Raw genomic sequence first — 57,671 nt, 5'->3', positions numbered from 1 at the left:
CCAGAGCCATTACGGACAAAAGAAGTATTCACATCGTGTAGCTTCGAAAATGCGCGAGTTTCGGCTTCACACATAGCATTGGTTGCGCTGCAATATACCACGAGCCGACCTTCAGCAAAGGCTTGAGTGGCAAGAATGGATGATGAACCTAAGATCAATGTGGCAAGCAAGCTGCGCTGTAATTTATTATTCATATTTCTTTCCTCTTGTTATTGTCGTCACTTAACGGATGTATAGGGTGTTGTAGTTAAGTGCGGATCACGTACCTGTGATACGGCTAGCTATTTCTCAATAGCAAAACTTGAAATACATTTGTAATGTTGAATCTGTCATTGCCCAGTGTGATAAAATTCTGCTCGGCAATGGTCGGTTCTTATAAACCGGAATATATAAAATTACAGTGCTAACATGACGATAAATTAACGTATTATCGTTGCGGATCTTGCTCGTTGCTGTGCTTGAAGAAAGGGTAATATGAATAAGCCTATTGAGGCCGCTGCGACAGTGATGACGCTAAAAAACCCTTCCCATCCGAATCGCTCGATAATTAATGATAATGGATAGCTGGCCAGTGCTGCACCTAAGTAACCAAATAAACCAACAAAACCGGTGGCGGTGCCCGCTGCATCTTTATGCGAACACTCAGCTGCTGCCATACCAATCATCATTTGTGGTCCAAAAACAAAAAAACCAATAGAGAAGAAACATCCCGATAACACCACAACGTTATTGACTGGAGTCAGCCATAACGCGGCCACAGAAATAAAGATACCTAAAGAGAAAATCAGGTTCATCGGAGCGCGATTGCCGCGGAAAAATTTATCCGATCCCCACCCCCCAAATATTGAGCCAAAGAATCCACCGATCTCAAACATAGACACCACCGCGTTAGCTGAAAATAAGTCGTATCCATGTCGCTCGGTTAAATATAAATTCCCCCAGTCATTAATGGCAATTCGTACCACATACACTAATAAGTAAGAGCTGCCCAATAACCAAATATACTTATTACTTAGAATATAGGTTTGGATAATTTGAGAAAAACGTAGACCAATCCCTTCAGCCTCGTGCTGCTTCTCGATTTCATCGTCTCGCCATTCCCCTACTGGAGGCAAACCTAGAGTCACTGGTCTATCTTGCATACGAAAAAACAGTAATAATCCCACGGCAATAGCAATACAACCTGGAATAATAAAGCCGTATCGCCAACCTAAAGTCACCGTAATAAATCCAATACTTATCGGGATTATTGCACCGCTAACGTTGTGGCAAGTGTTCCAGATTGACCACCAGAACCCTCTTTCAGATCGTGAGTACCATGCGGTCAATAATTTAGCGCATGGCGGCCATCCCCAGCCTTGGAAGAAAGCATTTAATGTCCAAAGTGTTGCAAACATAGTCAGCGAAGAGCTGAGCCCAAAGAGTAGGTTAATGATGCCAGTAAAAATCAGCCCAAGTCCCATAAAGTAACTGGGTTTAGTCTGATCACTTACAATTCCTGAGACAAATTTTGAAAGGCCATAGGTGATGTAAAATAGTGTGCCAAGAATACCAAAATCTGAATATTGTAAGCCTAAGTCATTGAGCATAGCGGGCATTGCAAAATTAAGACTTTTACGGGTAAAGTAAAACACCCCATAACCCACATACATCGAGAACATTAAATGCATTCGCCAGTAGTGATATGTATTATTTATTTGTGCACTATCTTGGATCGGCGTAACTACCTTGGCTGATGTTGAAAAGAACATCATATTTCATGTCTCCCTAATGCTTATTAAGAGTAGCTAAGCGATCTACAAAATGAATGAGACAAAGTTATAAAAGAGTAAGAATTTTTCCTAGTTTGTCGCTTTATTATGTGGTTTTGTGGGCAAGTTAACAGTTACTCGAGTGCCTGATTGGCCATGAATGAGTGTTGATTCAATGACAAAATCACCGCCTAGCGCACTAACCCGCTCTTCGATACCTAATAGCCCTTGTCCTTTGGTGCGCCAGTTATCTGGTAGACCCACGCCGTTATCGCGTAGATCCACGCTGAAAGTATCTCCTGGTACAATACTTAATTGCACCGATGTCGCCTCGGAATGTTTATAGGTATTATTGAGTAATTCTTGAATAATACGATACAGCGTGACGGTAGTGATCTCATCCAATCGATCGGCAAAAATGCCAAAGTTCAAATGGAAATCTACGTGCCGTTCTATAAATTTCATTTCATTTGCTAGTTGCCGGATGGCGTTTTCTAATCCAAGTTCATCGAGTGTGTGCGGGCGCAGCTGAGTTAATAACTGCCTAGTAGAGGAGTGGATGCGCATTGCGAGAACGTTGATGGTTTCAGAAATATGATTTTGTTGTTCATCTTTTGTCAGTCGTTTAGCGAGCATAGACTGTATTTGAATGGCGGTAATATTCTGACCAATTTCATCATGTAACTCGCGGGCGACAGATTTTCTGATTTGTTCTTCAACCTGTACCAGTTGCCGAGTAAGATTTTGTTTTTTGGCTAATTCATATTCTAGCTTTTGGTTGGTTTGGGTTAACTGTTTAGATAATAAATGTTGTCGACTGATCGCGATTCCTAAGCCTAATCCAATTAAAGTTTGGGTAGCGACGAAGCCTTGCAGTTCGATATCTGAGCTAAACGATCCAGTGACTTGGCGAGCAGTGGCCAACAGAATACTGTTCATCACGCTGGCTAATACCCCGCCTCTCCAACCGTATCGATAAGCCATAAAAATATTGGGCAGCAAAAAAATAAGCAATGCCAGTGGTTGCAGTTGTTTTAATAACACTAGCTCGGCGCTCAAACCAATACTGAAGAATAGTAAGCACCATAATAGAGCGGAAGGGCGCAAGGTGACTTCGTTGTAGATTAAGGTTGGAGATAGAGGGCTCCAAATTTGTTGTTGTAAGTAATCGTATAACAGATACAAAAATGGTGTGAGCAATAGGCCGCCAGTAACGGCTGCTATGGTGGTTTGAGCTACGTAATGCCATTCAAGGCCCAATGGTTTGATTAACAACAATATGCCCAGCCCACAGAACAATCCGTAAACTAAAGTAAGCCCAGTAAGTGCGAGTAATTTTTGCCAATAAGTTTGTAGCGGTGACCACAAGATGCGAAATGGTATCGCGATCCAATATGCGATCAATAAAAATAATAGTAATAAATATTCATGATTTGGCGCGTGTAATAAGTGTCCTAATAGTAAGACCATCCCTATTTCACATATGGTGACTCCAAGCCATAACGAACGTGGCGCTAAGGTGAGAGTTATGAGTTTCAAGCCTGTTGGTAGTAGTAACCCTGCTAGAAATAAGTCGGTGGTTAAATAGCGACTTATGTTCCATAAACAGAACCAACATAACGAATACAATAAACAAGAAAAAGTATAAAAGAATCCACGAGAAAGTGATATTTTTAGCAAGGAGTCAACAGTTAATCGAATATAGCGCATATCATTTACGACACTTCATTGATTAGCAGTTGATGAGTGATGGCGAATCGGATCAGATCGACGTTGTTAGACAAACCAAGCTTACTTAAAATACTGGCTCGATGAACATGAATTGTTTTGTGACTAATAGATAAATAATGACCAATTTCTTTTGCTTCTTTACCTTGAATTATATGGTAAAAAATTTCCTTTTCTCGTTTCGTCAGCGCTTGTAATGCGGCTGGTGTGCCGGAAGCATTACTCAAATTAATTAACGCATCGGCACATAAATAGCGATCTCCTTTAGCGACGGTGCGAATTGCCATCACTAATTCACCTGGCCCGCAGCGTTTTGACAAGTACCCGCAAGCTCCAGCTTCTAATGCTTTACTAACAAACGATGCTGAATCATAAATCGATAAAATAATGGCTTTTAGCCCCGGCTGTGCTTTTTTAAGCTGCTCCAATAAATCCAATCCATTCTCATCGGGCATTGAAATATCAATCACCGCAACATCCACCGTTGTCCTCGACAAGGTATAAAATGCTTCGCGTGCATTACTGTGTTCACTGTGCACCGTAATATCAGGTTCGACAGATAATAACTGCGCAAACCCAGACCGAACCATAATATGGTCATCAACCAAAGTAACAGAAATCATTTGAATATTTTATCCATGCATTGTGAGTCGATTAGTTAATATAGGAACGATAGTATAGAAGTTGCCATAATTGTCTTTATTTTGTGATTATATCGCCAATAGTGTGAAGGGTAAGGGGTTGTCTCACTCTAAATAGGTGGGAAGACTAAAGAATATATTTTTAAATGATAATTTTCGTTATTAATATTAATTAGAGAATGCGATTTAGTGAGTTACGTCACGTCGTGGTAGAGGTGGGACTATAATAACCGCCGTCATAAAATTCTATTATTAGTATTATTAATAATAGAATAATCAATTGCACTAGGATTATTTGTTAATTAGATGTTATTTATGAATAACAAATTAATAATGAGGTTTTTATGGACACGATAAGCAAGCTAAAATCATGGGTACCTGAAATGGTTGAAATACGGCACCGTATACATAGTAATCCTGAATTGGGCTTTGAAGAGCATTCAACTCAAAAGTTAGTGGCTTCTCTTTTAAAGAGCTATGGCGTTGATCAGGTTTATACTGACTTTGGTGGTACTGGGGTCGTTGGAGTTATAGGGGGCGCTTTAGGTAGTGGAAAAATGATAGGTTTACGTGCCGATATGGATGCGCTGCCTATATCAGAAGAAAATAAATTTAATTACCGCTCACAAAATGAAGGAAAAATGCATGCTTGTGGTCATGATGGGCACACCAGTATGCTGCTTTTAGCTGCTAAATATTTGGCCTCTTCTCGCCAATTTAAAGGAACAGCTATTGTTATTTTTCAGCCTGCTGAAGAAGGATTAGGCGGTGCTGAAAAAATGATTTTTGATGGGATACTTGAGCGATTCCCTCTTGATGGATGCTATGCTTTACATAATATGCCTGGTATTGAAGCAGGACATTTTGCTTTTAAGAAAGGCCCGATTATGGCAAGTTCTGATCGATTATTTGTGACTATTCATGGTAAGAGTGGCCATGCTGGATTACCTCATCTAACTGAGGATCCATTATTGGCGACTACACATATTTATCAGGCAATACAAGGGATTGTTAGTCGATGTTATGATCCATTTGATCCTATGGTTGTGTCGGTTACTCAAATACATTGTGGCGATACGACTAATGTTATTGCTGATAAAGCTTATATGAGCGGTACGTTTCGAACATTATCAAAAGTAACTAGAGACAGCTTAGTGGCTAAACTTGAGCAGTTAGTGAAGTATACTGCAAAAGCATATGGTCTCAACGGTGAGTTTAAGTTAGGGCCTATTTCTCATCCGCCAACAGTTAACACAAGCGATGAAGTTGACTATGCTATTGCTGCCGCTACCGATATTGTTGGTCATAACCAAGTTAACGGTTCATGCGAAGCAATGTTAACGAGTGAAGATTTTGCTTACTTTTTAGAAAAAGTACCTGGTTGTTACGGATTTATTGGTAATGGGAAACAACCCGACCATTCACATATAGGTTTACATAATACTAAATATGATTTCAATGATGAAATACTACCAATAGGTGCCGCATATTTTATCCAATTATTAATAATTAATAATTAATAATTAATAAAATCATTGGATACTATATTACAAAGGAGTGTATATGTCTGAGTTATTAAAAATAAATAATAAGAGAAATATTTCAATTTTAGATCGTATTGAGAACTTTGGAAATAAAATTCCACATCCATTTTATATGTTTGTTATTCTCTGTCTTGGGGTAATGTTTGTCTCATGGTGGGTTTCATTTAGCGGAGGAAGTGTTATTCACCCTTCTAGTGGTGAAATGGTTTATGTTAAAAACTTAGTCAGTGGTGATGGGTTGGTTTATATATTGCAATCTGCGGTATCTAACTTTGTTTCTTTTAAACCATTAGGTCTGGTTTTATGCATGATGATTGCTATTGGTCTGGTGCAAGAAGTTGGCCTTGCCAGCGCTGCAATTAAGCGATCATTATTAAATGCATCTCGCAAGCTTGTTACTGCGTCTATATTCTTCACAGGGATTATAGGTAACCTTGCTTCAGATGCGGCTTTTATTCTTGTTCCTCCTTTAGCTGGAATTATCTTTGCAGCGACAAATAGAAATCCTGTTGTAGGTATTGCTGCAGGTTTTGTAGCCGTAGCCGCTGGTTTTACAGCGAATATTTTTATTGCAGGAACGGATGTATTATTGTCAGGAATAACGACGGAAGCGGCTTCAATTATTAGTCCAATAGAAGTCAGCCCAGCGGCAAATTGGTATTTCATGCTTATTTCAGTTCCTATTTTAATTATTATTGGTACGATATTTACTGATAAGTATATTGAGCCACGTTTTGATAAAAAAATATTGCTAGATACTGAATTTGAACCATTATTGGAACAGTATCAAGTGACTACTATTGAGTTAGTTGCATTGAAGTGGGCTGGCTGGGCATCCTTGTTGTTTGTTTCTAGTTTAAGTTTGATGCTTTGGTCGGATGATTCTCCTTTAAGGAATTCAGATGGTGGCTTAGTCCCCTCACCTTTTTTGAAAGGTATCATTCCTATTATTATGGCATTCTTTATCTTAAATGCGGTAGTTTATGGCTATAAATCGGGTGTACTTAAACAAGCAAGTGATATACCAGAGCTTATGTCTAAATCATTACAAGGTATTGGTGGATATATAGTTTTAGTTTTTGTTATTTCTCAGTTTATTGCCTGGTTTAATTGGTCTAATTTGGCCGTTTTTATTGCAGTAAATGGTGCTGATTGGTTGTCTGGGATTGAATTGCCGAAAACAATAATGATTGCGATGTTCATGGTACTAGCAGGGGTGATGAATTTAATTGTATTCAGTGGTTCCGCTCAGTGGGCAATTATGGCACCAGTATTCATACCTTTATTTATGTTACTTGGCATTTCACCTGAATATACCCAAATGGCGTACCGTATTGCAGACTCTACGACAAATATTATTTCACCAACAAACCCTTATATTCCTATGGTATTAGCACTGATTGCCAAATATAATCCTAATATTAAGTTTGGTGTTTTTTTATCTATTATGGTTCCTTATTCATTCTTGCTCTTTACTGTTTGGGGGGGGATCTTCTTAATTTATATGATAACAGGTTTACCCGTTGGGCCAATGTGAATATTATTTATTCCACGAATTAACATGCTTTTTTAATATTAATCTGAACTCATCAATTAAAGGTTGTTGAGTTTCTTTTCTTGTGATAATTCCAATGTGACGGTATTGAATTGGCTTGACTATTGGAATGAAGATAACATCTTCGGCATGAGTTAGTTTTTCTATTGTTGATGACAAAATACTGGTGCCTAAGCCATTTTGTATCATTCCTATGAGTGTAGATGTATGAGCAGCGCTGAGTTCAGGGTTATAGCTTAAGCCTATACGCTCAAAAGCTTCATTAGCCAAATTTCGTAAACTGTTGCCAGGACTAACGCCAATGGTGGCATATTTATGTGCTTGTTCCCATGAAACTTCTTTTTGTTTAGAAAGTGGATGATCGTGTCGGCAAGCTAAGCGTAAATGATCTCGATATAATAATTCAAATTTTAAATCTGGATGGTGGGGATCGATATTGATACCAATATCAGCTCGATGTTCCAATACGGATTGTGTGATATCATCCATACGCTCTTCGATTAACCGAAAGGTAAAGTCAGGGTATCGAATTTTTAGTTCACCAAATGTTTTGGGAGCTAATGATGCGCAAATTGTATACAGCGAAGAGACAACTAAAGATTTATTATAACCATGATTACGATTTTTATTATTTTGTACGAGTTTATCTAACCGGTTAACGATAAGTCGAGCCTCTTGATACAATACTTCCCCACTATCTGTGAGTATAATTTTACGTGATTTTTTTTCAAATAATTCGGTAGACATTTGTAGTGCTAATTTTTTCATCATTTGGCTTAAAGCAGACTGTGTAATATGTATCTGTTCTGCCGCTTGAGTGAAATTTTCTGTGTCTGCGAGAATAAGAAATGCTTTCAGTTGACGGTAACTAACATCCATTGTTAATACTTAATGCTATTAAATGTTTTTTATTGTACCTCGGCCGCTAATTTATACTAGCAATATGATGAAAATTGGAGAGCTGGATCATGACTAAATATGTACGGTGTTTCGGCTTATTCTCAATAGATATTAGAGTTTAAACTAGGTATCAATTGGCCAATTAACAAACCAATAATTAAAATTTTAGAAATGTTTATTAACTATTAAACTCAAATGTATTAATAATACTTTAATTAAGATAACTATTGTTTAAACGTCATTTTATATCTTTATTTAACCCAACTTTACATACACTCGTTCAGGTCGTCCGACTTTGCCATATTCGTTTTCAGCGGTTAATAATCCATTGGCCGAGCAATATTCTAAATAGCGGCGAGCGGTGGTTTTGCTGATGCCGGTTTCCTGCACTAAACGATCCACGGTGAATTTTATGCCAATATTTTGTGAGAATACGCGTTTGATTTTCTCAAGCGTGATGCCTTCAATCCCCTTAGGGAGTAATTGTTGGTGTTTGTCTCGAAGTTGAATATTAAACAGCTCATCGATCTGGCGTTGCTCAAGATTTTCGTAGGCTTTCATCGCGTTATTTAAGGTTAAATAACGATTGAGAGTTTCTTGTAAACGCTCATACGAAACGGGTTTTAATAAGTAATCAAAACAACCTAATTTCATAGCCGCTTTTACGGTATCAATTTCATCTGATGCCGTGATCAGTACCACATCAATTTTATGTGAGATTTTATCGGCTATAATTTCTCGGAATAAATCAATACCCGTTCCATCTGGTAAATAGTTATCTAAAATAATTAAATTCGGCTTATGCACTTTTACCATGGTTCTTGCCATTTGAAGGGTTTCGGCAATACCAATAGGATTGAAACGATTGGTTTGTCTAAGAATCTGGCTGTGCATTTGCGCAATTCTTGCGTCATCTTCCACGATTAATACATCAATTAAATCCATTTTATTTACCTTCATTATGGTGGTTTGAGCCACTCTTTTTGTTGGTTATGCGTTCTGTTGGAATAAATATAGAAAATATACAGCCTTGTGGTTCTGCATGGTCAACATTAATAAAACCACCCGCATGGGTTACATAACGGTGCACTAAATACAATCCAATGCCATGATTTTGATGATCATCTATTTTACTGGTGACCCCTTTTTTCCATATTTCATCGATTAAATGTGGTTCAATTCCAATACCGTTATCGGTGATTTCTAACACTAAATCTTTACCTGCATCGGTAATCAATAGCTCAATGATACGGTTGCTGGTGGCGTTGTTTTGTGTTGCATCAAAGGCGTTATCAATAAGGTTGCCAAGGATGGCGCACAATTCTGTTTCACTTAATGTTGAGTTTAATGAATGTAGTTGGCTGGTGGGATCAAACCGTAATTCAATATTAAGTTCTCTCGCCCGTAATGATTTTCCTAATAATAAGCCCGCGACTTGAGGTAGGTGAATATTATGGTGTATGAAATCTAATAATGCTTGTTTGCTCGTGTTTTCTTGATTGATCAATTGCTGTACTTCATCCAATTTCCCCATTTGAATCAAGCCAGATATGGTCGCTAAGCGGTTGGAAAATTCATGGCGTAAAACACGCAGGCTATCGGTGTGCTGCTGAACTTGGGTTAATTCCATGGTCAATGAATCGATATCACTTTTTTCGCGAAAACTCACCACCCAGCCAGTGATCTCTTTTGGTGTATGTTCTTCTTGCTTATAAATAGCGACTCGACTGGCAATTAAGCTTAATCCATTTAAGTGAATAATTTCATCTTTTAAGTTGAGATCTAATGGTTGGCGAAAAAAGAATTCAGTGTGCGAAACATATTCAATAATTTGGCGTGTTTTTAGATATTTAAAGCCTTTATTTATGCCGAGTAATGTCTTAGCCGTTTTATTGATAGTCAGAAAATAGCCTTGGTTGTCAATCGCAATGATGCCTTCATAAACAGAGCTTAATATTGATTTTTGTAAGTTTAAGGCGAGGGCGATTTCTTCTGGTTCCATGCCGTTCATTTTGGTTTGAACATGGCGAGAAAACCCCCATGCGGCAATGAGAGTTAGCGCAAAAATGCAGAAAATTTCGACCAATAGTGGCGTCATATATACATCGAGCCATTGATCAAATCGATTGAGTAAATAACCGACTGAAACGACGCCAATAATGTTGTGGTCTGCATCAAAAATAGGCGTTTTCCCGCGAATGCCGTAGCCTAAACTGCCTTCGCGTAGAGTGATATAAGATTCGCCACGCTCTAACACGCCAGTATTATCACCACCTTGCATAGAATGTCCGATCCGCTCTTCTACTGGATGTGATAGACGAATACCTTTTTCATCGCCAATCACTATAAAACTGGCATCGGATATTGTTGATAATCTTTCTATATGTGGTTTCAAGTCGTCTATGTTTTTTTGCTCAACTTGTTTTATTAGCTCAGGATCGCTGGCAATTTCCTTAGCTTGAATTAAAGCGCGAGTACCGACTTGATGTTTGATCGAATCATATAAGGTACTGTCAAAATGCCAAACCATGACCGACATTTGTAGGATTAACAAAATAAAAAGCAGTAAAAATACTTTAGTGCGAAAGGTGAGTTTAGATAAAGAGGAAATACTGCTTTTTATCATACGTAATAGACCAGATGGAGGAAAAGGTGACGTTATTTAGTGTGGATGTAACTAATGTGCAGCATGAATGTTAAATTAAAACCCGAGTGATTACAGTGATGGATTCTTGCTTTCAAGAAAATGTTAAGAATGGGAACAATATTAGGTGGGGGAGGACTTTGTCCAAAAAATTATGAAAAAAGCCCAAATAACCGAATGTGAATATCAACTGGTTATTTGGGCGAAGGGTAACGTTACTAGGAACTTATCCCAAAGGAGAATTTGTTCTATACCGAAGTTGATCTCTGAGCTATTTTTGCGCGTAGAGCCCCAATCATTGGCAAAATTATAGATAATGCAATCACGGCTAATAATATTTGTGCAATGCCCGAGTGAGCAAATATCGATAAGTCTTGGTTAGAAATACGATAGCCTTGTCGGAATGATTGCTCCATTTGCCCGCCTACAATTGCCGCTAAAATCATCGGTGCCGTTGGAATGTTAGCGCGTCCCATAATAACGCCGGCAATACCTAAAATAATCAATATATAGAAATCGACCACGGAGGTACTGATCGCATAGCAGCCGACAAAGGCTAAGCCAAGCACGATTGGATATAACACCTTAGCAGGAATAGATAACAACCGAACCAACACGCCTGCTAATGGAATATTCACAATAGCCAGAATAACGTTAGCGACAAACATACTGGCGATTAAGCCCCATGCCGTGTCAGGATGTTGAGCAAATAGTAATGGCCCCGGCTGAATACCTAACATAAGTAATGCACCCATCATTACCGCGGTTGTGCCCGAACCCGGAACGCCAAGTGATAACATTGGTATCATGGCACCAATAGAAGCCGCATTGTTTGCCGATTCTGGTGCGGCTAAACCTTCAATTGCGCCGTGTCCAAATTCATCTTTGTTTTTAGATATTTGCTTCTCATTGTTGTAGCACATTAAGGAGGCCATGGTACCGCCAGCACCTGGTAAAGCACCGATAATAAAACCGACAGGCGCACTACGTAAAATTGGCCATTTTGAGCGTTTCCAATCTTCTTTAGATATCCAAATACGTTTGAATTTAGTTTGGACTTTTTTGCTGCCATCACTGAGTGTGCGGAAGCTTTTAAATACTTCACCCATGGCATAAATACCAATGATGACCACTAGAAAGTCGATCCCCGTTTGCAGTTCTAAATTACCAAATGTAAAGCGCTGTAAACCCGATTGTGAATCTATTCCGACGGTGGAGATTGCCAGGCCAATCGCCATAGATAAAAAGCCTTTTAGCATATTACCTTTTGACATGGATACCGTCATGGAAAGGGCGGCGACCATCAATAAACAATATTCGGCTGGACCAAATTTAATCGCAAAACTAGCAACCGGTTCGGCAAGTAAGGTCATTAAAATCGCGGCAATTGTGCCACCAATAAGTGAAGCAATTGCTGAAATGGCGAGGGCAGATTCTGCTCGACCTTGCATCGCCATAGGATAACCATCAAAAGTGGCGGCAAGCGCGGCGCCATCTCCAGGGGTATTAATTAAAATTGAGCTTCGAGAGCCGCCAAACATTGCGCCAATATACACGCCAGTCATAGTAATAAGTGAAGCGGTTGGCCCCATTGCAAAGGTCATGGGTAATAAAATTGCCACGCCAGTAGCCGGCCCTAAACCCGGTAGCATTCCAATCACTGTGCCTAAAATACCGCCGACAGTGATCAAAAATAAATAATAAGGCTGAAGGGCAACACCAAAGCCATTCATTAAACTTGCTAAAATATCCATCATGATTTAGCTCCGTTAATTAAAAAATGGAAAAGGTGGAAGATTGACGGCAAGCAAGTCATTAAAAGTAAAGAAAATGCTGCCCGAAAAAATGATAGAAATAATGGCGCCTTTTTTCCAATAAGAAAGGCCGCATGTCACCATCAACATCGCAAACATAAATAGGGACGTACTGATCACATAGCCTAAATGCTCGAAGGTTAATGCATAGAAAAAAGAGATCACGCAAGTAATGGCTATTTTTCGGCGGTCACTTTTTCGCTGTTGGCTTTCATTTAATAAGGCTTTTATCGCGAGAATAGATGGCGCTATCCCACCTTTTAGGATCAATAAAATGCCGATAAAAATCGCAATCGCGGCAATGGCCAGTGGCATGAAAATCGCTTCAAGTGGGTTGCCAAACATCGGATGTGGCATGTTGTATGCATAGCCGCCGTAAGTGAGCCCGAAGACGATACTAAATAGCCCAGTTAGAGCATCCCAGTTAGGTTGTTTTGTTGACATATCACACCTTCATCAATCGCTGTGTGGATTAAGGCGGAGGATAAACTCACGCCTTATATTATCGGTAAGATTATTTTGAAAGACTTAGCGACCAAATACTTCTTTAATCAGTGTCTTATATTGTTCATTGGTATTAGAAAGGAAAGTAGTGAAGTCTTGGCTATCTTGGTAAGCATCATCCCAACCGTTACGTTTAAGTGCGGCTTTCCACTCAGGTGTTGCAACCATTTTGTGTAGTGCTTCGCGCCAGTATTTAACGGCATAATCTGGCATATCTTTCGGGCCAAATAGACCACGCCAGTTTTCAAATGTTACGTCAATACCTTCTTCTTTTACGGTTGGAATTTCAGCGATTAAGCCCGTGCCAATTCGTTTGTCGGCTGTTTGCGCTAATCCATGTAATTTGCCGCTTTCCAATATGCCAGCGACATCGCCTAAACCTGTTGAAATTAAATCAACATGGCCACCTAGCGCTTGTGCCACTAAGCTGCCATCTTGGAATGAGATGTAATCAATTTGACGCAAGTTTTCAACACCAGCCGCTTTTGCGACTAATAAAAATTGAATATGGTCCATTGAACCTGCAGCCGAAGTGCCACCAATTTTGACTGATTTAGGGTCTTTTTTAAGCGCATCCATCACTTCTTTAATAGAATGGTATTTTGAATTTTCAGGCACAACAAATGCCGCGTAATCGGTGATCAAGCGTGCTAACGGTGTTGTATCTTTATAGCTGTATTGAGTTAATCCGGTCAGGTTAGTTAGCAAGATAGGAGGGGAGTAAACAGAGATTAAATCGCCTTTGCCTTTTTGGGTTTGCATATACGCCAAGTTTACCGCGCCGCCGCCGCCGGGACGATTCACTACAGGCATATTTGAATCTACGATACCTGTATCTTTTAACGTTTTTGCCACGGTACGAATAGTTAAATCCCAACCACCACCCGCGCCAGCAGGGGCAATCATGTTAATAGTATGAGGTGGGTAATCTGCCGCAACAGCAGTATTAACCAAGAGAAGTGATGTGGTCGCAATGACCGCCCCAGTGAATAATTTCTTTAGTTTCATCATGATAGACGTCCTTTGTGTCTTATTTATAATTGAATATCGATCTTTCATATTTCTATGCAATTTTCGATATCACTTTATTGTAGTTTTGATGTTTAATTATTGTTAGGAATGTGTTGAACGGTAAGAATACGCATTACAGAAAAAGGGAAGTGAGAGCAGGGTAAGCGTTCACCGGGAGGGGCTTGACAACGGTGAAAAGTAAGGAATTATGTGTTTTTATAACGTACGGGCATTAAAACTTTTCTAAATGCCAGAGAATAAGCATTAAAACGCTCTGAGGCATACTCCAGAATGCTTGTCAATACACTCCCGGTGAACGGTTACTAAATTTCGGCAGTGGGGGATAACTTGCATTACGGCTATTGGTTGTTTTTTGTTCGGAGTGACGATTGTTATCGTGCAAGGTATAAACAACTTTAATAGTGAAAAGCAAGAAAGCCTAAATAAAGCCGTTGTTGAGATTGAGAATATATTGGATACCAGTTCGCTTATCATTGATCAAATAATGCCGCTGGCTTCTGAACCTTGCCAAAATACCAAATCAAAGCTAGTTGATTTAGCCATTCGATATCCTGAATTTCAAACTGTGAGTTTATTAGTGAATTCGGAAGTGGTGTGTTCAACTTACAATGGTTTGGTTCATCTTTCTATGCTGAGTAACGATTCACGCAAAAATGAATTAATCCTGATGAAATCAAAAGTTATCGAACCAGGAAAAATTATTGGCGTGATCAAAAAGTCGAAAGGAAAAAATGCAGTTTCAATTACGCTAAATGGTCGTTCTTTCTTTTATATATTGTCTCTCATTGATTCAGATGAAAATTTCCAAATTCAGGCCTTTAATCAATGGGTGGGTAAAGAAGGGGTTTTACATGATGGCATAAGTCGTTTCAATTTAATTTCCTACTCCCCAAAATATAACTTCAATGTTCATACTTATATTTCTTTTAATACTTACGTTACTGAACTTTATCAGCGCTATGGGTGGATAATTCTGCTATTGGTGATGCTTTCTATTGTTATTAGCCGCTCTGTTTTTCTAAATGTAGAGAAAAATTCTAGTGTCCTAATCATGAAGAAAGCGATTAATAAGGATCATTTTGTTCCTTATGGGCAGCCAATTATGAATGCTAATGGTGAGCTTGCAGGTTTAGAAATATTGATCCGTTGGAATCATAAATCCTTAGGTGTGGTAAGCCCTGATGCATTTATTCCATTGGCTGAACGTTCGGGGTTGATTATTCCGATGACTCGCCAACTGTTCACTAATACTATTCATGCTTTTGAAAAAATGCCACATGCTCTGCCAAAAGGGTTTCATATTGCTATTAATATTTGTGCGCAGCATTTTGAAAAATCGAACCAGCAGTCTTTAATTGATAGTTGCAGAGAGTTTTTAGCAAGCCCTATTAGTCAGAGTTCATTTTTAGTTTTAGAGTTAACGGAAAGAGGCATCATTGAGAACTATGGCGAGGCAAGAGAGGTATTTGATAGCTTGCACGACATGGGAGTTAGAATGGCGGTTGATGATTTTGGAACCGGCAATGCCAGCTTATCCGCCATTAATAATTTAAATTTTGACTATATTAAAGTTGATAAAAGTTTTATTGACTTAATTGGTAGTGATGCCGTTTCCGCACCATTGGTGGATAATATTATAGATTTAGCCAGAAGGTTGAATCTGAGCTTGACTGCTGAAGGGGTTGAAAATCAGGTTCAGGTTGATTATTTAAAAGAAAATGGTGTGGACCATCTTCAAGGTTATTTCTACGGTAAGCCAGTCCCACTAGATGAATTTATTCAAACTTATTTGAAATAACATTATCTATTTCACTTCTTGCATAAAAGTATACTTGTCAGCTTTACCGCAGCAAGTAGTGAATAGCACTATTTTAGTGGATGCTTTTAGATCTGCACTGTAAGGATTAAAAACAAAAAATCGAGCCACTTAAAGGCTCGATTTTTTTGTTTTATTACTGCTGTAGGCAAGCTTGTGACTAATATTAATTAAGCAATAACTTGGGCAACACCAGCAACTAATACAGCTAACTCATCCCACTTTTCATTATCAATAAGATCGTTCGGGATCATCCAAGTGCCACCGCAAGCAAATACGGCAGGAATGGCAAGGTAGTCATTCACATTTTTTGGGTTAACGCCGCCAGTTGGCATAAAGTTGACTGGGTAAACCGCCGTTAATGCCTTTAGCATGTTTACGCCGCCAGAAGGTTCTGCAGGGAAGAATTTTAATGTATCTAGGCCCAATTCCATCGCTTGCTCAACGAGACTTGGGTTGTTCACGCCAGGGATGATTGGCACGCCACGTTGTTGGCAATATTTTACTGTGGTTGGGTTCAAACCAGGGCTGACTACGAAATCCACACCCGCTTCAATAGATTCATCCACTTGCTTCGGGGTTAATACTGTACCTGAACCAATTAACATATCTGGGTAGGCTTTACGCATGTTACGAATGGCTTGCGCCGCGGCTGGTGTACGAAAGGTGACTTCAGCGCAAGGTAGGCCGTTTTCAACTAATACTTGAGCCAGTTTTGCGGCTTTATTGGCATCATGGATAGCAATAACCGGTACCACTTTGATTTCGCTTAGACGTTGATTTAACGTTTTCATTTTGAGTCCTTGAGAATGATGTTAATAAAATACAATTTAATTAAGGGCTGGCATTTTGTCGCTTGGGATAATAGCGCCCGGAAAACAAATCACGGTTCCTGCTAATGTGTGTCCCATTTTTGCGGATTCTTCTAATGTGCCACCAAGTAGTCGTTTAGCAAGATAGCCAGCACTGAACGAATCACCTGCGGCTGTTGTATCGACAATACCGAAAACAGGTTTCGGCGCGACTTCAATGCGCTCATCTGTGGTGATCACAAAACACGCTTCAGCGCCACGCTTGATCACAATCTCGCTCACGCCGAATGCTTGAGTACGATCTATCGCTTGTTGTTCATCGGTATCGCCGTACAGCATTTGTTCATCATCGTAAGTTAAGAAAGCAATATCGGTTAATTGCAACATAGTTTTATACGCTTGTTGGGCTTGCTCTTTACTTTCCCATAATGCTGGGCGGTAGTTATTATCAAACGCGATTTTACAGCCTTGTTCTTTACAGGTAGTTAAAACCATAAATAGTTTATCCAGCGCATCTGCTGGCAAAATCGCAAGGCTCACACCGCTTAAATAAATCAGTTGGTTTTGGCTTAAGGAATCAATCACGGCGTTGGTGTCTTTTTCAAGTAACCAGTAACGCGCAGCAGAATCGTTACGCCAATATTGGAAAGTACGCTCACCATCGGGTGTGGTTGAAATCGAATATAAACCCGGTAATTTTTTATCTGAAATATGTACTAAATCAGTATTAATACTTTCTTGTTGCCACGCTTCTAACATTGCTGCACTAAAAGAATCTTTACCTAAACCTGTGACATAAGAAGTCGTGAGTTGATGCTGATGAGTCAGGCGAGATAGATAAAGAGCAGTATTTAATGTATCACCACCAAAGCTTTGCTTGTAAGTCGCATCACCTGTTTTTTGTAGTTCAACCATACACTCGCCAATGATGGCAATACGATTTACTTGCATGAAAATTCTCCTTGATCAGATGTCATTATTATTATCAATCGGCAGTGAAATATCAATTAAATTGAAACTATGTTTCATAACCGTTTGGACTAGATCACTTTTTTACGTGAAATATAATAGAAGGCGATCAATGCTGTAGTTTTATTTCGATAATGACTAGTGTGTAAAGAAAATGTCGGTGTGTTCACTGGAGAATTAAACTGGAAAAAAGCCGACCACGGAGGCCGGCAAAAGTTAGTGCTATTAGTGGATGCTTAATCAAATGGGGGAATTAAGCTAACACTTCACGAATAAACGCTTTGATTTCATCATTTTGTCAGTTGTCGAAGAAACATTGTTGGAAACGCTCGCCAGTTACGGCTGTTTTTACAAGTTCAGGGTCGATAGCGCGTAGCGTATCAAGGTAGTTTTCTTTGTTTACTGCCGCTTTTACTTGACCAAGAATACCCGCATTTTGAACTTGTGGCGCTTTACGCTCAACAGGATAACCTTCACCGCGTGGGCCTGAGAATGCTTTTTCGAAGATATAACGAGCATTCAGCTCTGCCGCCCAACCAAAACCTTTGGCAAAAGCAAGTGCAAGCGCATTACCGTTGTTGATTTGGTTGAAAAGGAAAGCATCGGATGGGTCTAGACAGTAACCACAAGATACACCTGGGTGTAGGTTAAGTGACATCATTGCGCCTTGGCCAGTACCGCAACCTGCCACTACGAAATCAACCGCTTGAGAGTTAAGAAGCAAGCTCGCTTGGATACCAAGGTGAATGTAAGTTAGGTGATGATCATTTTCATCGCTCATGCCGACGTTTGCAACAGAGTGACCGAGTGGCTCAACAACACTGGTTAATTCATTTAAGATAGTGGCGTTTTTGCCAGCTTGGCTGTTTTCCATCATAAGTGCGATTTTCATTATATCCTCCAGTAGGACGAGTCTATATAAGTTAAAATTTCTTAGGGTGGCCACTGTGACGATAAAGTACTCACAGTGGTGGGTTATATTCTGCTCTTTAGCTTACGAAATCTTTACGCATTGGAGTAAAGGTATCGAGTAATACGCCCGCTTTTAAGCAAGTACAGCCGTGCATGATATTGGGTTTTTTGTAGAGCACGTCGCCTGCTTTTACAATCTTGGTTTCATCACCAATAGTGAATTCAAATTCACCCGATAGCACGTAAGTTAACTGCTCGTGCGGATGATTGTGCAGTGGGCCAATAGCGCCGTCTTCGAAGTAAACTTCAACCGACATAATATTGTCACTATAAGCCATGATTTTGCGTGAAACGCCGTCACCTAGGTCTTCTAATTTAATATCTTTGTTATAAACAAACATGCTTAATTATCCTTGACTTTAGAGTGCGAGAGTCGAAATTAACGAGCTAACCAACCACCATCAACGGCAATAGTGTAGCCGTTAATGTAGCTTGCGGCATCCGAGGCTAGGAACACACAAGGGCCAGCAACATCAGCAGGCGTACCCCAACGGTCAGCAGGAATACGCTCAAGAATTGCTTTACTACGCTCTGCATCAGCCAGTAAAGCTGCCGTGTTATTGGTTGCCATGTAGCCAGGGGCAATTGCGTTTACGTTAATGCCATATTTTGCCCACTCGTTTGCCATGGCGCGAGTAATACCCATAACCGCACTTTTGGATGCCGTGTAAGAAGGCACGCGAACCCCGCCTTGGAAAGAAAGCATAGAAGCGATGTTGATAATTTTGCCGCCATTACCTTGAGAGATAAATTGCTTAGCAACCGCTTGAGACATGAAGAATACTGTTTTTGAGTTGATGTTCATTACGTCATCCCAGTTTTGCTCTGAGAATTCAATCGCATCTTCGCGACGAATGATACCGGCATTGTTGACTAGGATATCGATTTTACCGAACTCAGCAACAGCAGCATTTATGATGTCTGGTATTTCGTCTTGTTTTAGTAAGTTAGCGCGAACGTCTAAGAATTTCTTCCCAGAAGCTTTCATTTTTTCAATTGTTTCTTCTGGGGCTGTGCGGTTAACACCAACAATGCTACAGCCCGCTTCCGCTAAACCTAAAGCCATGCCTTGACCAAGACCGGTGTCACAACCAGTAACGATAGCCACTTTACCTTGTAGATCAAAAGAGTTCAGAATCATAACGCGTCCTTAAATTCAGCTTTTCAGCCAGTAAGTTTATTGATATTGAGGTGTATCCTCAGCAAACGAGATAACAATAGCAATAATGAAATACCTTTTCAATTAAAATTAAAAAGCCGTTTCATAAAAAATAACATAAATCGTGATTTATATAGTAAAGTGATTTTTGTTTCATTTTTTTAAATCATGCATTTCAAAAAAATTGATAAAAGGGATAGAATAGTGAAGCATTAACAATGGTGACTGGTTTTTTAAGGTCTAATCAAATTCAAGGTCAACCCCAAATGGAAAAATCGAAACAACCCGATGCCGTGTCATCAGTCATGAAAGTGTTTGGTATTCTTCAAGCACTTGGTGAGCAAAAAAATATCGGTATTACCGAACTATCCCAGCGCTTACTGATGTCAAAAAGTACCACTTATCGTTTTCTGCAAACGATGAAAATGTTGGGCTATGTTGACCAAGAAGGTGAAGCCGATAAATATTCGCTTACTTTGAAGTTATTTGAGGTAGGTGCTAAGTCGCTAGAGTATGTTGATTTAATTTCTTTGGCTGATAAAGAAATGAACTATATTTCTGAACAAACCAATGAAGCACTTCACTTAGGGGCATTAGATGTTGATCAAATCATTTATACCCACAAAATCGATTCTGGTTATAACCTACGGATGCAATCACGTATTGGTCGCCGTAACCCACTTTATAGTACCGCTATTGGTAAAGTTTTACTGGCTGAACGTGATGAAACATTCGTACGAAAAACACTAAAAGACGTCAAGTTTGTTAAGCATACTCAAAAAACCCATGATAATGTTGATCAATTATTGGCGGAGTTACAGCGTGTAAAAAAACAAGGCTATGCAGAAGATAATGAAGAGCAAGAACCAGGTTTACGTTGCATTGGCGCACCCGTGTATGATCGTTTTGGTCATGTGATTGCTGGCCTATCGATTTCATTACCAACCATTCGTTTTGATGAAAGTAGAATGTCTTACTATGTTGGTTTACTGCAACATGCGTGCAAGCGAGTTTCTGAACAACTTGGCTACCATGATTACCCAATGGCAGAAGCTTCATAAGCGTCATGATCAATAAAATACGCCACCTTTTATTACAAGAAGGTGGCGTATTGGTATTTGTCCTATTTGAACTTTTTTGAATCTGGACGTCAGTTATTTTTGCCAGCGATATTCCATCTGATGCGACACCATATCCGCCAGTGCTTGGCTTTTTAATTGTGCCACCAAATTCAAACTCATGTCGATCCCTGCCGATATTCCACCCGACGTGGTGTATTTGCCCTCGTTTACCCAACGCTTATTATCCACAATGGTTAAACTCGGAAAATTCCTTCTCAGATCAGGAATATCTTCCCAATGGGTAGTTACAGATAAGCCATCAAGCAGCCCAGCATTGGCGAGTAAAAATGCACCAGTACATACCGATGCCACATGTGTTGCGGTTTTATCGATCGATTTTATCCAGCTAAGTACATTGGGTTTATGCATTTCTTCGCTATGCACACCACCCACCACAATTAACAGATCAATCGTTGGATGATTTTTAAAGGAATAATGAGGCAGAACGTTATAACCCCCTCGCGCAGAAACAGGCGCAAGATTTTCTGCAATCAAAAATACATTCCATTCTTGTGCACCCAAACGCTTTGCGGTACTGAACACTTCGAAAGGCCCTGAAAAATCTAAAACCTCAGCCTCGTCATAAATATACAGTCCAATGTTCATTGTATCTCCGTGTGCAAATTATATTTTTCAATTTGAGCCTGAAAATTCACAAACTTCTTATCATAAATAAGTTTTAAATCCACCCATTCAGCAAGCGTAATTTCTTGATCTTTTAATGCCAGCATCAATTTTTGGTTATTTCCTTCGGCGACTTGGCAGTAATTATTGTCGCGATCCATTCCTGAATTTAAGGCGAGTTGACAGGCTTGATTAAAATCGTATTGGTATTGATTTAAGGTGTTGATGTAGTCGCGCTGATGAGTGCGGTTTTGCACAAAGTAAATCGCACCAAAGATAAGTGCGGCAGTGACTAATACGAATATGACACGCTCGATTCGAGACAGAGCAATAAATGAAGAGGGCTTGTGCTTATTACGCGTGAGAAACGTGGCCATGGGATCATCCTTAATCTTTGGGCTACTAATACTTGAATTCAAAAAATAATATTCATCCTACTAATATCATTTTATGGGTTGGTAAGTTGTGATTTATCTCTCGTGAATGCGTACATTATTCGGCGCTAAATCCCATTAAATGAATCAAATGTTCAGCGGTACGAATGGCATGTTGTCGATTATCTAGCCCCATTTTTTGATACAGATTGCGAATGTGGGTTTTGATGGTAGTGGGCGCAACCTTAAATTCATTGGCAATTTGGTCATTACTAAAACCAACATAGATTAATCCAAGTACTTGCCATTCTCGTTGAGTTAACGGGCTGGTGCGAATAAGTTCGGGTACTTCTGGATGGTTGAGTAGTTTTTCGACAAAAGCTTCATCGAAATGCACAGAACGACTTTGCTCTTTACTCGACATTAGTTGGATCAAACTTTGCGCTCGGTGTTGCTCTAACTCAGCCAGTTGCTTGTTTTGAATCAGCGTTTTTAAAATGGACAAGATATAATCACGATTGCATAAAAAGTTACCAATCATACCAGTGCTGTTGGTGAGAGTTAACGCATCGCTAATGTATTCTAAGGCTTTGGTTTTATCATTGTTAAGTGTGGCGAGCACGGCTTCAAGCACCAAGTTTCTATTGCGATCGGCGACCAATTTATGTGTTTTTGCCGAGTCTTGCAATTTGGTTAAAATACCGCTAGCTCGGGTGAGATCGCCGGTTGCCATACACGCTCTTGCGATATTACGCCATTGTAATTGCTGGAAATGATTTTCTGCGACGGTAGGTTCTTCACTGTTGGCAAGCCAGTGCTGAATGGCATTGTTATCACGAACGGCTTCCCAATATAAAAGGTGACTAAAGTCGGCGTTGGCTCGCCAATCAACGTGATATTGATTACTGGTTTTTAGTTGGTTGCAGGTCTCTAAATACCGTGCAGCTTTGTCGAGCTCACCGTGAGAAATCGCAATACGCGCAAGCATGGAATAGCACTGTAAAGACTTGGCGATATCGTAAGGGGCAAGTACGGCTAAACTAGCATGAGCGCATTGTTCGGCTTCTTCTAAGCGGTTCCAGCACCACAATATTTGAGCTTTGATACGCAGCATAAATTCATGCAATGGAAGTTGGTGTAATTGCTGTTCTTTGATCAGTAATTCTGCTTTAGATAAAAGCTCAAAAGCGGCTTGCCCAAAACCACGCGCCAGTTGAATCTCACTTTGCTGTAAAATGGCCCATAAGGTTTGAGGATAGACTTTGGCTTCTCGCGCCATGATTTCGGTCTTTTGCATCGTCTCAAACGCTTTATCTAATTGACCAATACAGTGGTAAACCTCACCAATGACAGAGGTCGCGACGATACGGCTACGAGAACTCATTTGCGGTAACTGTTGTAGTGCAAACTGTGCGGTTTCTAGAGCAAAATCCGGGTTGTTTTGGTTAATGGCGACTTGCGCGCCGAGGGCTTTAAATTCACCAATTTGAGCATCGGTAAGTTCGATGTTTCTTGCTGAGAGCTTTTCTTCTGCTTCTAAAATCAAAGCCGATACTTGGTTATATCGATGCTGACTTTGTGCCAGCCATGCCCGTAGTAAACATAATCGAGGTGACGTGAATAAGATGTCATCACTTAATGTTTCAATGGCTTTTTCAAGCACACTAAGCTCACCGTGATTAAACATTTGCCAGCCATATTGAATTAGAATCTCACTCAATAGTTGATCATTAGACACTTTTTGGGCGTGCATTAAGGCGCTTTGCGGACGATTTTGTTTTAACCATGCTTTTGCGGCATTTGTGTGCAGTTGATTACGTTGTTCTGGAATTTGCGAGTAGCGCCGATGACGTAAAAACTCGGCAAAAAGATGATGGAATCGATACCAGTTATCAGCGCCTTCTAAAGGTTGAATAAATAAACCGAAGCGATTTAATGAATCAAGCATGGCTAATGAATCGGTTCGCCCAGTTAATTCAGCGACGAGTTCAGCGTTAAAAATATCGAGCACCGAGCATTGCAATAAAAAGGTTTGCAGATCGGGCGTGAGTTGATCAAAGACTTCTTCGGCCAAATAATCCCAAATATGATCTTGGTTGAAATTGGCGATGGAGACCGCCGAGCTTTCTAATGCCCCCGGAAATTGTTGGGCATGTAAGGCAATCAGTTGCAGGGCAGAGGCCCAACCTTCCACTTGTGAGCGCAATGATTCTAATACTTGAGACTCATATTGATTGTCAGCAATACGCTTTTGAAAGAAGCGAGTGGTTTCTTCTTGATCAAACGCGAGTAAGGAATGGTCGACTTCAATCAGTAAATCACGCACGCGTAAATTGGCAATATTGAGTGGTGGATGGGTGCGACTGGTCACGACGAGCGTAATGTTGTCTGGCATGTGTTTGAGTAAAAATCGCATGCCTTCGTGGATTTCATCGTTAGTTATTAAGTGATAATCATCCAGCACAACATAAGTTTGGGTTTCGTTAAAACCGAACTCGGCGAACAGCTCGCTAAATAAACTGGTTAAATTGGCAAACTGGCGGCGTTCTGCAATCGCTTGAGTGTTAGGACAAGACTGGTCGGTGGCTTTATTAAAGGCTTGTAGAAAATAATTGGCAAAGCGGAAAATGTCATTATCACTGTCATCGATATTAAACCAACCCAAGTTTTGATGATTATTTAACCATTGTGCTGCCATCGTGGTTTTACCGTAGCCCGCTGGTGAGCGAAATAATACCAGTTTGTAATAAGGCGCATGAGTGAGCGATTCTAATAACCGCGAGCGTAAAATGGCATTATGTAAACGAGCAGGGCGGTTAAGTTTGGATGGTATCCACATGGCAGTATTCATTCTCTTTGGTGTGCAGCAAAAGTGGTTGTTTTTAGTGCGCTATTCTGTGCTAGCTGCATTTTTCAGTGGTGTTACGAATATGGGGCTTAGGTTAGCATGCTATTGTCAGTATAAATTTGTAATACAGATCAAGATTCTATGCTTTTTTTGATGAATCTGTATGGTCAGTTTCATACTAAACTAGCATGCGGAACCTATTCTTATGTGACCTTGTTCTGATTTCGATTGTATTTTTTGCTCTAGATCTCACTTTGTTCAGTGATTAGTGCAGCTACGCCCCAATCCTCCTCCCTTTTGCTCTTTTTAAAGGAGGATGTAAACCCCTCGATTCCTCGGCAAACTTATCCTAACGATATTACTGACGTCGGATCCAGATTATGGGTGATTCGACGTTGCCGATGGAGCATTCAATGCAAAACTCAAACAGACCGTCTCAAATGGTATTAAAGCAAGTGGCAAAACAAGAAGGCATTGTGGATCGTTATATTAGCGCGTGGGGAGAGGAAGCCTATGTGAGCGATAAAACGATTGAAGATTTATTGCAAGCCTTAGGTTATGACACGCAGGATGAACAGCTGCTATTGGAGCAAGCCGAGCAACGAAATAAAGTCGATGTTCTTCCCAGTGTACAAGTGGTGCATCAAGGTAAAGATGTGCATATTAAATTGTATATTGCTGCATCGGCGCGTGTGAGCGAGTTTTCATGGCAAATCATCACGGAACAAGGACAAACTTTTGAAGGCTATTTAGAATCTCAAGTGGTGGAAGATAAACGCCAACAACTTGGCTATTTGATCTTTTCTTTATCGAGTAATTTACCGTTAGGGTATCACCAGCTTTCCTTGGTGCGTAAGCGTCGTAATAAGCCGTTTGAAATGTCGTTAATCATCACACCACAAGCGTGTTTTAAACAGCCTGAATTGGTCGACGATAAACGTTTATGGGGCCCAAGCATTCAGCTTTATTCTGTGACTTCAGAAACCAATTGGGGCATTGGCGATTTTACCGATCTTAAATACTTAGTTGCAAAGATTGCCGATGGAGGTGGTGACTTTGTTGGCTTGAATCCTATTCACTCATTGTTTCCTGCTAATCCTGAGGGCGCAAGTCCGTATAGCCCATCGTCTCGTCGTTGGTTAAATGTGATGTACATTGATGTGGAAGCTGTACCAGAGTTTGCTACTAGTGAAGCGGCGCAAGCGTTGGTGTCTAATGTCGATTTTCAGCAGCGCCTACAAGTGAATCGAGACAAAAAATGGGTTGATTATACCGAAGTGTCTGCATTGAAAATGGCGGTGCTACCTGAGTTATATCGCACTTTTGTGGATCAAGAATTATCCGAAAATACACTTCGTGCTCAAGCTTTCTTTTCGTTTGTTGATAAAGGCGGCGAGAGTTTAATACATCAAGCGGCTTTTGATGCCTTGCATGGTGAGCTAAAAGCACAAGATGATTCTGTTTGGGGTTGGCCAGTTTTTGACTCTACCTATCAGCATTTTGATAATGCTGCTGTTCAAACTTTCATTAAAGATAACCAAGAACAAGTTCAGTTGTTTATGTACTTACAATGGTTGGCAGATGAGCAGTTAAATCAAGTTCAAAATATCGCGATTGATAAAAAAATGGTGATGGGTTTGTATCGTGATTTAGCGGTTGGTGTGTGTGATTCTGGCGCCGAAACGTGGGCAGATCATGGCGCACTTTGCCAAGATGTCAGTATTGGTGCGCCGCCAGATATCTTTGGTCCGCTTGGTCAAAACTGGGGTTTACCGCCATTAAATCCGCACACATTAAAAGCTAAAGCTTACCAACCGTTTATTGATTTGTTGCAAGCCAACATGCGTCATTGTGGCGCGTTACGAATTGATCATGTTTTAGGGTTGCTGCGTTTGTGGTGGATCCCGAAAGGCAAAACCGCCAAAGATGGGGCGTATATGTATTATCCAGTCGATGATTTAATGTCGATCTTGGCGCTTGAAAGTCATCGTAACCAATGCACTGTGATTGGTGAAGATTTGGGAACTGTGCCAGAAGAAATTGTTGGAAAGCTGAATGATGCAGGTATTCACTCTTACAAAGTATTCTTCTTTGAAACCGATGAAAGTGGTCAATACATCGCGCCAGATCAATACAAACAGCAATCGATGACGGCTTTGTGTACCCATGATATGCCAACGTTACGCGGCTTTTGGAATAGTGCGGATTTAACGCTTGGCCAAGAGATTGGCTTGTATCCTGATGCCGAGCAACTGCAAGTGTTATTTGATGATCGAAAAACCCGTCGTAGCCACATTATTGACACATTACTTGCCTATGATCGTCTGCCTAATGTGATACGAGATGAAGGTGGCAATGTGATGATCAATCGTGAGTTGAGTGAAGCGATGCAAATCCATATGGCAAGTGGTTCGAGTGCATTATTGAGTTTGCAATTGGAAGATTGGCTTGAAATGGATACGCCGGTGAATATTCCCGGAACCATGGATGAATACCCGAATTGGCGTCGAAAACTGACCTCAACACTGCAAATGTTATTTGAGCGTGATGACATCCAAGCGCTAGAGCGTAATGTCACCATTTCTCGCCAGTTAAGGTAGCGTTAACTCAGACGATACAAAGTCAAGTCAACATTAAAACGCCAGCTATTATAATAATTTTAGATTATTGTGGGCTGGCGTTTTTGATCTCATTCTTCCGTTATATTGGCTTAAAATAAAAATCTCGATGAAAATCTAAAAAGAGTTAGCATAGTGATTAAGAGTATAAAAAGCATAGATACTTTGGTTTATCATCTATAGTACAAACACATAGAAATTATGGCATCAATGGAATCTGACATATCCATATTACCTTTCTCAAGATAATAGGTAATTTGTGTATAGCGGTGCTTGACATAACATTAAGAAGGCTATATCGAATATGAAACTAGCAAGTAAACAATTTGCCGTAATTGGTTTAGGACGTTTTGGGAGCGCAGTATGTCAGGAGCTATGCGATTCAGGTGCGGAAGTATTGGCTGTTGATGTTGATGAAGATCGAGTAAAGGCTGTCTCTAATATTGCGGCTAATGCGATTGTGGCAAATTGTGCTAATGAAGAAACGGCGCGAGAATTAAAATTAGATGAATACGATATGGTGATGGTGGCTATTGGGTCTGATGTTAATTCTAGTATTTTAACAACGTTAGTGGTGAAAGAATCGGGTGCTAAAAACGTATGGGTTAAAGCGAACGATAAGTTTCATGCCAAAATCTTGCAAAAAATTGGTGCCGATCATGTCATTTTACCAGAGCGTGATATGGGGATCCGTGTAGCACGCAAAATGTTGGATCGCCGAGTGTTTGATTTTCATGATATTGGTAGTGGTTTGGCTATTTCAGAAATTGTGGTTGCGCTTAAAAATATGGGTAAAAAATTGGGTGACATTTCTGTATGTAAAGACCCCGAAATGAAAGTGTTAGCGATAAAAAGAGGCTCTGAAATTTTAGATTCCCCTACATACGACACAACATTAGAGCTAAGTGATATTCTCTTTATTGTGGGGCCACATGCCTCGATGGCCCATCGATTAAAATCAATATAAGCGACTAACCATGAGTATTCTTGATAGACAGAGTTCTATTTTTGCTATTAAGCAAGATGGTGAGAAAAAAGGATGGTCGGAACCTAAGATTATTTTAGGCAGCTTTATGTCTATTTTAATCCCATCTGCGGTGCTTTTAACGCTTCCAATTTTCTCTGTGTCGGGTCTGTCTTTTACGGATGCATTATTTACAGCCACATCTGCCATTAGTGTAACGGGTTTAGGGGTGGTCGATACTGGGCAGCATTTCACCATTGCGGGACAGGTTTTATTGTTGTTACTGATGCAAATTGGTGGTTTAGGTCAAATGACGTTATCGGCAATTTTGTTGTATATCTTTGGCGTTCGTATGAGCCTAAAACAGCAATCGGTGGCGAAAGAAGCATTAGGACAAGGTAAAGGAATAAACCTGCGTAAATTGGTAAAAAAAATCATTATATTTGCTGTGATCGCAGAAATGATTGGTATGGCCGTTTTAGCGTTTACTTGGGTGCCCGAATTGGGTTGGGGAAAGGGGTTGTATTATTCTCTTTTTCACGCGATTTCGGCTTTTAATAATGCCGGGTTTTCGTTATTTTCTGACAGCTTAATGGGTTATGTTTCCGATCCTGGGGTTGTTATTCCGCTAGCCTTATTATTTATCTTCGGTGGATTAGGTTTCACCGTTATTGCGGATGTGAGTGCGAATTGGCAGCGTGGCTTTAGAGGCTTAAACCTTCATACTAAAATAATGTTAGTCGCCACACCTGCTTTATTATTGTTTGGCACGATTATGTTTTGGCTACTTGAACATAACAGTGTGCATACTATGGGAAGCCTAACGGGTAAGGGAAAATGGTTGGCGGCTTTTTTCCAATCAGCAACGGCTCGAACCGCAGGGTTTAATAGTGTTGATATTAGTCAATTTGGCCAGCCAGCGTTATTAATCATGATTGTTTTAATGCTAATTGGTGCGGGATCGACTTCTACCGGTGGTGGTATTAAAGTATCTACCTTCGTGGTTGCGGTAGTGGCAACATGGGCATTTTTAAGACAAAAGCAACATGTGGTGATGTTCCGGCGTACTGTCAGTTGGCCGAGAGTCACACGTTCTTTAGCCATCATTGTGGTCAGTGGCCTTCTTTTAACGTTAGCAATGTTCTTATTAATGCTGACGGAAAAAAGCAGTTTTGATAGGGTAATGTTCGAAACTATTTCCGCTTTTGCAACGGTCGGCTTAACCGCAGGATTAACCGCTGAATTATCTGAGCCGGGTAAATATATTATGGTGGCGGTGATGATCATTGGTCGTATCGGACCATTAACGTTGGCTTATATGTTGGCCAAACCGCAACCAACCTTACTTAAATACCCAGAAGATAACGTATTGACTGGTTAATAATGTAAGAATTTGATTCTTTTGGAAAGGCGATCTATACAGCTCGCCTTTCGTTTATTATCCTTTATACCCGTCTTACTTGAAGCTGCTATATATAAAAGAGTGGCACTATAGTAAAGAGATGTACGACTAATAGAGAGGCATTATGCGCACGATTGGTAATATTATTTGGTTTTTACTTGGTGGCGTTTTTATGGGGTTAGCGTGGTGGCTGGCCGGTGTGCTATGTATCATCAGTTTGATTTGTATTCCATGGGCAAAATCTTGCTTTGTGATTGGTACTTTTACTTTTTTCCCTTTTGGCAAAGAAGCGATTAAGCGCAATGAATTGAGTTTTAGAGACGATATTGGTACTGGTGTTCTCGGCATGATTGGTAATGTGGTGTGGTTTTTGTTTGCGGGAATTTGGCTTGCGATTGGTCACCTAACGGCTGCGGTAGCGTGTTTTGTCACTATTATTGGTATTCCATTTGGTATTCAGCATATTAAATTAGCGCTTATTTCTCTCGCGCCTATTGGGCAAACTATTGTGAGGTTACGCTAATGCTAGCTGAGCCGATTTATTCGTAGTAAATATAGGCAAAATAATATGTTCCAAGTTATTGGAATTTCAGTAAGACGAATGTTGTCATCTAAAGATTTTTGAGGTAATTATGCAAGCACAAGTAAAATGGGTTGATGGTTTTCAGTTTGTGGGTGAATCACAATCTGGGCATGCTGTTGTTATGGATGGAAGTGGCGGAGCAACAGGCCCAAGTCCAATGGAGATGGTATTGATGGCCGCAGGTGGCTGTAGTTCTGTTGATGTTATTGATGGATTGAAAAGTGCGCAGCAAAAAGTATCGGGCTGTGTGACTAAATTAACGGCCGAGCGTCGGGAAACTGCCCCCCGAATTTTTACCCACGTTAATATTCATTTTGATGTAACTGGTCAAGATTTGGATGAAACGGTGGTGGCACAAGTGACCGCAGATTCCTTAGAAAAATATTGTTCAGTTTGCTTAATGTTGGGCGCAGGTCTTGAAATGACTCACAGCTGGAATATTGTGGAACCAAAATGATGGCGTTGATTTGTTCATGTTTCATTTAACGGTAAGATTTAACGGTAAGATTTAACTGAAATTTGAAATTCATTTGGTTGAGTGCTGTAGAGTTAGGTTGGATGTGGCAATGCTGTCATAAATAATATGTGGAGAAACCCATGGACAATAAATTAATCGCGATTATTTTAGCGGTACTGTTACCGCCTGTTGCTGTGTTTTTAAAGTGTGGTGTAGGTAAAGATTTACTCATTAATATTGTACTATGTTTTATCTTCTTCTTTCCGGCGATGATCCATGCATTGTGGGTTGTGACGAAATAAAATTTGCGTGAAATTTTTTGTATTAGAGTTAATAAGAAAAACGCTTTATCCTTACGCATCTTGTTAGAAGGCGCATTGGGTAGGGCGTTTTTTAGTCTCATGTTGCTGATAACGATTTGATGGGTATATAAATGGATTTAGACACCAAATGGTTGCAAGATTTTATTGCGTTAAGTGACTTAAAAAATTTTTCACGGGCTGCCGAGCTGCGACACATCACTCAGCCTGCGTTTGGGCGACATATCAAATCATTAGAAGAAGCGGTGGGACAAAAGCTGGTCGATAGGGAGACCCATCCTATAAGTTTAACGCCAGCAGGTAAGCAATTTCGTATTACCGCTCGTCATCTTATCCAACAATTGGATCATGGTATCAATCAGCTTCAAGGCATCAATCAGCCAGTATTCAACCCATTGCGTATCTCTACCCCACATTCTTTGGCTTCACCAACATTGATGAATCTTATGGAACAAGGTTTCCTACCGAAAGAACTGGCTTATAGCGTCGATGTATTAAGAGTAGACTTTGCGACTGAATCTTTGGTTGAAGGCCAGTGTGACGTTTTATTCGCGTTTGATATTTTATCGTTATTGCAACCACCATTTCAGAACATTTGTATTGGTAAAGGTGAGTTCATTTTGGTGTCTGGTGTGAATGAGCAAGGCGAGGTCATATATACACCAGATACTAAGGTTGCGATTCCTTATCTACGGTATTCCGCAGAAAGCTATACTGCACGTTTAATTGAAAGTCATATCGGATCTGAATTGGGTTTTGCAAGCCAACCTTGTTTTGAATCTTCGATGTGTCAATTGCATAAAGATATGGCGATAAGAGGCAAAGGTGTAGCATGGTTACCCGATTGTTTGATTGCAGCTGAATTGGCAAACGGACAATTGATTGCTCTTGATAGACAGCGTTGGAGTGTGCCCTATCAAATGCGGTTATATCGACATCAAGCGGCGTTATCTCAAGTGGGTGAATCATTCTGGCAAGCTTTGCATAAACAAGTAGAAGCCGGATGGACATTACCGCGGTAGTCTGATTTTAGTTTAGAACCTAAATCCTATGCTGTTTTGGCATAGGCATATCAATAAAGGCACTTCACCGAAGAGATGAAACGAGACACACTTAAGTCACGTTTCCTTACCACTTGGTTTCAGTGATGACCGCACTTTCCCTAATTCAATTCATTAATAAAATGCCAAAAGCAGATATTCATTACCATCTACTTGGTGGTGTTCGCATGCAAACGATGATGGATCTTGCTGATCGTTATGATGTGGCATTATCTGAGCTTGATGCAAAAAGCTATTATCGGGCTTATCAGCAAGAAACAGGTTCAACCAAAGGTGGTATTGCCGCACTGACACTTCTATACACATTAATGCGCCAGCCTGAAGATTATGCTCGTGTTTTGCTTGAAGTGGCTGAAGATGCTCATCAGTGCGGGGTGAAATATATTGAAACCTTCTGGAATCCATCGGATACCGAATTAAACTATTCGGATGTGAATCAAGCTTTAGTGATGGCCATTGATCAGGCAAAGTTACAATGGGACATTGTGGTTCGTTTGATCCCATCGATTAATAGAGAAAAATCCCCAGAAGAAGCAGTTGCAATGGTTGAAGCCATGATCGAGCATTCTCACCCTTATGTGCTTGGTATCGGCATTGACTATAAAGAACATAACGCGCCAGTCGAACATTTTTGGAAAGCGTACCGCTTAGCTCAATCCCATGGTTATAAACTCACCGCTCATTGTTCTGAATTTGGTTTGCATTGGCGTAATGTTGAAACGGGGATTGAATTGATTGGTGTTGACCGAATTGATCACGGTTACAGTATTATTGATAACCCTGAATTAATGCATAAATATGCCCAGCAACAAATACCATTCACTGTCGTCCCTTCTAATACTTATTTTTTGAATCAGTGGCCAAACCCACAAGATTGGAGCAACAATCATCCAATAAAAGAGATGGCATTGGCTGGTTTGAATATTATTCCCTGTACGGATGATTGGCACATGCATAACACGGATACGACCAATTGTTATCGCATTATGGTGGAGGAATTTGGGTTTGATGTATTAAGCCTGAAGACTTTTATGGTTAATAGCTTACATGCCAGTTGGTTACCGCCAGAAACAATAACAAGTTTAGTTAAGCAATGGAGTCAGGAGTTTGACAAGCTCTATCAACAATTGAACTTCACGCCATTAATACCAGCATCACAACAAATCGTTTATCGATCCGTAACTGCGAACCTTTCGGTTAAAGACAAGGAATAAGTCATGCAAAAGATTAAAGAATATTTTGAATTTGATAAAAATAAAACGGATTTTAAAACAGAAACGATTGCTGGATTCACGACATTTGCCACGATGGCGTATATTGTTGCCGTTGTACCTGGAATGCTGAGCAAAGCTGGATTACTCTTTGCCGAAGCGATGACGGTTACTGTGTTGATGACGGTGATCACCACTATTGCGATGGCAGTGTACACCAATCGTCCTTTTGTTTTAGGTCCGGGGCTAGGCAGTGTCGCGATTTTCTCATTTACTTTAGTGGGCGGCGGTGTGCCTTTGCCTATTGCGTCTGGCATTGTCTTTATCAGTGGCGTGCTATTTATGCTGGTGTCATTTCTGGGAGTTAGGGATTTCATCGTTCGAGTGATCCCACATAGTATAAAAGTGTCTGTTGGTGTTGGGATAGGTTTGTTTATTGCTTTACTTGGTTTAAAACAAGCTGGCATCGTGGTGGCAAACGCGCATAAAAATGTGCTCAATTTTGGCGATCTTACTTCTACGCCGGCATTACTCGCGTTTACTGGCTTTTTTCTTGTGCTTTTTTTCACGGCAAGGAAGATAAAAGGTGGGATCATCTTAGCCATCCTGATTACCACTTTAATTAGTTTGGCATTTGGTGTAGCAAAATGGCCGAGCTCATTGGTAGCGATGCCGCAAAGTATTAATGACATGGCATTCAAGCTTGATGTTTTAGGGGCGTTAGATGTTAAATATATTCCTTTCTTACTCGCGTTTTTTATTCCAGATTTCTTTTCTACTCTAGGGACTTTATTGGGGGTGGGTGCACAAGCGGGCTATCTTGATGAAAAAGGCAACTTACCGGGTATAGAGAAGAATTTCCATGTTGATTCTACCGCAACCACCTTTGGTGCGTTATTTTCATGCCCTGTATTAACAACCTACCTTGAAAGCTCAGCTGGGGTTGAGGCGGGTGGTCAAACTGGCTTTACCGGAATAGTTACCGCCGCATTATTTGCATTAACCTTATTTTTAGCGCCTATTGCCACCATGATCCCATCGGTGGCGACTGCGCCAGTATTGGTTTATATCGGTTTTTCAATGATGACGTCGATGCGCAAAGTTAATTACGATGACTTGACGGAGTATTTGCCTGCATTTGTTTGTATTGCCATGACTATTTTTAGTTTTAACTCAGGCAATGGTATTGCAGCGGCTTTGGTTGTGTATGCCTTCTTAAAGTTGGCGACAGGGCGTATAAAGGAAGATCATTGGTCGGTGTATTTAATTGCATTAGCCATGATTTATTATTTTAAAATTGTCGCAGGGCATTAAGTCGGGAAGCGATAGGTAAATATATTCAACGTTATGCCCACTTAGTAAAATGGAAGGATTATCGATTAAAAGATAATCCTTTTTATTTTATTTATGCTTAAAAAAGAAGGACGGATATAGATACAAACCCCTTTGATACGATGTGATTTTTGTCTGGGTATGTTAAGGTTTGACGACTAGAAAAATTATGAATAATCATCAATGTATGATTAAAGGGAAGTTAATATGATCACACGTTGTCTGTTTGTTTTATTCTCTCTATTTATCACCTTTCAAGCGGTGGCGAATGAACCTAAAAAATATTCTGAAACCTCAATGATGGAAAAACCATTGATGGAGCGCTATGTACTCGATGAACTGAAATCGTTGCGCACCGATCAACAAGATCTAGAGCGTCGTTTAGTTATTCAAATTACCGACAGAGAATTATCAGTTGCCGATAAATCATTGAATTACTCTAATATTACGGTAACTTATTTCTTCTATATTATTGCAGGTGTTGCTTCTTTAGTCGCATTAGTGGGTTGGCAATCACTGAAAGAAATTAAACATAATACGAAAGAAATGGCGGATAAACGGTTAAACGAAATCACCATGTCTTATGAGAAAAAGTTCAGCATTTTGGAGCGAGATCTAAAACGTAAATCAAGAATCATTACGGAAAATAACCGAGAAATCGAAATCATAAATGAAGTTCATAATTTATGGTTACGAGCTCAAAGTGCTCAAACGCCAGAACAACAGATTGAAACTTATGATGAAATTTTGAAAATTCGTCCCGGAGATCTTGAAGCGCTTACGCATAAAGCTGATGCGGCAATGGAAATTAATGAATACCACTGGGCATTAAGTATCTGTAACCGCGTACTGGAAGTGGATGATAGTAATGGTCATGCATTATATCAACGAGCGTGTGCTTATTCGCGTTTAGGGGCTGAAGAGCAGGCGATTAATGATTTGATTTTGGCGATAGATTCAAGCAACTCATTACGAGAGTTAGCATCAGAAGAGCCTGATTTTGAGCTGTTAAGAGGTAATCCACGCTTTGATGAACTTGTTGAACCGAGTGAAAACACTTAACCCTAATTGAAATTACTCAGGATCACGACATTATGGATATCGTCATGCCCCAATATTCTCGGCGTTCTCAGTTATGGCGAGGAACTCTTGCCATATTGCCACTCAGTTTGGCAGTATTACCGTGGGGTTTACTCGCGGGTTCTTATGCGGTTGATATTGGATTAACGCCATTTGAAGCTCAAGCTTTGTCAGCCATTTTATTTGCTGGCGCTGCACAGCTAGTCGCAACGGGAATGTTTGATGCCAACGTAGGCATTTGGACGATGCTACTGACAACCTTCTTCATTACGTCACGTCATTTTTTATACGGTGTTTCGATGCGCGAAAAAATCAGCCCTCTTTCTACCCGTTGGCGTTTGGCACTTGGCTTTTTATTAACAGACGAGCTGTTTGCAGTATGTGGTCATCTAAAAAAAGAAGAATTTAATCCTTGGTATGCCTTGGGTGCAGGGTTAAGCTTCTATCTTTTTTGGAATCTTGCGAGTTTATTTGGCATTGTTGCTGGTAAGCAAATACCGAACTTAAATCAATGGGGATTAGAGTTTGCGGTCGCAGCGACTTTCATCGCAATTGTTATTCCTACTATTAAGAATGTGCCTATTCTGGTGTCTGTTGTAGTCGCTTTGGTTTCGTCTGTTTTACTAAGTTATTGGAAGGTCGAAGGTAGCTTAATTATTGCCAGTTTATTGGCAATGGTAAGTGGTTATTTGATGGATGTGAACTCTTCCCATTTATCGGCGGATAAAAAGAAGGAAGGCCAATGATTTTATTGTCTATCTTGGCGATGACTGTGGTAGTTTTTCTCAGTCGTTATTTATTTTTAGAACCAAGACTTCCTGTCAAATTAAATGCCAAAGCGCAGCGTTTATTGAGTTATTCTAGTCCTGCAGTATTAACCGCAATTTGGGCTCCAATCGTATTTGTACATGATGATAAATTAGCGTTATCTTTATCTAATCCCTACCTAATTGCTGCCATTATAGCGGCTACGGTTGCTTGGAAAACGAAGAATGTTATCGCAACAACAGTGATCAGCATGGGATGTTTTTTTGTGCTCAATGCTTGGCTTTAAATTCAATATCCAGAATTCAGGTTACATCGATCTATATTTATGAATATCAAACTCAATGGATAAGTGACCCATTGAGTTTTTTTAGGTTCTATTTTTTTATTAATCCATAGGGTAGATTCTTAAATACATCGGGTTGGCTTTTAATCGTCGGTGCTTGATTTACGCCTTGCCAATTTAAAAGCATTACGGCCAATACGTTACGATGTTCTCCTTTGCCTACTTCAAAGTCGCCATCTGTTGATGGGATCATGCCATGTTCTAAATTTATCGCATTGGCAATGTCTTTTTGTGCTTTTACCACCACAGGATCATGCCGTTGATTGGCTAATAAAAAGCTAATGCCAACTTCTGCAATCACGTCATGTTTAGTTCTTTGGATAATGGTATCAATGTTGTTGCTGAAGTAAGTGTAAATCCAATCAAACTCTTTATCTTTAGGGTTGATTTGCTTTTGATAATATTCAGAGGCAGCAAAAATAATGTGCGTCATGCCATAAATTTTATTGGCATATTGTTGATCAGAGAGTTGCGAGTCTTGGCTATCTGGATAGGTACTCTTAAAGGCTTGAATGAATTCACTAACTAAATCTTGTTCACCTAGCTGACGTAACCAATAAACCTGGTTGGCTTGTTGCGCTGCCCAAGCTCGGATCATATCGTGATCGGTGGCCATCGGGGTAAAGTCGAACTCTTGTAATAATTTTCGGAGTTTGTCATCATCTTTATGCTTTAAGCCATATTCATTCGCTCTCGCCATGGTGCTTAATAAATCATTCCCAATCAGCATATACTCTGGATGTTTCTTGGTTATTTTATAGCGTAACTGAGCACGTTCACCGTCTTTATTTTTATAATATTTTAGCTGTTCTAGTCCGTAATTTTGGGCTTGCTCTGGCGTATTAATATTATCGGCTATATAGCTTAAGGTGCTGGTGACGCGAGCCAAATCAGACCAAACTGCGGCAGAGTATTTAGGGTCTAGCGTTTGACGAAATAAGCGCAAACCATAATGGCCAGCAGTAGTGGCATTTAAGGTATAAAGCTGGGTTTCAAATGTGTATTGAATGATTTGTGCATCTTCGTGGTATTTCGATTGTAAGGCAGACGTAGGCGCAATATCAGCTGCTTTGGCAAAGCTTGTTGGAGCAAAGGTGAGTTGAGAAAGCCCAAGCAGAGCGATAGTTAGTGTGCTTCGTTTAAAAAGTGCAGACATAACAAGTCCTTGTTTAATATCGATACAGTTAGTGTCGGTTATCTTGATGATAAATGCAGTTTATTTATGTTAAATCTTGGTGAGTTATTTAGCACCATTAGGATTCGTTTATTCTGTGCTTCCCTACAATAAATGATATGGTTATAACATTAAAAAATGAAAGGTGATTGATATGCAAATTAAAGTGGATACCCATACTCATACTTATGCTAGCGGGCATGCTTACAGCACTCTCATTGAAAATGTAAAAGTGGCAAAGGAGCGTGGTTTAGCGATGTTTTGCACCACCGATCATTCTTCTGCAATGCCGGGTTCACCGCATTATTGGTTTTTTAATAATCAGCGTGTGTTACCGCGTTTTATTGATGGTATTGCGATTATTCGAGGCGTTGAAACCAACATTATGAATACAGAAGGTGAGGTGGATTTACACCCAAGCTCGTATGAGCACCTTGATTGGATCATTGCCAGTTTTCATGAAGCCGTATTTCGCTCACTGGATAAAGAATCCCACACTCAAGCGCTACTTAATGTTATTAAAAGCGGCAAAATCGACGCCTTAGGTCATCTCGGTAACCCGAACTATGATTTTGATTTTGAAAAGGTGGCTCAGTGCGCTAAAGAATATAATGTTGCCATTGAACTCAATAATTCATCTCTAAAAGGCGGCAGTCGAGCCGGAAGCGAACAACGTTGCGCTGAGATTGCGCGAGTCGTGAAAAAAATTGGTGGGTTCATTACCACTGGCTCTGATGCTCATTTTTGCATGGATATTGGTAATTTTGAAAAAGTGTCGCCTTTGCTCGATGAGGTGGATATGCCAAGTCATAAAGTGATCACTCATACACCTCGTCAGTTTCTAGATTTCTTAGCGCTTCGTGGTCATGATCCAATTGCAGAGTTTTGTACGTTATAGATGATCGAGAGTTTATAGGTGATTAAAAATCTATAGAGATCGAGCGCAACAACGTCATTTTTATCCTTAAATAGGAAGATGTTGTATTGCATAATCAATGAATACTCGCAAACGCGCCGGCATGTATTTGCTTGGTGCGTATTGCATCGCGATGACTCCGTGATAGTTTCCTTTAATCGTCCAATCTTGTAAAACTTCAATGACTTCCCCATTTTTAACCGCTTCTTTGATAACGAAGTCGGGAAAAATACCAATGCCTAATCCATCTTTGACGCCATTTAAGCGCATTTGAGAATGGTTTACGGCGTAACGCCCTGACACTGGGATCGTATGGGTTTCATTTTCACGAAAAAAATTCCAAATATGATCGGTTTTGGTTTCGCCAAGATAGAGACAATCATGATGCATCAAATCTGTCGGGTGAGTGGGTAATCCTTTTAACGCAAGGTATTCAGGGCTGGCGCATAATGACAAATTCACTTTGCCTAATTCGCGTGAAATTAAATTTTCATAAGGCGCATCGGTTAAGCGAAACATAATATCAATGCCTTGTTCAAGCATACTAATATCCCCATCGGAAACTTTAAGTTTGAGTTCTATATTGGGATAGCGTTGTAGAAATGGCGTAACGATAGGTTGTAACACAATGCTTAAAAAGGCCTTGGGCGCGGCAACAGTAATCGTGCCCACCGGTTCAGAGTGCTCTGCATTTGAAATATCAACCGCTTGTTGGGCGGCATTGACCATCGCGACAGATTGCTGATAAATTTTTTGCCCGGATTGGGTGATTTGTAAGGTGCGAGTTGTTCGCTCAAATAATTTAACTGATAACGATGCCTCTAACCGAGTAATGAGTTTACTTAACGCCGAAGGGGTAACGCCTAATTCTTTGGCGGCGGCAGTAAAGCTACCTTTATTGACGACCAAAATGAACGTCGCTAGGTCAGGAAGAAGGGAAATAAGTTGAGAATTGAGCATGGTGATTTTCCTATTCGTTATCGCTGCATGAAGCCGTAAATTCGATTAGTGAATTTGAATCACTAATGTTTTTCCATGTGGAGGGATAATAGTCTTTATTCACATGAACTAGAATAAGTTTATCGCCAAATTATATTGGCACACTTACTTTTCTTGTAATGTTGAATTTATAAAAGGAAATTCCATGTCTTCTGCATTCTACGATCAAATTAACCAACAGATAGAAGAAGTTAAATCTGAAGGACTATATAAATCTGAACGTATCATTACTTCTGCTCAAGCGGCCGCAGTATCCATCTCAACAGGCGAAGAAGTTCTGAATTTTTGTGCTAACAACTATCTTGGCTTAGCCAATCACCCTGCACTTATTGAAGCGGCGAAACAGGGGATGGACGAGCATGGTTTTGGTATGGCGTCGGTTCGTTTTATTTGTGGTACACAAGATTCACATAAAGAGTTAGAGCGTAAACTTTCTGAGTTTTTAGGCATGGAAGATACCATTCTTTATACGTCATGTTTTGATGCCAATACGGGTTTATTTGAAACCATTCTTGGCGCAGAAGATGCGATTATTTCTGATGCATTAAACCACGCTTCAATCATTGATGGTGTGCGCTTATGTAAAGCAAAACGTTTCCGTTACAGCAACAACAATATGGCTGAACTTGAAGAGCAGTTGATTGCCGCTAATGAAGCCGGTGCTCGTCATAAACTCATCGTGACTGATGGCGTATTCTCAATGGATGGCGTAGTCGCAAACTTAACTGCCATCTGTGATTTAGCGGATAAATATAACGCGCTTGTGATGGTTGATGATTCTCATGCGGTAGGTTTCATGGGTGAAAATGGCCGTGGCACACACGAATACAATAACGTAATGGGCCGTATCGACTTGATCACTGGCACATTAGGTAAAGCAATGGGCGGTGCTTCAGGTGGCTACACTGCGGGTAAAAAAGAAGTGATCGACTGGTTACGTCAGCGTTCTCGTCCTTACTTGTTCTCAAATTCAGTGGCTCCAGCAATCGTTTCTGCGTCTATTCGAGTGATTGATTTACTGGCTGAAAGCGGTGATTTACGCGCAAAACTTTGGGATAACGCGACGCATTTCCGCACTCGTATGACACAAGCTGGATTTACGATGGCTGGCGCTGATCACGCGATCATTCCTATTATGTTGGGTGATGCAAAAGTGGCTGCTGAGTTTGCTGAGCGGGCGCTTGAAAAAGGAATTTACGTTGTCGGTTTCTCATTCCCTGTTGTACCAAAAGGTCAGGCTCGTATTCGTACTCAAATGTCAGCAGCTCATAGTCGTGAGCAATTGGATCGCGCGATTGATGCATTTATCGCTGTTGGTAAAGAAATGGAGATCATCTAAATGACTATTCAATCTGTTGGTGACATTAAGAATATGGGTAAAATTAAAGCGTTATCAAAACTAAAGCCAGAAGAAGGCATTTGGATGAATGAAGTCGATATGCCTGAAATGGGGCATAACGACATCCTAATTAAGATTCGTAAAACCGCAATCTGTGGTACTGATGTGCATATCTACAATTGGGATGAATGGTCACAAAATACCATTCCGTACCCAATGGTTGTGGGTCATGAATACGTCGGCGAAGTGGTCGGTATTGGCCAAGAAGTGAAAGGCTTTACCATTGGCGATCGCGTTTCTGGTGAGGGTCATATCACTTGTGGGCATTGCCGAAACTGTCGTGGTGGTCGCACGCATTTATGTCGTAATACTACTGGCGTTGGTGTAAACCGCACAGGTGCATTCTCTGAATACTTGGTGATCCCTGCGTTTAATGCATTCAAAATTCCTGATGGGATCTCTGACGACTTAGCATCAATATTTGACCCATTTGGTAATGCGGTTCACACGGCATTATCGTTTGACCTTGTTGGTGAAGATGTTTTAATCACAGGCGCTGGCCCAATTGGTATTATGGCCGCAGCCGTGGCTAAACACGTTGGTGCACGCCACGTTGTCATTACCGATGTGAATGAATACCGCTTAGATCTTGCACGTAAAATGGGCGTAACTCGCGCGGTTAACGTAGCAAATGAAAAGCTTGAAGATGTAATGAGCGAACTCGGCATGACAGAAGGTTTTGATGTCGGTCTTGAGATGTCTGGCGTACCTTCTGCATTTAACGCAATGTTAGAAGGTATGAACCACGGCGGTCGAGTTGCACTACTCGGTATTCCGCCATCCGACATGGCAATTGATTGGACCAAAGTGATTTTCAAAGGCTTAGTGATTAAAGGCATTTACGGTCGTGAAATGTTCGAAACTTGGTATAAAATGGCAAGCCTCATTCAATCAGGCTTAGATCTTACCCCAATTATCACGCATCATTTCAGCGTTGATGATTTCCAAGAGGGCTTCGACACTATGCGTGGCGGGCTTTCAGGGAAAGTTATCTTAGATTGGACTAAGTAATTAGTCATTGAAGAAGCGCACTTTCGGGTGCGCTTTTTTGTGTCATACATTAATGAATAAAGACTACGAATATGGAGGGAATTAGGTTATTTCGCTCCCTCTTATGCCCCATTGATGCCCAAAATCATTCAAATATATCTTTTAATGTATGGGCTTTACTGAAAATAATTCATTAAAACTTGGTAAGTTTTTCTGGATATGTGAATTAATATATTGGCGTATAACATGGGCTGTGAGTCAAATCCTAGACTACTGTCTGTTGGGGGTTTTTAACAGGAGCTTTGATCCTAGAATATTGAGATAAATGCTGAACATTTATTATGGCTAGCTCGTTATTGCCCCAAAAACGAGTTGCAATCGATTTTTAGGAAATTCAACAAAACATTATTTGGCTTAATTAAAGTAATGTCACTATAGTCGAAACATAGTCAAATAATTCCGCCAACAAAATAGCCAATTTCAGTTAGCCTCTACAGTGTGTTCTTGCCTGAAAACGGTCAAAACCTTCTGAAAGTAAAAGAAAAGCCGTTACATTTATCGGATGAGCTTGTTAAACTGGTGGAATATTAAATTTACTTCTTTTTCTCTGAATCATGGATAGATCAAACGTAGAACAGCAACAGCAAGTAGGAATCAATGAGCCTGAAAAATCGGTGGGCTCTCTCCATCTGCTATTTGAATTGGATTGGGCAATAGGGAGAGTAGTGGCAACACTACTCAACATATGTTTGTTCATAACTCTAGTGGGAATGGCTCTGACATCCTTATGGTTGGAGCTTATCAATATTTTCGAACACCAAGAGGGCCTGTCCGACATATCAAATATCGAGGCTGTGTTCGCCGTCTTAGCTCTAGTTCTTTTAAGGCGATATATCTTCTACACACGTCAAACTAGTGAGCGTTGGTGGAATATTCTATCCATACCTTTAATCTGGTATGGCAGATTTGTTCTATTCGTCTGGTTGGGCGCCAGTATCGTAGCTTTCTCTGATTTGCTAGAGGGGACTGAATATCTAAACTGGGCAATGCTTCATGGTGAGAACTATGGCCAGATGTTTGCGTTTGCTTGTATTCTTTTAAGCCTATACATAGCAGTACCCAGCAAGAAGAAAAGGACAAAGGTTATTGATTCTCAAGCTCTAAATGGAGATGACAGTAGTGACAAGAGCAATGCTACTTCGCAGGAGCAATCCCCAAAAACAACATTGGATATCTAGAATGCTACGTAAAAATATCTTTATTATTGCTCTTGGTCTTTTGCTAGTGCCAGTAATCACTTCAGCTAAATCTCTTTCATTGACAGATAGTTGTGCTGAGTTAATTAACATATACGTATCCAAAAATGAAAAGCATCTGTTAGCTGCCCAAACTACTTCGTTATCCGAAAGCTTAAGGGCTGGTTACTGTTTAGGTGTCATAGAGCAGTACGCAGAAAGTGAATATTCCTGTCGATCTGATTGGTTTAAGCGAGCGGAATTTATTGCGAAATACGCTCTTGAGGAAATTCCACCATCTGAAACAACCTTGTTAAGGTTGTCTTGTGAAATATGATGGATTGTCACCTCCTGACGCGATAAGAACGTTGTTTTCTGTTGAACTGTCTGAGCACAAATCATTTAAAGATCTTGTTTACCCGCTGGTACGAAGTAAAAGTTTTCTTATCGTCAACAAAGAGCCGATGGGGATTGGTTCAGATAAAAACCATTTGCTCATATCACGCGAAAGCCTAAATAAGTTTCACAATGCAGTGTTGCTGCAAGGTTTTTTTGCCGATAGCAAACGTGTTAAGGCTATCTTTACCGGTAGTGGTAAGCGGATGGAAGCTGCCGAATTTTTAAACGTTATTTTAGCAGGTCGACAATCCATTATTGGTGTAAGTATCCAATCTGAAGCGCTGGAGCAGTTTATTAACATAATGAAATCGAGTGTTTCGTTGTCAGAAAATCGTCTCCCAAATCCATTCTATGAACTTCCACAATTATCGATTGGTAATATCACCAGTGTTATGCAAGCTCTGCTAGCTCAAAGTGCTGTATTGAGTGATGGTGAAACCATGATGCTATTTTACTTAAATGGCGATCTTGAAAAGGCTTATGAAGCAGCATCTTCACTGCAAACTGAACATCCTGTTCTATCCAAGTATCAGTCACTAATAACCCAGCAATACCTCGAAGCGAGCGAGTTCGATAATTTATTGGACGATTTATTTAATTAGCTGTTGCGAGTGCAGTGCACTCAATCATTCTGTTCTTAGTTCATCAAGGAGAGCAAGAATGACATCGACAAAACAACTTATTGATACATTCCAATCTTATATTCCACAGTGCCAGATTAAGCGTGCTTTCGAAATTGAAAGGTCACTTAAATCGGGGGTTTCTTATCTTAGTCTAGGAGGGACGAAGATTCGCAGGTCCCCGATCTTTATTAGGTTCAGATTAGGAAGAAGGCTTCGATTTGTTTGGCAGGATAACTCTGATGGACTGCACCCTAAAGCGATAACAACCAGGCAAGGATTTGAGCGAACTATCAAGCAAATTCATAAGTCTAGTTTTAATTAAGGAAATCAGAATATGGTTAAAAAAATAACACCTGCTGACAATGCGTCAAATACCTCAAACGCAAATAAAGGCACTAAGGGAACCAACCGTCAGTACGATCAGAATCAGGGTAATCGTGGTAAGCAGATAAACCCTAATCAGCAAGGGAATAAATAATATGACAGATACAAGTGAAATGTCTCAAGATGAGCTTGATATCTGGTCAGATATCAATAATCCAAATAACGATGCCGATATGGATGATTGGGCGGATGCTCATAATCCAAATAATGATGATTACTTGGACGATGATGAATAACTAGAAAGCGGCCATAGTCAGTTTGACTGTGGACGGATGTACTTATTTTCATGGAGGAGTGTTCGATATTTGAACCAAGTTATCTTTTGTAAATTTAGCAAAGTCGCTAACACCCTCCTGTTCACGCTCGTCTCAGGTCAATCACTTCTGTCACGAGCATGCCCATTTATTATTTAAAGTCGTTTCTCATAACTTATAGAAACCGTCATCCCTCACATGAGCCTAAGCGAAGAAGATGGGGGATCTTGGTTGGGGGACAACTGAACTTTTTCTGTTTATTTGCATTCACCGCTAATTGATATTTCATCACAAATCCTTCGGCGACCAACCTTTTTTCAACAGCCAAAAAAGGTGGCAAAAAGGCCGCCTCCAACATTTTTCTGTTTCTTTGTTCCATGTGGTTATTTTTCCGAACGGCTTCAACGGCACATCTATGTGCGGAAGAAGTCTAAGCCAGCATCCATGCTGGCATTCGGAAATAACCGCATTCCACAAAGGAAAAATGAGTCGGGAGAGGTGGCACTGTAAATAGCTTGGCTAGGTTTTGCCCCCAAAGCCATTTAGTGAATAAACCTATAAACATATCGGTGGATCACTTTTTCCATATATTTTCTCATGTGAAAGGTTGCCATCTCTGTATCAGTGAAACGAAATCTAAATTGTCTTTTTACTGGGAAATCCAGATATGCATTTATTCTAATAATTAAATTTTTTTCACCGACTAAACTTAGTAAGGGCAATCTTGTTGTTACTAAGGAGGTGCGTTATGTTGACGCAAACAGGCCACTCAACAGGACAGAAAAAACCATTCAAACTGGAAGATATCTGGAGAATTAGGACAAGATTAGAAATTGAAAAAAATATTAAAGAGCTCGCTTTGTTAAATCTAGCGATAGATTGTAAGTTACGCTCTTGTGATTTACTTAGAATGAAAGTGAGAGATATTAGCAGTGGTGGCGTTATCCATACACGCGTCATTTACAGGCAGAGTAAAACTGACCGCGATGTTCAATTTGAAATTACCTCTCGAACCGCTCAATCATTGTCTCACTGGATAAATCAAAGGCTACTTACTCTAAGTGATTATCTGTTTCCTAGTCCTAGGAAAAGTGGTTATCCGATGAGCTACAGCTATTACGCTAATATTATTCGGCGATGGGCAAGAGAATTAGGGTATGACGAATACCGTTATGGAACTCATTCTATGAGAAGAACCAAGGCTACGTTAATCTATGCTAAGACCAAAAATATACGAGCAGTACAGTTACTACTTGGCCACGTTAAGTTAGATAATACCATTCGATATTTAGGTGTAGAAATAGAGGATGCTTTAAATATTTCAGAGGATACTGATTCATAAAAATAACTTGTATAAATATGTAAAAACAAGTAATTTAATTACGTAAAAACAAGTTTTTATATATCGAATGAAACTATTTATAAGAAGTGGTCAGGCATGGCAAAGACTGGTAATGAAAAATTAGTGGATGCACTTAGAGAAGCGGCGACGATAAGATCTGGAAATATCGTCAATAGCCGGAACCTTAAACCAACATCGCGAACGCTTTTGGTCAGCGAGGGTTATCTTAAACCAATTATTCGTGGATGGTACCTCTTCGATGCAGATGTCTCTGTGGTGAAAACAGGAGAATTCGCTCTATGGTATCAATCAATTTGGCAGTTCATTGGACAATATTTACATGAGTCATACGATGATGACTACTGGCTAAACCCCGAGGCTTCTATAGATATCCACACTGCAAATAACTCTTTGCCAAGACAATTGGTTGTATTTACTAGTCAAGGAAAGACAAGAAACATTCTTTTACCGAATGGCATGAGTTTGATGGTAATTAAAACCTCAGAAAAGCCTACAGAAATAATGGAACTCAATGGCGTGCAGGTTTTAAAGTTAGAGTTTGCACTCGCAGGTCTAGCACCAAGTATATATCGTTCAAATCCGCTAGCCGTACAAATTGCACTCGGTCAATCTGATGTTAATGCTGTGGCAAGTAGTTTACTTCTTACTAAGAATGTTCAATCGGCTAATCGCTTGATAGGAGCCTACCTAGAAATGGGGCGTAAAGCTGATTCTCGAAATCTAACAAGTATGATTGATGCGGTTGGTCTAGGTCCGCTTAAAGGTGAGAATCCATTTGAAGTACCAATAGTTAAGCTTGGTAATAAACGCCAAGAATCAGCGGCAGCAGTACGTGTAAAATTACTTTGGCAAAAGCTCCGTGGTGATGTGGAAACAATATTTAGAGATCGTGTTGTTTTTGATTTTTTCCAACGCTCACTTGATGATTTACTTGATTCTGTGGATAAGGTATACGTTTCTGATGCTTATCACTCGCTTTCAATTGAAGGGTATGTTGTTACCGAAGACCTGATAAATCGTGTTGCTAGCGGAAAGTGGGATGTCAAACAAATTGAAACGGACAAGCAACAAAAGGACGCACTGGCTGCAAGAGGCTACTATGAAGCGTTTCAAGCGCTACGTGGGTTGATTAAAGAAGCACATGATGAAGGTGCCACTAATTTGGATCTTACCTATTTGCTTGATGTCAGTATCACGCAGATATATACATCGTTATTTAAGCCCTGTGTTAGTGCTGGCATCATTAAAGATCAAGATTTAGCTGGCTATCGTAAGGGCCCAATCATGATCAGAACATCGAGGCATATGCCGCCACAGAGCGAGCAGCTTATGGACTGTATGGAAACCTTAAAAGATCTCATTGTTAATGAACCTAATTTTGCAGTTAAAGCCGTGCTTGGGCATTTCTTTTTGGGTTACATTCATCCCTTCCCTGATGGAAATGGCAGGACAAGTCGATTTTTGATGAATTTTATGTTTTTGCTAGGTGGTTATAATTGGGTGGTAGTTCCTGTTACTGAACGCACAGCCTACCTTGATGGATTAGAACAAGCATCGATTGATGGTAACGTTGTTCCATTTGCTAAGTTCATACATAAAATAATGCCTATTTAAGCATATTTAAATTAGAGCCCGTAAAGAATAACAGGCTCGGCGCTGTCCACCGTTAAGTCAGTTGTTCATAATTGACTTAACGTTGCCCCAAAACGTGTTTCATTGTTCTTTAGCTATTATTAGATGATCTTATGACTGGCAAAGTTATTTTGTACAAACAATGGCAATGAAGCTCAAAACAAACGAGCATGATTTGACATGGTCTACCTCAATTCAGCATCAATAGTCCATCCCCCAATCCCTGCTTATATACTCAAATATTTCTTTGTAATGCAAACATGGACATAGTCTAGTGAAAGCCTAGGAGGTACACTAGTGCCTACTGTAACACTCTGTTTTATAAACTTTTGGGGGCATTTAATGTCTGTAGGTTCCAAGTGGTATAAATTCGATTTCCATAATCACACTCCTGCTTCAAATGATTATCAAGATCCTGCGCTTTCCGATCGAGATTGGTTGTTTACTTACATGAGGTAGGGAGTAGATGCTGTAGTCATCAGTGACCATAACACTGGCTCACGAATTGACAGCTTAAAAACAGAACTGTCGCAGATGAAAGTCGAAGCTGGTCATGGAGACTTAGACGATTTTAGGCCACTCACACTGTTTCCTGGTGTAGAGTTAACGGCTACAGGGAATGTGCATGTTTTAGCCATCTTTGATGAACTAAGTACAGGCGCCGATATTGAGCGTTTGATTGGACAGTGCAATGGAAATGCTCCTGTTCCTAGAGAGCTTAATCATTAATTGGTACTTCGAAATGGAGTTGCAAGTATAGTTAGCTCAATCAAACAGTATGCCAATGCGGTTTGTGTCCTGGCGCATATTGATGCAGCTAAAGGTGTGTTAAGTGTGACTAACCAAACTGAACTTACAGATGCTTTCGAAGCAAAACCAGGTGGTGTAGAAATTCGTTTTGATCTCTCCGATATCACGGATGGTACCCACAAGCGTTTGATTGAAGGTTTGCCTAAACTGAGAGGCTCTGATGCCCATCACCCAGACAATGCAGGCTTACGCACTTGTTGGTTAAAAATGTCAGAGTTAAACTTTGATGGATTAAAAAGTGCACTACTCGATCATGAGAACTGTGTTCTGCTTGATTCATTACCTCCTTCAGAGCCAAGTTTGCAACTTAGAAAGCTAAAACTAAAAACTAGAATTTGTAGATCTGAAGATGGTCAGCCAGCAGAGTTAGAGTTCAGTCCTTTCTATAATGCGATCATCGGTTCTCGTGGTAGCGGTAAGTCTACGATCATCGAAAGTATTCGTCTTGGAATGCGAAAGGTTAACGAACTTTCTCCAAAGTTAGATGAAACTCTTGAAAGATTTAAGTCTATTGGAAAAGGTATGAGTGAAGACTCTGAAATAGAGTGCACATATCGTAAAGATGGTAGTTGTAAGGGGCAACTAAAATTGGAGACTGTTTTAGGCGGTTTTTTGTAATTTATGCTCATATTGCACTGGCGATATATTTTCCAATCTTAAATGTTTTCTTTTTTGGTTATAGAACGGCTCGATATAATCAATAATGTCACTTATGGCTTGGTGCCGAGTGTCATAACGTCGATAATTAACTCGTTCAGATTTTAAACTTCTAAAAAACGTTCTGTAACCGCATTATCTAAACAATTTCCAGCACGGCTCATACTTCCTTTAATACCATTTTCTTTTAGTGACTCTTGGAAAGAATCACTAGTATATTGGTAACCTTGATCTGAATGAAAAATGACATTACCTTTAATTTTCCGCTTTTGAACCGCAAGACGTAGAACTCTGGCCGTTAGCTCACTATTCGGTTTATCAGAAAAAGCCCAGCTAATGACTCACCGAGAGCATCAGCCTAAGATAACGGCTAGATATAGCCAGCCTTGCCCACTCCGAATATAAGTAATATCTCCTGACCAATAACGATTGAGTTTTTTCGGGTTAAATTGCCAATTCAATTTATTAGGTGGAATGACAGAAGCCCGTTTTCCAGCAGGATAGCGATGAGCTTTAGTTTCATATATGACCTAAGTTCATTCTTTTTGTTTTATATATGCTCTTTTTAATATTGGCATTATTCTTTAAACACTCGGTCGAAGTTTTGTAGCATTTCTACCTTGGTATTGGCAACAATGTTCCATTTTTGAGCATGGGCGACTAACCAGGTTTGTTTACTATTATTTATAATTGCCCGACTGGCATGTGCTTCTTGAGGCTCGTGCTCTAAACACCACCCTTGCGTTAGATTTTCGGGAGGGGAGCTTGATAATGATTGAGGTGCTTTTAATGATCCTATTCCCGCACAGCTTAGTATGCCAATGTCGGCAGAAAACTGATTAAAAAACTCATTTGAACATTGCCCTAAAATATCCCGGTCATTCGTTCTTAATCTCCCTCCAGTTATCCATGTTTCAAGGTGCTTATGTTGAGATAAAATAGCAGCGGCTTCAAAGTTATTCGTGATGATCCGTAACTCTTTATGATGTTTTAAATGTTCAGCGATCACTGACATAGTGGTACCTATACCAAGGAAAATTGTCGCGCCATTGGGTATATCATTGACTACACGGGAGGCCAATTTTTGCTTGGCTTCTGCATAAGAAACCTGTCGATTGAGAAAGCTAGAATTTTCTAATGAAACAGGAAGCCCGACACCACCATGATGTCGTCGGGCTACTCCTAAGTCGCATAATTCCTTTATATCTCGACGTACGGTTTGTGTGGTGATCGAAAACTGACGAGAAAGTTTTTCGATAGAGCAGTAATTTTGTTGTTTCAATAATGACACGATTTGATGTTGTCGTTCCGTTAACTTTACATCCATAACTGCAGACTCTCATTTGAAGGTGTTTATTTTTGAATGTTGAGATCATGTGGGCAGTCAGTGATGATATTGTCTATTCCGCCTGCGATCATGGGCTGTGCAAGTTCACTGAAATTAACGGTGTAACAAAATACACGGTAGTTTTCGTGATGTAGAAATTCGATGTTTTGTTTGTCTATAAAACGATAATCACAATGTACGCTATAAGCATCAATCTGATTAAGCACACTTAAAGCATCTTTAGGTAGGTCACGCCAAAGTTGTCCACGTCGGATGGTAGGCAAGCGTTGCTTCATTTCAAGTAAGGCTAATGTACTGAAGCTTGAAAACAGCAATAAGTCTTGATCAATTTGATTTACTTCAATCAAGGTTGCAACTTGTGCGCATAAAAGCGCCGCATCAGCGTCATTTTCAACTTTTAATTCAATATTAAGTGATGTGTTATTCGCTTTAACTAAGTTTAAGACTTGCTCTAAAGTTGGAATCGTTTCGTTTTCAAATTGATCACCAAACCAAATTCCTGCATCTAACTTTTTAAGTTCATTTGAACTTAAGTTTTTGACCTTACCTCTACCGTTAGTGCAACGATTGACGGTAAAGTCATGAATCACTATTGGAGTATGGTCACTTGAAAGCTGTACGTCTAATTCGATCCAAGGAACCTTAAAATCAACGGCTAATTGGAAGGCCGCAATGGTATTTTCTGGTGCAAGTCTAGATACGCCACGATGTGCTGTAAGCTGCATATATTGTCCCTTTTAATTATGTGATTTGTTCATATTCTCAAATGACTATGACAGTCTTGTGTCATCAAATGAAAATAGAAAGTGGATTGTAAGGTTCATTTGAACGAAATATTTTTGTCATAACTCTCACTTAATGTTCATACGAGTTGTTTAACTATCCATACAAGTGAGGGATGCATAGATGAAGAAGTTATCTTTAGCGGGGCTGATTACCGCGTCGTTATTACTAAGTGGGCAAGCTCTAGCAAAAACTGAAATTGAGTGGTGGCACGCTATGGGCGGGGCGAATAATACTAAGATTGATGAAATTGCGGCAAAGTTTAATGCTAAGCAAGATGAGTATGAAATTAAGCCGGTGTTTAAAGGTTCTTATTCAGAAACGATGACTGGGGCTATAGCTGCATTTCGTTCCAATCAACAACCTGCCATTGTTCAAGTATTTGAAGTCGGTACGGCGACCATGATGGGGGCGAAGAAAGCGATTTATCCTGTTTATCAATTGATGGACGATACGAAACAAAAATTTAATTCCTCAGATTATCTCTCTAGTGTCACGGCATATTATACCGATGAGCAAGGGCGTATGATTTCAATGCCATTTAATAGCTCAACGCCTGTTCTGTATTACAACAAAGCCTTATTTAAAAAAGCGGGTGTGACTGAGCCACCAAAAACTTGGGATGAGATGGAAGTGGTCTCTAAGAAGTTATTAGCGTCAGGATTAAAATGTGGCTTTACAACGACTTGGCAATCTTGGACGCAAATCGAAAACTTTGGTGCCAGAAATAATATTCCAATGGCAACGAAAAATAATGGCTTTGGTGGTTTTGATACTGAATTTACATTTAATACTGCACCTTTTGTAAAACATATCGAACGCATGGCCAAATGGTCTAAAGAAGGCATATTCAAATACGGTGGCCGCCAATCCGATAGTTTACCTTTATTTTATAATCAAGAATGTGCCATGACGATGGGATCATCAGCCAGCCTTTCTGGTGTTAAAGCCAATATGAAAGGGATTCCTTTTGGTGTATCACAACTTCCTTATGACAGCGACCTAGTTAAACAACCACTCAATAGTATTATTGGTGGTGGTTCTTTATGGGTGCTTAAAGGGCATACAGAGGAAGAATATAAAGGGGTAGCTGAATTCTTTAGTTATCTATCAAGTCCTGAAGTTCAAGCAGATTGGCATCAGTTCACTGGGTATTTACCGATCACTTCTGAAGCGTATGAATTGAGTAAGTCTCAAGGCTACTATGAGAAAAATCCAGGCACGGATACTGCGATCATTCAAATGACAACGGCAACGCCAACAGCGAATTCAAAAGGTATTCGTTTTGGTAATTACCTACAAGGTCGTTCGATCATCAATGAAGAGCTTGAGAAAGTATGGTCTGGTAAGCAAACAGCACAGCAAGCACTTGATAATGCCGTTCGTCGTGGTAACGACCAGTTAAGACGCTTTGAGCGTAGTCAAAAATAGTTATTGATCTAATGTAAGGAAGGTTCGCCTTCCTTATTTTGTTGTAGATTAAGTGCTTACCCGACGGGCTAGTGTTCAAACAATATTGCGAATTTTCCGTGATATTTTCTAGCACTGAAGGGTAACTTAGGAAGGCTTATGTCATCTGTTACATTCAAAAATCGATGGTTGCCAATGGCTTTAATGGCGCCACAACTTATTATCACTTTAGTCTTTTTTATTTGGCCAGCGGGTCAAGCGATCTATCAATCGACCATGCTTGAAGATGCCTTTGGTTTGAGTATGGAGTTTGTGGGCTTAGAGAATTTCACTCGCTTATTTGGTGATACTCTTTATAGCGAATCGTTTTTTACTACCATGCAATTTAGTCTTGCTGTAGCGATTTTAGCTTTGGTGAGCGCTTTGATTCTAGCTGCAATGGCTGAGCATATTGTGCGTGGTGCATTAGCGTATCGAACACTTCTTATTTGGCCTTATGCGGTGGCTCCAGTTGTCGCCGGTTATTTATGGCTGTTTCTATTTGATCCAAGTATTGGCATGGTGGCCGATGGTTTACAATTGCTCGGTTTTGATTGGAATCCAAAACTTCACAGCTCTGATGCTATGTGGATGGTTATCATCACAGCGACCTGGAAGCAGGTTAGCTATAACTTTTTGTTCTTCTTAGCCGCTTTACAGTCGGTGCCTAAATCATTGCACGAAGCCGCTGCTATTGATGGTAGCGGTCCCATTAAGCGCTTTTTTACGATCAGTTTTCCTTTAATTTCACCTACAAGTTTTTTCTTATTAGTTGTGAATTTTTCTTATGCATTTTTCGATACCTTTGCGGTGATCGATGCCATGACCGAAGGCGGACCAGGTCAAAGCACATCAACCTTAGTTTATAAAGTGTATAAAGATGGCTATGTCGGATTAGATCTTGGCTCCTCTGCCGCTCAATCCGTTATTTTAATGGTGTTAGTGGGTGTGCTCACCATCATCCAATTTAAGTTTGTTGAAAAAAAGGTAGCTTACTAATGGTTGAAAAACGCCCGTTATTTAATTTGTTTTGCCATGGGATTTTGATCTTAGGTGTGATTGTCTTAGCACTTCCTGTTTGGCTTGCTTTGGTTGCCACGACACATTCTAACCAAACACTCTCTACTGAGACGTCATTATGGTTTGGTGACCTTGGATTTTCAGTGTTTAAAGAATTATTATTTGAAGACCAAGTGGGGAAAGTCAGTTTAATCGACATGCTCACGAACTCTTTGATCATGGCTTTGGTCATTACCATAGGTAAATTATCCATTTCGATCATTTCAGCTTATGCCGTCGTATTCTTTCGCTTCCCAGGAAGAATGTTGGGCTTTTGGCTGATTTTCTTCACTTTAATGTTGCCAGTTGAAGTGAGGATCATGCCGACTTTTAAGATTGTTGCAGATCTGAATATGTTGAACTCTTATGTCGGTTTAACTATTCCTTTGATTGCAAGTGCCACCGCGACCTTTTTGTTTCGTCAGTTTTTTATGACGATACCAGTAGAGCTTGTTGAAGCCGCTAGGGTTGATGGTGCCGGCCCAGTTAAATTCTTTTTCGATATTCTATTACCTTTATCGAGAACCAATATTGCCGCTTTATTTGTGATTACTTTTATCTATGGTTGGAATCAATATTTATGGCCATTGCTTATTACAACCGACAGCAGTTACACCACTATTGTCGTTGCAATTAAACAAATGGTGACAGTTGCTGATGGGGCAATTGAATGGAATAAAATTATGGCGATTACATTACTCGCAATGTTACCCCCGGTTATTGTCGTTGTTAGTATGCAAAAAGCTTTTGTTAAAGGCCTTGTGGATTCGGAGAAATAAATGTCAACGTTAACGCTTTCTAATATCAAAAAATGTTATCCAAATGGTTTTCAAGCAATTGAGGATATTAACCTGTCTATTAAAGATGGTGAGTTCGTGGTCTTGGTTGGCCCTAGTGGCTGTGGTAAATCTACGTTACTTCGTATGATTGCGGGCCTTGAAGAAATCTCGTCTGGTGAGTTATGTATTGACGATAATGTGGTGAATTTATTGGAGCCGAGTGAAAGAGATATTGCAATGGTGTTCCAAAATTATGCTCTATATCCTCACATGACGGTATATAACAATATGGCTTATGGTCTGAAAAACCTAAAAATGCCAAAAGATCAAATTAAAGAATTAGTAACTAAAACGTCTGAAATGTTAGAGCTATCTCATCTGCTTGATCGTAAACCTAAAGAACTCTCGGGTGGACAAAGACAACGAGTCGCGATGGGGCGTGCGATTGTGCGCCAGCCTAAAGTGTTTTTATTTGATGAGCCATTGTCGAACCTAGATGCCAAGTTGAGAGTTCAAATGCGTCTCGAAATTAAGCGTTTACAAAAGTCGATGAAAACCACGTCAATTTATGTCACACACGATCAAGTAGAAGCGATGACATTAGCGGACAAATTAGTTGTGTTAAATAAAGGTGATATCGAACAAGTGGCAACCCCTTTAGAGATCTACGATCGTCCTGAATCGACTTTCGTGGCTACTTTTATGGGTTCACCTGCGATGAATATTGTTGATGGTGCAATTGAAAGTGGTAATTTAATGTTGGCAGGATGTGAGCGTAAAACCCTGCAAGGTAATAATGTCAATTTTGAACAGATTAAATTTGGTTTACGTCCTGAGCATTTATTTGTTGATGAAGAAACACCTTGGTTTCATGTGCAAGTTGATATTATTGAAGCACTTGGCGCGGATTTATTATTGTATTGTCAAGTTATGGATGCACCTGAGAAATTCTTAGTGATGAGAGTTGATGGCCATGAGCGAGTTCAAATGGGGGATACGTTTGGCGTTAATGTGAAACTGGAAAATTGTCATTTTTTTGATTCAGAAACAGAAAGGCGTATTGAGCCTTTTAATGTTACGTCATTGAATACAAAGTTAGTTGGTTAATATGGAAAATATAAAACCATTAAAAGCGCTGACGAGCCAAGAAATCAATAAGATTAAATATATCTTAACCGATGTTGATGACACGCTGACATTGGATGGAAAGCTGCCTCCTGCAACGTTACAAGCTTTAAGTGATTTACAGCAAGCTGGGATTAAAGTTGTTGCAGTGACAGGAGCCTGTGCTGGTTGGTGTGACCAAATGGTCAAGCTATGGCCTCTTTCTGCTGTCATTGGGGAAAATGGTGCATTTTGGATGAAAAAATCGAATAAGGGGTTTGAAACTTATTATTCGATAGAGCAGCAACAAATGCAGGAACAACAACGTGTACTGTTAGCGCATTTAACCCTCATTGTTGAGCGTTATCCTGATGTATGTTTTGCTCAAGATCAGCCATTTCGTTTTTGTGATGTCGCTATTGATATCGCACAAAATCGCCCAAGACTGGATGAGCATATTATTGATGAGTTATTAACTGAAATTCGTTCATTATCCATTGATGGTCAGCCGGCCAAAGCAACACTAAGTTCTATCCATATTAATGTCTGGTTAGGCGATCACAGTAAAAAAGTGAGTAGTGAACTTTTTTTAAAACATAAAGAGGATTATCAACATACCCAACAAGCTCTATATATTGGCGATTCATTAAATGATGAGTCTATGTTTGAGTGGCTTGAAACCACGGTTGGTGTCGCCAATATTGAGCCTTATTTGGATCAGTTAGAGTATAAGCCAGCGTATATCACACAAAGCGTTGCAGCTGATGGGTTTGTTGAATTTTCACAGCACTTTTTGAAATGTCGAAATGTGTAAATTCTGCCTTGTCATAATACGATTCTTGAGCGGCGCAACATGAATACTGAAGAGTGGCTGAAGCTTTCAGAAAGTTTTGTTTAACGATTAATTTTTGATACGTTTTAAAAGATGATATTGTCTTTTAAGTAATCTATGAGCCTTGAGGCCCTTGTACTGAGGAGTTGTCGTCTGTACCAAATAGCATAAACATCACGATCTTCTCCATGCCAATTAGGTAGAACTCTGATCAATTTTCCTGATTTAAGCTCATCTTTGACTTCTGTTAGAGGGATTAATGTGATTCCAAGGCCATTAATAGAAAACTGCTTAGCAACATTTAGATCATTGATTAAGATACGACGAGAAACAGGTTTGTAATTGATACCCTCTGATAACTGAGAATTGCAATAAAGATCCCATGTAGTAAAAGGTTCAACAACAATAACTTTCATCTTCCCAAGATCTTTTGGTTCTTCAAGTTTATTCACAGATTGTAGATAAGTAGGACTTGCCACGGCTTTGTTGCGTAATTAAAATTTTGATGTCACAACATCTGGATGGTGTTATTTTG

Annotated in this window: 55 protein-coding genes and 1 pseudogene (1 of these 56 running past the window's edge); 31 read left to right on the top strand and 25 right to left on the bottom strand. The window is 40.0% G+C overall.

The genetic code is table 11. The features are described 5' to 3' along the window. The 4 genes from FH976_RS03130 to FH976_RS03115 all read right to left on the bottom strand — a co-directional run. Positions 1 to 194 carry the start of an ABC transporter substrate-binding protein gene (locus FH976_RS03130; protein WP_190330265.1) on the bottom strand. It extends 844 nt beyond the left edge of the window, so the window shows 194 of its 1,038 coding nt (coding positions 1–194); the start codon lies at positions 192 to 194; its stop codon lies off the left edge, out of view. Between the two features lie 225 nt (positions 195 to 419). Then, positions 420 to 1,754, bottom strand: a complete 1,335-nt coding sequence (uhpC, locus tag FH976_RS03125; protein ID WP_194089462.1) for an MFS transporter family glucose-6-phosphate receptor UhpC — start codon at positions 1,752 to 1,754, stop codon at positions 420 to 422. Between the two features lie 87 nt (positions 1,755 to 1,841). Continuing rightward, positions 1,842 to 3,461 carry an MASE1 domain-containing sensor histidine kinase gene (locus tag FH976_RS03120; RefSeq protein WP_194089461.1) on the bottom strand — a complete coding sequence of 540 codons (1,620 nt, stop codon included), beginning with the start codon at positions 3,459 to 3,461 and terminating at the stop codon, positions 1,842 to 1,844. 5 nt (positions 3,462 to 3,466) lie between these two features. Then, the gene (locus tag FH976_RS03115) at positions 3,467 to 4,102 is read right to left on the bottom strand and encodes a response regulator (RefSeq protein ID WP_194089460.1); all 636 of its coding nucleotides are present in this window, start codon (positions 4,100 to 4,102) and stop codon (positions 3,467 to 3,469) included. A gap of 401 nt (positions 4,103 to 4,503) precedes the next feature. Between FH976_RS03115 and FH976_RS03110 the strand changes: the two genes are divergently transcribed. Then, entirely contained in the window at positions 4,504 to 5,640 is a 1,137-nt protein-coding gene (locus FH976_RS03110) for an amidohydrolase (protein ID WP_228767324.1), read from the top strand. Positions 5,641 to 5,683: 43 nt separating this feature from the next. Then, positions 5,684 to 7,201 carry an AbgT family transporter gene (locus FH976_RS03105; protein WP_194089458.1) on the top strand — a complete coding sequence of 506 codons (1,518 nt, stop codon included), beginning with the start codon at positions 5,684 to 5,686 and terminating at the stop codon, positions 7,199 to 7,201. A gap of 3 nt (positions 7,202 to 7,204) precedes the next feature. On the opposite strand, the gene FH976_RS03100 is transcribed toward FH976_RS03105, so the two are convergent. The 6 genes from FH976_RS03100 to FH976_RS03075 form a co-directional block, all read right to left on the bottom strand. Beyond that, complete coding sequence (locus FH976_RS03100) at positions 7,205 to 8,098, bottom strand: LysR family transcriptional regulator (protein WP_194089457.1); 894 nt, start codon at positions 8,096 to 8,098, stop codon at positions 7,205 to 7,207. Between the two features lie 276 nt (positions 8,099 to 8,374). Beyond that, on the bottom strand, positions 8,375 to 9,064 hold the full coding sequence (locus FH976_RS03095; RefSeq protein WP_194089456.1) for a response regulator: 690 nt from the start codon (positions 9,062 to 9,064) through the stop codon (positions 8,375 to 8,377). Between the two features lies 1 nt (position 9,065). Further along, positions 9,066 to 10,745: an ATP-binding protein gene (locus tag FH976_RS03090; protein ID WP_194089455.1), complete on the bottom strand. Its 1,680-nt coding sequence runs from the start codon at positions 10,743 to 10,745 to the stop codon at positions 9,066 to 9,068. Positions 10,746 to 11,011: 266 nt separating this feature from the next. After that, entirely contained in the window at positions 11,012 to 12,520 is a 1,509-nt protein-coding gene (locus tag FH976_RS03085) for a tripartite tricarboxylate transporter permease (protein WP_194089454.1), read from the bottom strand. 12 nt (positions 12,521 to 12,532) lie between these two features. After that, the gene (locus tag FH976_RS03080) at positions 12,533 to 13,021 is read right to left on the bottom strand and encodes a tripartite tricarboxylate transporter TctB family protein (RefSeq protein ID WP_194089453.1); all 489 of its coding nucleotides are present in this window, start codon (positions 13,019 to 13,021) and stop codon (positions 12,533 to 12,535) included. An 84-nt stretch (positions 13,022 to 13,105) separates the two neighbouring features. Further along, a complete protein-coding gene (locus FH976_RS03075; RefSeq protein WP_194089452.1) occupies positions 13,106 to 14,092 on the bottom strand; it encodes a Bug family tripartite tricarboxylate transporter substrate binding protein in 987 nt (328 codons plus the stop codon). 382 nt (positions 14,093 to 14,474) lie between these two features. On the opposite strand from FH976_RS03075, the gene FH976_RS03070 reads away from it, so the two are divergent. Further along, on the top strand, positions 14,475 to 15,911 hold the full coding sequence (locus FH976_RS03070) for an EAL domain-containing protein (protein ID WP_324187405.1): 1,437 nt from the start codon (positions 14,475 to 14,477) through the stop codon (positions 15,909 to 15,911). 188 nt (positions 15,912 to 16,099) lie between these two features. Here FH976_RS03070 and FH976_RS03065 read toward each other — a convergent pair whose 3' ends face one another. The 5 genes from FH976_RS03065 to kduD form a co-directional block, all read right to left on the bottom strand. After that, positions 16,100 to 16,723, bottom strand: a complete 624-nt coding sequence (locus FH976_RS03065; RefSeq protein WP_194089451.1) for a bifunctional 4-hydroxy-2-oxoglutarate aldolase/2-dehydro-3-deoxy-phosphogluconate aldolase — start codon at positions 16,721 to 16,723, stop codon at positions 16,100 to 16,102. A gap of 36 nt (positions 16,724 to 16,759) precedes the next feature. Then, positions 16,760 to 17,692, bottom strand: a complete 933-nt coding sequence (gene kdgK / locus FH976_RS03060; protein ID WP_194089450.1) for a 2-dehydro-3-deoxygluconokinase — start codon at positions 17,690 to 17,692, stop codon at positions 16,760 to 16,762. A 316-nt stretch (positions 17,693 to 18,008) separates the two neighbouring features. Then, on the bottom strand, positions 18,009 to 18,602 hold the full coding sequence (locus FH976_RS03055; RefSeq protein WP_194089449.1) for an RpiB/LacA/LacB family sugar-phosphate isomerase: 594 nt from the start codon (positions 18,600 to 18,602) through the stop codon (positions 18,009 to 18,011). 97 nt (positions 18,603 to 18,699) lie between these two features. Then, positions 18,700 to 19,023, bottom strand: a complete 324-nt coding sequence (locus tag FH976_RS03050) for a cupin domain-containing protein (protein ID WP_194089448.1) — start codon at positions 19,021 to 19,023, stop codon at positions 18,700 to 18,702. 38 nt (positions 19,024 to 19,061) lie between these two features. After that, positions 19,062 to 19,823: a 2-dehydro-3-deoxy-D-gluconate 5-dehydrogenase KduD gene (kduD, locus tag FH976_RS03045; RefSeq protein WP_194089447.1), complete on the bottom strand. Its 762-nt coding sequence runs from the start codon at positions 19,821 to 19,823 to the stop codon at positions 19,062 to 19,064. Positions 19,824 to 20,107: 284 nt separating this feature from the next. On the opposite strand from kduD, the gene kdgR reads away from it, so the two are divergent. Next, positions 20,108 to 20,902, top strand: coding sequence for a DNA-binding transcriptional regulator KdgR (gene kdgR / locus FH976_RS03040; RefSeq protein ID WP_194089446.1), 795 nt, complete (start codon positions 20,108 to 20,110; stop codon positions 20,900 to 20,902). 93 nt (positions 20,903 to 20,995) lie between these two features. Here the strand turns inward: kdgR and FH976_RS03035 are convergent, their stop codons facing one another. The 3 genes from FH976_RS03035 to malT all read right to left on the bottom strand — a co-directional run bounded on the left by FH976_RS03035 (position 20,996) and on the right by malT (position 24,799). Continuing rightward, positions 20,996 to 21,568, bottom strand: a complete 573-nt coding sequence (locus FH976_RS03035; protein WP_194089445.1) for a DJ-1/PfpI family protein — start codon at positions 21,566 to 21,568, stop codon at positions 20,996 to 20,998. Then, positions 21,565 to 21,963, bottom strand: coding sequence for a hypothetical protein (locus FH976_RS03030; protein ID WP_194089444.1), 399 nt, complete (start codon positions 21,961 to 21,963; stop codon positions 21,565 to 21,567). Before FH976_RS03030 ends, FH976_RS03035 begins: the two co-directional genes overlap by 4 nt. A gap of 115 nt (positions 21,964 to 22,078) precedes the next feature. Further along, on the bottom strand, positions 22,079 to 24,799 hold the full coding sequence (gene malT, locus FH976_RS03025) for an HTH-type transcriptional regulator MalT (protein ID WP_194089443.1): 2,721 nt from the start codon (positions 24,797 to 24,799) through the stop codon (positions 22,079 to 22,081). Positions 24,800 to 25,221: 422 nt separating this feature from the next. Between malT and malQ the strand changes: the two genes are divergently transcribed. The 12 genes from malQ to FH976_RS02965 all read left to right on the top strand — a co-directional run bounded on the left by malQ (position 25,222) and on the right by FH976_RS02965 (position 36,890). After that, on the top strand, positions 25,222 to 27,408 hold the full coding sequence (gene malQ, locus FH976_RS03020) for a 4-alpha-glucanotransferase (RefSeq protein ID WP_194089442.1): 2,187 nt from the start codon (positions 25,222 to 25,224) through the stop codon (positions 27,406 to 27,408). 322 nt (positions 27,409 to 27,730) lie between these two features. Then, on the top strand, positions 27,731 to 28,393 hold the full coding sequence (locus FH976_RS03015) for a potassium channel family protein (protein ID WP_194089441.1): 663 nt from the start codon (positions 27,731 to 27,733) through the stop codon (positions 28,391 to 28,393). Positions 28,394 to 28,403: 10 nt separating this feature from the next. Further along, positions 28,404 to 29,771 carry a TrkH family potassium uptake protein gene (locus FH976_RS03010; protein WP_194089440.1) on the top strand — a complete coding sequence of 456 codons (1,368 nt, stop codon included), beginning with the start codon at positions 28,404 to 28,406 and terminating at the stop codon, positions 29,769 to 29,771. Positions 29,772 to 29,916: 145 nt separating this feature from the next. Further along, entirely contained in the window at positions 29,917 to 30,315 is a 399-nt protein-coding gene (locus tag FH976_RS03005; protein ID WP_194089439.1) for a YccF domain-containing protein, read from the top strand. A 109-nt stretch (positions 30,316 to 30,424) separates the two neighbouring features. Beyond that, positions 30,425 to 30,832, top strand: a complete 408-nt coding sequence (locus tag FH976_RS03000) for an OsmC family protein (protein WP_194089438.1) — start codon at positions 30,425 to 30,427, stop codon at positions 30,830 to 30,832. Positions 30,833 to 30,972: 140 nt separating this feature from the next. Beyond that, complete coding sequence (locus FH976_RS02995) at positions 30,973 to 31,134, top strand: YqaE/Pmp3 family membrane protein (protein ID WP_194089437.1); 162 nt, start codon at positions 30,973 to 30,975, stop codon at positions 31,132 to 31,134. A gap of 131 nt (positions 31,135 to 31,265) precedes the next feature. Continuing rightward, positions 31,266 to 32,174 carry a LysR family transcriptional regulator gene (locus tag FH976_RS02990; RefSeq protein WP_194089436.1) on the top strand — a complete coding sequence of 303 codons (909 nt, stop codon included), beginning with the start codon at positions 31,266 to 31,268 and terminating at the stop codon, positions 32,172 to 32,174. A 125-nt stretch (positions 32,175 to 32,299) separates the two neighbouring features. Beyond that, positions 32,300 to 33,427 (top strand): adenosine deaminase family protein, encoded by a 1,128-nt coding sequence (locus tag FH976_RS02985; protein WP_194089435.1) that lies wholly within the window; start codon positions 32,300 to 32,302, stop codon positions 33,425 to 33,427. Positions 33,428 to 33,430: 3 nt separating this feature from the next. Continuing rightward, positions 33,431 to 34,738 carry an NCS2 family permease gene (locus FH976_RS02980; RefSeq protein WP_194089434.1) on the top strand — a complete coding sequence of 436 codons (1,308 nt, stop codon included), beginning with the start codon at positions 33,431 to 33,433 and terminating at the stop codon, positions 34,736 to 34,738. Positions 34,739 to 34,963: 225 nt separating this feature from the next. Next, positions 34,964 to 35,818: a tetratricopeptide repeat protein gene (locus tag FH976_RS02975; RefSeq protein ID WP_194089433.1), complete on the top strand. Its 855-nt coding sequence runs from the start codon at positions 34,964 to 34,966 to the stop codon at positions 35,816 to 35,818. A 32-nt stretch (positions 35,819 to 35,850) separates the two neighbouring features. Next, a complete protein-coding gene (locus FH976_RS02970; protein WP_194089432.1) occupies positions 35,851 to 36,582 on the top strand; it encodes an AzlC family ABC transporter permease in 732 nt (243 codons plus the stop codon). Next, the gene (locus FH976_RS02965) at positions 36,579 to 36,890 is read left to right on the top strand and encodes an AzlD domain-containing protein (protein ID WP_194089431.1); all 312 of its coding nucleotides are present in this window, start codon (positions 36,579 to 36,581) and stop codon (positions 36,888 to 36,890) included. The genes FH976_RS02970 and FH976_RS02965 overlap by 4 nt, the downstream gene beginning before the upstream one ends. An 88-nt stretch (positions 36,891 to 36,978) precedes the next feature. Here FH976_RS02965 and FH976_RS02960 read toward each other — a convergent pair whose 3' ends face one another. Next, entirely contained in the window at positions 36,979 to 38,103 is a 1,125-nt protein-coding gene (locus FH976_RS02960) for a DUF3541 domain-containing protein (RefSeq protein WP_194089430.1), read from the bottom strand. A 172-nt stretch (positions 38,104 to 38,275) separates the two neighbouring features. Here FH976_RS02960 and FH976_RS02955 point away from each other — a divergent pair, with 172 nt between their 5' ends. Then, the gene (locus tag FH976_RS02955; protein WP_194089429.1) at positions 38,276 to 39,019 is read left to right on the top strand and encodes a phosphatase; all 744 of its coding nucleotides are present in this window, start codon (positions 38,276 to 38,278) and stop codon (positions 39,017 to 39,019) included. Positions 39,020 to 39,085: 66 nt separating this feature from the next. On the opposite strand, the gene FH976_RS02950 is transcribed toward FH976_RS02955, so the two are convergent. Continuing rightward, positions 39,086 to 39,997, bottom strand: a complete 912-nt coding sequence (locus FH976_RS02950) for a LysR family transcriptional regulator (RefSeq protein WP_194089428.1) — start codon at positions 39,995 to 39,997, stop codon at positions 39,086 to 39,088. Between the two features lie 184 nt (positions 39,998 to 40,181). Here FH976_RS02950 and FH976_RS02945 point away from each other — a divergent pair, with 184 nt between their 5' ends. The 9 genes from FH976_RS02945 (at position 40,182) to FH976_RS02905 (ending at position 49,743) form a co-directional block, all read left to right on the top strand. Beyond that, positions 40,182 to 41,375: a glycine C-acetyltransferase gene (locus FH976_RS02945; RefSeq protein ID WP_194089427.1), complete on the top strand. Its 1,194-nt coding sequence runs from the start codon at positions 40,182 to 40,184 to the stop codon at positions 41,373 to 41,375. A gap of 33 nt (positions 41,376 to 41,408) precedes the next feature. After that, a complete protein-coding gene (gene tdh / locus FH976_RS02940) occupies positions 41,409 to 42,446 on the top strand; it encodes an L-threonine 3-dehydrogenase (RefSeq protein ID WP_194687985.1) in 1,038 nt (345 codons plus the stop codon). 1,218 nt (positions 42,447 to 43,664) lie between these two features. Beyond that, the gene (locus FH976_RS02935; RefSeq protein ID WP_194089426.1) at positions 43,665 to 43,997 is read left to right on the top strand and encodes a hypothetical protein; all 333 of its coding nucleotides are present in this window, start codon (positions 43,665 to 43,667) and stop codon (positions 43,995 to 43,997) included. Then, positions 43,987 to 44,661, top strand: a complete 675-nt coding sequence (locus FH976_RS02930) for a hypothetical protein (RefSeq protein ID WP_194089425.1) — start codon at positions 43,987 to 43,989, stop codon at positions 44,659 to 44,661. Before FH976_RS02935 ends, FH976_RS02930 begins: the two co-directional genes overlap by 11 nt. Before the next feature lie 500 nt (positions 44,662 to 45,161). Next, entirely contained in the window at positions 45,162 to 45,302 is a 141-nt protein-coding gene (locus tag FH976_RS02925) for a hypothetical protein (protein ID WP_194089424.1), read from the top strand. 766 nt (positions 45,303 to 46,068) lie between these two features. Continuing rightward, positions 46,069 to 46,662, top strand: coding sequence for a tyrosine-type recombinase/integrase (locus FH976_RS02920; protein WP_194089423.1), 594 nt, complete (start codon positions 46,069 to 46,071; stop codon positions 46,660 to 46,662). A 96-nt stretch (positions 46,663 to 46,758) separates the two neighbouring features. After that, positions 46,759 to 48,297, top strand: a complete 1,539-nt coding sequence (locus FH976_RS02915) for a Fic family protein (protein WP_194089422.1) — start codon at positions 46,759 to 46,761, stop codon at positions 48,295 to 48,297. A 552-nt stretch (positions 48,298 to 48,849) separates the two neighbouring features. Then, on the top strand, positions 48,850 to 49,044 hold the full coding sequence (locus tag FH976_RS02910) for a hypothetical protein (protein WP_194089421.1): 195 nt from the start codon (positions 48,850 to 48,852) through the stop codon (positions 49,042 to 49,044). A 105-nt stretch (positions 49,045 to 49,149) separates the two neighbouring features. Then, entirely contained in the window at positions 49,150 to 49,743 is a 594-nt protein-coding gene (locus tag FH976_RS02905) for an AAA family ATPase (RefSeq protein WP_194089420.1), read from the top strand. On the opposite strand, the pseudogene FH976_RS16135 reads toward FH976_RS02905, so the two are convergent. The 4 genes and pseudogenes from FH976_RS16135 to FH976_RS02885 all read right to left on the bottom strand — a co-directional run. Continuing rightward, positions 49,726 to 49,893: pseudogene (locus FH976_RS16135) on the bottom strand (IS3 family transposase); the annotation flags it as partial. The gene FH976_RS02905 and the pseudogene FH976_RS16135 sit on opposite strands and share 18 nt — an antisense overlap. Beyond that, the gene (locus tag FH976_RS16130; RefSeq protein ID WP_194089532.1) at positions 49,887 to 50,120 is read right to left on the bottom strand and encodes a DDE-type integrase/transposase/recombinase; all 234 of its coding nucleotides are present in this window, start codon (positions 50,118 to 50,120) and stop codon (positions 49,887 to 49,889) included. The gene FH976_RS16130 and the pseudogene FH976_RS16135, both read right to left, overlap by 7 nt. A gap of 239 nt (positions 50,121 to 50,359) precedes the next feature. Further along, positions 50,360 to 51,109: a DeoR/GlpR family DNA-binding transcription regulator gene (locus FH976_RS02890; RefSeq protein WP_194089419.1), complete on the bottom strand. Its 750-nt coding sequence runs from the start codon at positions 51,107 to 51,109 to the stop codon at positions 50,360 to 50,362. Positions 51,110 to 51,135: 26 nt separating this feature from the next. Beyond that, positions 51,136 to 51,855, bottom strand: coding sequence for a glycerophosphodiester phosphodiesterase family protein (locus tag FH976_RS02885; protein WP_194089418.1), 720 nt, complete (start codon positions 51,853 to 51,855; stop codon positions 51,136 to 51,138). Positions 51,856 to 52,036: 181 nt separating this feature from the next. Between FH976_RS02885 and ugpB the strand changes: the two genes are divergently transcribed. From ugpB to FH976_RS02860, 5 genes are all read left to right on the top strand, one after another. After that, positions 52,037 to 53,344: a sn-glycerol-3-phosphate ABC transporter substrate-binding protein UgpB gene (gene ugpB / locus FH976_RS02880; RefSeq protein ID WP_194089417.1), complete on the top strand. Its 1,308-nt coding sequence runs from the start codon at positions 52,037 to 52,039 to the stop codon at positions 53,342 to 53,344. 138 nt (positions 53,345 to 53,482) lie between these two features. Then, positions 53,483 to 54,361, top strand: a complete 879-nt coding sequence (gene ugpA / locus FH976_RS02875; RefSeq protein ID WP_194089416.1) for a sn-glycerol-3-phosphate ABC transporter permease UgpA — start codon at positions 53,483 to 53,485, stop codon at positions 54,359 to 54,361. Further along, positions 54,361 to 55,200 (top strand): sn-glycerol-3-phosphate ABC transporter permease UgpE, encoded by an 840-nt coding sequence (ugpE, locus tag FH976_RS02870; RefSeq protein ID WP_194089415.1) that lies wholly within the window; start codon positions 54,361 to 54,363, stop codon positions 55,198 to 55,200. The genes ugpA and ugpE overlap by 1 nt, the downstream gene beginning before the upstream one ends. Further along, positions 55,201 to 56,307, top strand: coding sequence for a sn-glycerol-3-phosphate import ATP-binding protein UgpC (locus FH976_RS02865; RefSeq protein ID WP_194089414.1), 1,107 nt, complete (start codon positions 55,201 to 55,203; stop codon positions 56,305 to 56,307). Position 56,308: 1 nt separating this feature from the next. Next, positions 56,309 to 57,118 carry an HAD-IIB family hydrolase gene (locus FH976_RS02860; RefSeq protein WP_194089413.1) on the top strand — a complete coding sequence of 270 codons (810 nt, stop codon included), beginning with the start codon at positions 56,309 to 56,311 and terminating at the stop codon, positions 57,116 to 57,118. A 104-nt stretch (positions 57,119 to 57,222) separates the two neighbouring features. Here the strand turns inward: FH976_RS02860 and FH976_RS02855 are convergent, their stop codons facing one another. Next, positions 57,223 to 57,615, bottom strand: coding sequence for a LysR substrate-binding domain-containing protein (locus tag FH976_RS02855; RefSeq protein WP_324187404.1), 393 nt, complete (start codon positions 57,613 to 57,615; stop codon positions 57,223 to 57,225). Positions 57,616 to 57,671: the final 56 nt, after the last annotated feature.

This window comes from Vibrio hibernica, assembly GCF_015223435.1.
Taxonomy (GTDB): Bacteria; Pseudomonadota; Gammaproteobacteria; order Enterobacterales; family Vibrionaceae; genus Vibrio; species Vibrio hibernica.
This window is presented reverse-complemented; position numbering and strand designations above follow the sequence as displayed.

Coding starts and splice junctions, on each gene's coding strand:
- uhpC (WP_194089462.1), bottom strand. CDS start 1,754: ATGATGTTCTTTTCAACATCAGCCAAGGTAGTTACGCCGATCCAAGAT.
- FH976_RS03120 (WP_194089461.1), bottom strand. CDS start 3,461: ATGCGCTATATTCGATTAACTGTTGACTCCTTGCTAAAAATATCACTT.
- FH976_RS03115 (WP_194089460.1), bottom strand. CDS start 4,102: ATGATTTCTGTTACTTTGGTTGATGACCATATTATGGTTCGGTCTGGG.
- FH976_RS03110 (WP_228767324.1), top strand. CDS start 4,504: ATGGTTGAAATACGGCACCGTATACATAGTAATCCTGAATTGGGCTTT.
- FH976_RS03105 (WP_194089458.1), top strand. CDS start 5,684: ATGTCTGAGTTATTAAAAATAAATAATAAGAGAAATATTTCAATTTTA.
- FH976_RS03100 (WP_194089457.1), bottom strand. CDS start 8,098: ATGGATGTTAGTTACCGTCAACTGAAAGCATTTCTTATTCTCGCAGAC.
- FH976_RS03095 (WP_194089456.1), bottom strand. CDS start 9,064: ATGGATTTAATTGATGTATTAATCGTGGAAGATGACGCAAGAATTGCG.
- FH976_RS03090 (WP_194089455.1), bottom strand. CDS start 10,745: ATGATAAAAAGCAGTATTTCCTCTTTATCTAAACTCACCTTTCGCACT.
- FH976_RS03085 (WP_194089454.1), bottom strand. CDS start 12,520: ATGATGGATATTTTAGCAAGTTTAATGAATGGCTTTGGTGTTGCCCTT.
- FH976_RS03080 (WP_194089453.1), bottom strand. CDS start 13,021: ATGTCAACAAAACAACCTAACTGGGATGCTCTAACTGGGCTATTTAGT.
- FH976_RS03075 (WP_194089452.1), bottom strand. CDS start 14,092: ATGATGAAACTAAAGAAATTATTCACTGGGGCGGTCATTGCGACCACA.
- FH976_RS03065 (WP_194089451.1), bottom strand. CDS start 16,723: ATGAAAACGTTAAATCAACGTCTAAGCGAAATCAAAGTGGTACCGGTT.
- kdgK (WP_194089450.1), bottom strand. CDS start 17,692: ATGCAAGTAAATCGTATTGCCATCATTGGCGAGTGTATGGTTGAACTA.
- FH976_RS03055 (WP_194089449.1), bottom strand. CDS start 18,602: ATGAAAATCGCACTTATGATGGAAAACAGCCAAGCTGGCAAAAACGCC.
- FH976_RS03050 (WP_194089448.1), bottom strand. CDS start 19,023: ATGTTTGTTTATAACAAAGATATTAAATTAGAAGACCTAGGTGACGGC.
- kduD (WP_194089447.1), bottom strand. CDS start 19,823: ATGATTCTGAACTCTTTTGATCTACAAGGTAAAGTGGCTATCGTTACT.
- kdgR (WP_194089446.1), top strand. CDS start 20,108: ATGGAAAAATCGAAACAACCCGATGCCGTGTCATCAGTCATGAAAGTG.
- FH976_RS03035 (WP_194089445.1), bottom strand. CDS start 21,568: ATGAACATTGGACTGTATATTTATGACGAGGCTGAGGTTTTAGATTTT.
- FH976_RS03030 (WP_194089444.1), bottom strand. CDS start 21,963: ATGGCCACGTTTCTCACGCGTAATAAGCACAAGCCCTCTTCATTTATT.
- malT (WP_194089443.1), bottom strand. CDS start 24,799: ATGTGGATACCATCCAAACTTAACCGCCCTGCTCGTTTACATAATGCC.
- malQ (WP_194089442.1), top strand. CDS start 25,222: ATGCAAAACTCAAACAGACCGTCTCAAATGGTATTAAAGCAAGTGGCA.
- FH976_RS03015 (WP_194089441.1), top strand. CDS start 27,731: ATGAAACTAGCAAGTAAACAATTTGCCGTAATTGGTTTAGGACGTTTT.
- FH976_RS03010 (WP_194089440.1), top strand. CDS start 28,404: ATGAGTATTCTTGATAGACAGAGTTCTATTTTTGCTATTAAGCAAGAT.
- FH976_RS03005 (WP_194089439.1), top strand. CDS start 29,917: ATGCGCACGATTGGTAATATTATTTGGTTTTTACTTGGTGGCGTTTTT.
- FH976_RS03000 (WP_194089438.1), top strand. CDS start 30,425: ATGCAAGCACAAGTAAAATGGGTTGATGGTTTTCAGTTTGTGGGTGAA.
- FH976_RS02995 (WP_194089437.1), top strand. CDS start 30,973: ATGGACAATAAATTAATCGCGATTATTTTAGCGGTACTGTTACCGCCT.
- FH976_RS02990 (WP_194089436.1), top strand. CDS start 31,266: ATGGATTTAGACACCAAATGGTTGCAAGATTTTATTGCGTTAAGTGAC.
- FH976_RS02985 (WP_194089435.1), top strand. CDS start 32,300: ATGACCGCACTTTCCCTAATTCAATTCATTAATAAAATGCCAAAAGCA.
- FH976_RS02980 (WP_194089434.1), top strand. CDS start 33,431: ATGCAAAAGATTAAAGAATATTTTGAATTTGATAAAAATAAAACGGAT.
- FH976_RS02975 (WP_194089433.1), top strand. CDS start 34,964: ATGATCACACGTTGTCTGTTTGTTTTATTCTCTCTATTTATCACCTTT.
- FH976_RS02970 (WP_194089432.1), top strand. CDS start 35,851: ATGGATATCGTCATGCCCCAATATTCTCGGCGTTCTCAGTTATGGCGA.
- FH976_RS02965 (WP_194089431.1), top strand. CDS start 36,579: ATGATTTTATTGTCTATCTTGGCGATGACTGTGGTAGTTTTTCTCAGT.
- FH976_RS02960 (WP_194089430.1), bottom strand. CDS start 38,103: ATGTCTGCACTTTTTAAACGAAGCACACTAACTATCGCTCTGCTTGGG.
- FH976_RS02955 (WP_194089429.1), top strand. CDS start 38,276: ATGCAAATTAAAGTGGATACCCATACTCATACTTATGCTAGCGGGCAT.
- FH976_RS02950 (WP_194089428.1), bottom strand. CDS start 39,997: ATGCTCAATTCTCAACTTATTTCCCTTCTTCCTGACCTAGCGACGTTC.
- FH976_RS02945 (WP_194089427.1), top strand. CDS start 40,182: ATGTCTTCTGCATTCTACGATCAAATTAACCAACAGATAGAAGAAGTT.
- tdh (WP_194687985.1), top strand. CDS start 41,409: ATGGGTAAAATTAAAGCGTTATCAAAACTAAAGCCAGAAGAAGGCATT.
- FH976_RS02935 (WP_194089426.1), top strand. CDS start 43,665: ATGCTACGTAAAAATATCTTTATTATTGCTCTTGGTCTTTTGCTAGTG.
- FH976_RS02925 (WP_194089424.1), top strand. CDS start 45,162: ATGACAGATACAAGTGAAATGTCTCAAGATGAGCTTGATATCTGGTCA.
- FH976_RS02920 (WP_194089423.1), top strand. CDS start 46,069: ATGTTGACGCAAACAGGCCACTCAACAGGACAGAAAAAACCATTCAAA.
- FH976_RS02915 (WP_194089422.1), top strand. CDS start 46,759: ATGGCAAAGACTGGTAATGAAAAATTAGTGGATGCACTTAGAGAAGCG.
- FH976_RS02910 (WP_194089421.1), top strand. CDS start 48,850: ATGAAAGTCGAAGCTGGTCATGGAGACTTAGACGATTTTAGGCCACTC.
- FH976_RS02890 (WP_194089419.1), bottom strand. CDS start 51,109: ATGGATGTAAAGTTAACGGAACGACAACATCAAATCGTGTCATTATTG.
- FH976_RS02885 (WP_194089418.1), bottom strand. CDS start 51,855: ATGCAGCTTACAGCACATCGTGGCGTATCTAGACTTGCACCAGAAAAT.
- ugpB (WP_194089417.1), top strand. CDS start 52,037: ATGAAGAAGTTATCTTTAGCGGGGCTGATTACCGCGTCGTTATTACTA.
- ugpA (WP_194089416.1), top strand. CDS start 53,483: ATGTCATCTGTTACATTCAAAAATCGATGGTTGCCAATGGCTTTAATG.
- ugpE (WP_194089415.1), top strand. CDS start 54,361: ATGGTTGAAAAACGCCCGTTATTTAATTTGTTTTGCCATGGGATTTTG.
- FH976_RS02865 (WP_194089414.1), top strand. CDS start 55,201: ATGTCAACGTTAACGCTTTCTAATATCAAAAAATGTTATCCAAATGGT.
- FH976_RS02860 (WP_194089413.1), top strand. CDS start 56,309: ATGGAAAATATAAAACCATTAAAAGCGCTGACGAGCCAAGAAATCAAT.